Annotated in this window: 55 protein-coding genes (1 of these 55 cut by a window edge); 27 read left to right on the plus strand and 28 right to left on the minus strand. The window is 67.8% G+C overall.

Annotated features, from left to right (window positions below; genetic code table 11):
- Positions 1-78: 78 nt before the first annotated feature.
- Entirely contained in the window at positions 79-213 is a 135-nt protein-coding gene (locus AC3A6B_RS27920) for a hypothetical protein (protein ID WP_487839888.1), read from the plus strand.
- Here the strand turns inward: AC3A6B_RS27920 and AC3A6B_RS27925 are convergent.
- Entirely contained in the window at positions 180-545 is a 366-nt protein-coding gene (locus AC3A6B_RS27925; RefSeq protein WP_487839889.1) for a DUF4440 domain-containing protein, read from the minus strand. The two genes, AC3A6B_RS27920 and AC3A6B_RS27925, sit on opposite strands and share 34 nt — an antisense overlap.
- A 2-nt stretch (positions 546-547) precedes the next feature.
- Complete coding sequence (locus AC3A6B_RS27930; protein WP_487839890.1) at positions 548-763, minus strand: hypothetical protein; 216 nt, start codon at positions 761-763, stop codon at positions 548-550.
- 216 nt (positions 764-979) lie between these two features.
- Here AC3A6B_RS27930 and AC3A6B_RS27935 point away from each other — a divergent pair, with 216 nt between their 5' ends.
- Entirely contained in the window at positions 980-1438 is a 459-nt protein-coding gene (locus tag AC3A6B_RS27935; protein WP_487839891.1) for a hypothetical protein, read from the plus strand.
- 43 nt (positions 1439-1481) lie between these two features.
- On the opposite strand, the gene AC3A6B_RS27940 is transcribed toward AC3A6B_RS27935, so the two are convergent.
- Positions 1482-3425 carry a hypothetical protein gene (locus AC3A6B_RS27940; RefSeq protein WP_487839892.1) on the minus strand — a complete coding sequence of 648 codons (1944 nt, stop codon included), beginning with the start codon at positions 3423-3425 and terminating at the stop codon, positions 1482-1484.
- A 180-nt stretch (positions 3426-3605) separates the two neighbouring features.
- Here AC3A6B_RS27940 and AC3A6B_RS27945 point away from each other — a divergent pair, with 180 nt between their 5' ends.
- A complete protein-coding gene (locus tag AC3A6B_RS27945; protein ID WP_487839893.1) occupies positions 3606-4706 on the plus strand; it encodes a glycosyltransferase WbsX family protein in 1101 nt (366 codons plus the stop codon).
- Position 4707: 1 nt separating this feature from the next.
- Here the strand turns inward: AC3A6B_RS27945 and AC3A6B_RS27950 are convergent, their stop codons facing one another.
- Positions 4708-5910, minus strand: a complete 1203-nt coding sequence (locus AC3A6B_RS27950) for an aromatic ring-hydroxylating oxygenase subunit alpha (RefSeq protein ID WP_487839894.1) — start codon at positions 5908-5910, stop codon at positions 4708-4710.
- A gap of 164 nt (positions 5911-6074) precedes the next feature.
- Here AC3A6B_RS27950 and AC3A6B_RS27955 point away from each other — a divergent pair, with 164 nt between their 5' ends.
- A complete protein-coding gene (locus AC3A6B_RS27955) occupies positions 6075-6719 on the plus strand; it encodes a TetR/AcrR family transcriptional regulator (RefSeq protein ID WP_487839895.1) in 645 nt (214 codons plus the stop codon).
- A 19-nt stretch (positions 6720-6738) separates the two neighbouring features.
- Here AC3A6B_RS27955 and AC3A6B_RS27960 read toward each other — a convergent pair whose 3' ends face one another.
- From AC3A6B_RS27960 to AC3A6B_RS27970, 3 genes are read right to left on the minus strand one after another with little or no spacing between them, the layout of a single operon-like run.
- Complete coding sequence (locus AC3A6B_RS27960) at positions 6739-7671, minus strand: NAD(P)-dependent oxidoreductase (protein WP_487839896.1); 933 nt, start codon at positions 7669-7671, stop codon at positions 6739-6741.
- On the minus strand, positions 7668-8357 hold the full coding sequence (locus tag AC3A6B_RS27965; RefSeq protein ID WP_487839897.1) for an RraA family protein: 690 nt from the start codon (positions 8355-8357) through the stop codon (positions 7668-7670). The genes AC3A6B_RS27960 and AC3A6B_RS27965 overlap by 4 nt, the downstream gene beginning before the upstream one ends.
- Positions 8358-8411: 54 nt before the next feature.
- Positions 8412-9350, minus strand: a complete 939-nt coding sequence (locus AC3A6B_RS27970; protein ID WP_487839962.1) for a Bug family tripartite tricarboxylate transporter substrate binding protein — start codon at positions 9348-9350, stop codon at positions 8412-8414.
- Positions 9351-9516: 166 nt separating this feature from the next.
- Here AC3A6B_RS27970 and AC3A6B_RS27975 point away from each other — a divergent pair, with 166 nt between their 5' ends.
- Positions 9517-10311 carry an IclR family transcriptional regulator gene (locus AC3A6B_RS27975; protein WP_487839898.1) on the plus strand — a complete coding sequence of 265 codons (795 nt, stop codon included), beginning with the start codon at positions 9517-9519 and terminating at the stop codon, positions 10309-10311.
- A gap of 222 nt (positions 10312-10533) precedes the next feature.
- A complete protein-coding gene (locus tag AC3A6B_RS27980) occupies positions 10534-10725 on the plus strand; it encodes a hypothetical protein (RefSeq protein ID WP_487839899.1) in 192 nt (63 codons plus the stop codon).
- A 194-nt stretch (positions 10726-10919) separates the two neighbouring features.
- Here the strand turns inward: AC3A6B_RS27980 and AC3A6B_RS27985 are convergent, their stop codons facing one another.
- Positions 10920-11444 carry a hypothetical protein gene (locus AC3A6B_RS27985; protein ID WP_487839900.1) on the minus strand — a complete coding sequence of 175 codons (525 nt, stop codon included), beginning with the start codon at positions 11442-11444 and terminating at the stop codon, positions 10920-10922.
- An 8-nt stretch (positions 11445-11452) separates the two neighbouring features.
- A complete protein-coding gene (locus tag AC3A6B_RS27990) occupies positions 11453-12274 on the minus strand; it encodes an alpha/beta fold hydrolase (protein ID WP_487839901.1) in 822 nt (273 codons plus the stop codon).
- A 169-nt stretch (positions 12275-12443) separates the two neighbouring features.
- Between AC3A6B_RS27990 and AC3A6B_RS27995 the strand changes: the two genes are divergently transcribed.
- Positions 12444-15275, plus strand: a complete 2832-nt coding sequence (locus tag AC3A6B_RS27995; protein WP_487839902.1) for an ATP-binding protein — start codon at positions 12444-12446, stop codon at positions 15273-15275.
- Between the two features lie 104 nt (positions 15276-15379).
- On the opposite strand, the gene AC3A6B_RS28000 is transcribed toward AC3A6B_RS27995, so the two are convergent.
- The 4 genes from AC3A6B_RS28000 to AC3A6B_RS28015 form a co-directional block, all read right to left on the minus strand.
- Positions 15380-16774: an NAD(P)-binding protein gene (locus AC3A6B_RS28000; protein WP_487839903.1), complete on the minus strand. Its 1395-nt coding sequence runs from the start codon at positions 16772-16774 to the stop codon at positions 15380-15382.
- 144 nt (positions 16775-16918) lie between these two features.
- A complete protein-coding gene (locus AC3A6B_RS28005; RefSeq protein ID WP_487839904.1) occupies positions 16919-18385 on the minus strand; it encodes a TrkH family potassium uptake protein in 1467 nt (488 codons plus the stop codon).
- Between the two features lie 17 nt (positions 18386-18402).
- Positions 18403-19869, minus strand: coding sequence for a Trk system potassium transporter TrkA (gene trkA, locus AC3A6B_RS28010; RefSeq protein WP_487839905.1), 1467 nt, complete (start codon positions 19867-19869; stop codon positions 18403-18405).
- Between the two features lie 156 nt (positions 19870-20025).
- A complete protein-coding gene (locus tag AC3A6B_RS28015) occupies positions 20026-21318 on the minus strand; it encodes an NAD(P)/FAD-dependent oxidoreductase (protein WP_487839906.1) in 1293 nt (430 codons plus the stop codon).
- A 198-nt stretch (positions 21319-21516) separates the two neighbouring features.
- Here AC3A6B_RS28015 and AC3A6B_RS28020 point away from each other — a divergent pair, with 198 nt between their 5' ends.
- Entirely contained in the window at positions 21517-21777 is a 261-nt protein-coding gene (locus tag AC3A6B_RS28020; RefSeq protein WP_487839907.1) for a hypothetical protein, read from the plus strand.
- A gap of 32 nt (positions 21778-21809) precedes the next feature.
- On the opposite strand, the gene AC3A6B_RS28025 is transcribed toward AC3A6B_RS28020, so the two are convergent.
- Together AC3A6B_RS28025 and AC3A6B_RS28030 are read right to left on the minus strand one after the other, a co-directional pair.
- A complete protein-coding gene (locus tag AC3A6B_RS28025; protein WP_487839908.1) occupies positions 21810-22049 on the minus strand; it encodes a hypothetical protein in 240 nt (79 codons plus the stop codon).
- 11 nt (positions 22050-22060) lie between these two features.
- The gene (locus AC3A6B_RS28030) at positions 22061-22372 is read right to left on the minus strand and encodes a hypothetical protein (RefSeq protein ID WP_487839909.1); all 312 of its coding nucleotides are present in this window, start codon (positions 22370-22372) and stop codon (positions 22061-22063) included.
- 117 nt (positions 22373-22489) lie between these two features.
- On the opposite strand from AC3A6B_RS28030, the gene AC3A6B_RS28035 reads away from it, so the two are divergent.
- Complete coding sequence (locus tag AC3A6B_RS28035; RefSeq protein ID WP_487839910.1) at positions 22490-22720, plus strand: hypothetical protein; 231 nt, start codon at positions 22490-22492, stop codon at positions 22718-22720.
- Between the two features lie 313 nt (positions 22721-23033).
- On the opposite strand, the gene AC3A6B_RS28040 is transcribed toward AC3A6B_RS28035, so the two are convergent.
- Complete coding sequence (locus tag AC3A6B_RS28040) at positions 23034-23630, minus strand: hypothetical protein (protein ID WP_487839911.1); 597 nt, start codon at positions 23628-23630, stop codon at positions 23034-23036.
- A 1320-nt stretch (positions 23631-24950) separates the two neighbouring features.
- Here AC3A6B_RS28040 and AC3A6B_RS28045 point away from each other — a divergent pair.
- The 4 genes from AC3A6B_RS28045 (at position 24951) to AC3A6B_RS28060 (ending at position 27076) form a co-directional block, all read left to right on the plus strand.
- A complete protein-coding gene (locus AC3A6B_RS28045; protein WP_487839912.1) occupies positions 24951-25178 on the plus strand; it encodes a hypothetical protein in 228 nt (75 codons plus the stop codon).
- Positions 25179-25233: 55 nt separating this feature from the next.
- Complete coding sequence (locus AC3A6B_RS28050; RefSeq protein ID WP_487839913.1) at positions 25234-25812, plus strand: putative pterin-binding protein; 579 nt, start codon at positions 25234-25236, stop codon at positions 25810-25812.
- Between the two features lie 327 nt (positions 25813-26139).
- On the plus strand, positions 26140-26541 hold the full coding sequence (locus AC3A6B_RS28055; protein ID WP_487839914.1) for an adhesin: 402 nt from the start codon (positions 26140-26142) through the stop codon (positions 26539-26541).
- A 79-nt stretch (positions 26542-26620) separates the two neighbouring features.
- A complete protein-coding gene (locus AC3A6B_RS28060; protein WP_487839915.1) occupies positions 26621-27076 on the plus strand; it encodes a GNAT family N-acetyltransferase in 456 nt (151 codons plus the stop codon).
- A gap of 19 nt (positions 27077-27095) precedes the next feature.
- Here AC3A6B_RS28060 and AC3A6B_RS28065 read toward each other — a convergent pair whose 3' ends face one another.
- Positions 27096-27989, minus strand: a complete 894-nt coding sequence (locus AC3A6B_RS28065; RefSeq protein ID WP_487839916.1) for a LysR family transcriptional regulator — start codon at positions 27987-27989, stop codon at positions 27096-27098.
- A 111-nt stretch (positions 27990-28100) separates the two neighbouring features.
- On the opposite strand from AC3A6B_RS28065, the gene AC3A6B_RS28070 reads away from it, so the two are divergent.
- Positions 28101-28484 carry a cupin domain-containing protein gene (locus AC3A6B_RS28070; RefSeq protein WP_487839917.1) on the plus strand — a complete coding sequence of 128 codons (384 nt, stop codon included), beginning with the start codon at positions 28101-28103 and terminating at the stop codon, positions 28482-28484.
- A 19-nt stretch (positions 28485-28503) separates the two neighbouring features.
- On the opposite strand, the gene AC3A6B_RS28075 is transcribed toward AC3A6B_RS28070, so the two are convergent.
- The gene (locus AC3A6B_RS28075; RefSeq protein ID WP_487839918.1) at positions 28504-29793 is read right to left on the minus strand and encodes a phospholipase D-like domain-containing protein; all 1290 of its coding nucleotides are present in this window, start codon (positions 29791-29793) and stop codon (positions 28504-28506) included.
- Between the two features lie 115 nt (positions 29794-29908).
- Here AC3A6B_RS28075 and AC3A6B_RS28080 point away from each other — a divergent pair, with 115 nt between their 5' ends.
- Together AC3A6B_RS28080 and AC3A6B_RS28085 are read left to right on the plus strand one after the other, a co-directional pair.
- Entirely contained in the window at positions 29909-30370 is a 462-nt protein-coding gene (locus AC3A6B_RS28080; protein ID WP_487839919.1) for an Rrf2 family transcriptional regulator, read from the plus strand.
- The gene (locus AC3A6B_RS28085) at positions 30360-31271 is read left to right on the plus strand and encodes an NAD(P)/FAD-dependent oxidoreductase (RefSeq protein ID WP_487839920.1); all 912 of its coding nucleotides are present in this window, start codon (positions 30360-30362) and stop codon (positions 31269-31271) included. The genes AC3A6B_RS28080 and AC3A6B_RS28085 overlap by 11 nt, the downstream gene beginning before the upstream one ends.
- Here the strand turns inward: AC3A6B_RS28085 and AC3A6B_RS28090 are convergent.
- Positions 31262-32155 carry a hypothetical protein gene (locus AC3A6B_RS28090; RefSeq protein ID WP_487839921.1) on the minus strand — a complete coding sequence of 298 codons (894 nt, stop codon included), beginning with the start codon at positions 32153-32155 and terminating at the stop codon, positions 31262-31264. The genes AC3A6B_RS28085 and AC3A6B_RS28090 overlap by 10 nt on opposite strands.
- 213 nt (positions 32156-32368) lie before the next feature.
- Here AC3A6B_RS28090 and AC3A6B_RS28095 point away from each other — a divergent pair, with 213 nt between their 5' ends.
- Both AC3A6B_RS28095 and AC3A6B_RS28100 read left to right on the plus strand, forming a co-directional pair.
- Positions 32369-33496, plus strand: a complete 1128-nt coding sequence (locus AC3A6B_RS28095) for a PepSY-associated TM helix domain-containing protein (protein ID WP_487839922.1) — start codon at positions 32369-32371, stop codon at positions 33494-33496.
- A gap of 46 nt (positions 33497-33542) precedes the next feature.
- Positions 33543-35699: a TonB-dependent receptor family protein gene (locus AC3A6B_RS28100; RefSeq protein ID WP_487839923.1), complete on the plus strand. Its 2157-nt coding sequence runs from the start codon at positions 33543-33545 to the stop codon at positions 35697-35699.
- Between the two features lie 21 nt (positions 35700-35720).
- On the opposite strand, the gene AC3A6B_RS28105 is transcribed toward AC3A6B_RS28100, so the two are convergent.
- Positions 35721-36626 (minus strand): DMT family transporter, encoded by a 906-nt coding sequence (locus AC3A6B_RS28105; RefSeq protein WP_487839924.1) that lies wholly within the window; start codon positions 36624-36626, stop codon positions 35721-35723.
- Positions 36627-36755: 129 nt separating this feature from the next.
- Here AC3A6B_RS28105 and AC3A6B_RS28110 point away from each other — a divergent pair, with 129 nt between their 5' ends.
- The 4 genes from AC3A6B_RS28110 to AC3A6B_RS28125 all read left to right on the plus strand — a co-directional run bounded on the left by AC3A6B_RS28110 (position 36756) and on the right by AC3A6B_RS28125 (position 43149).
- The gene (locus tag AC3A6B_RS28110; RefSeq protein ID WP_487839925.1) at positions 36756-38114 is read left to right on the plus strand and encodes an SWIM zinc finger family protein; all 1359 of its coding nucleotides are present in this window, start codon (positions 36756-36758) and stop codon (positions 38112-38114) included.
- A 21-nt stretch (positions 38115-38135) separates the two neighbouring features.
- On the plus strand, positions 38136-40889 hold the full coding sequence (locus AC3A6B_RS28115) for a DUF6493 family protein (RefSeq protein WP_487839926.1): 2754 nt from the start codon (positions 38136-38138) through the stop codon (positions 40887-40889).
- Between the two features lie 61 nt (positions 40890-40950).
- Complete coding sequence (locus AC3A6B_RS28120) at positions 40951-42003, plus strand: AraC family transcriptional regulator (protein ID WP_487839927.1); 1053 nt, start codon at positions 40951-40953, stop codon at positions 42001-42003.
- 117 nt (positions 42004-42120) lie between these two features.
- On the plus strand, positions 42121-43149 hold the full coding sequence (locus AC3A6B_RS28125; RefSeq protein ID WP_487839928.1) for an alpha/beta hydrolase family protein: 1029 nt from the start codon (positions 42121-42123) through the stop codon (positions 43147-43149).
- A gap of 15 nt (positions 43150-43164) precedes the next feature.
- On the opposite strand, the gene AC3A6B_RS28130 is transcribed toward AC3A6B_RS28125, so the two are convergent.
- Both AC3A6B_RS28130 and AC3A6B_RS28135 read right to left on the minus strand, forming a co-directional pair.
- Complete coding sequence (locus tag AC3A6B_RS28130) at positions 43165-43989, minus strand: dioxygenase family protein (protein WP_487839929.1); 825 nt, start codon at positions 43987-43989, stop codon at positions 43165-43167.
- Positions 43990-44201: 212 nt separating this feature from the next.
- Positions 44202-45281 carry a GNAT family N-acetyltransferase gene (locus tag AC3A6B_RS28135; protein WP_487839930.1) on the minus strand — a complete coding sequence of 360 codons (1080 nt, stop codon included), beginning with the start codon at positions 45279-45281 and terminating at the stop codon, positions 44202-44204.
- Positions 45282-45289: 8 nt separating this feature from the next.
- On the opposite strand from AC3A6B_RS28135, the gene AC3A6B_RS28140 reads away from it, so the two are divergent.
- Positions 45290-45985, plus strand: a complete 696-nt coding sequence (locus AC3A6B_RS28140; RefSeq protein ID WP_487839931.1) for a hypothetical protein — start codon at positions 45290-45292, stop codon at positions 45983-45985.
- Between the two features lie 9 nt (positions 45986-45994).
- Here AC3A6B_RS28140 and AC3A6B_RS28145 read toward each other — a convergent pair whose 3' ends face one another.
- Positions 45995-46468 carry an ASCH domain-containing protein gene (locus AC3A6B_RS28145; protein WP_487839932.1) on the minus strand — a complete coding sequence of 158 codons (474 nt, stop codon included), beginning with the start codon at positions 46466-46468 and terminating at the stop codon, positions 45995-45997.
- A gap of 134 nt (positions 46469-46602) precedes the next feature.
- Between AC3A6B_RS28145 and AC3A6B_RS28150 the strand changes: the two genes are divergently transcribed.
- Complete coding sequence (locus AC3A6B_RS28150) at positions 46603-48045, plus strand: cytochrome P450 (RefSeq protein ID WP_487839933.1); 1443 nt, start codon at positions 46603-46605, stop codon at positions 48043-48045.
- 24 nt (positions 48046-48069) lie between these two features.
- Here AC3A6B_RS28150 and AC3A6B_RS28155 read toward each other — a convergent pair whose 3' ends face one another.
- Positions 48070-48870, minus strand: a complete 801-nt coding sequence (locus AC3A6B_RS28155; RefSeq protein ID WP_487839934.1) for an alpha/beta fold hydrolase — start codon at positions 48868-48870, stop codon at positions 48070-48072.
- Positions 48871-48955: 85 nt separating this feature from the next.
- Positions 48956-49516, minus strand: a complete 561-nt coding sequence (locus AC3A6B_RS28160; RefSeq protein ID WP_487839935.1) for a GAF domain-containing protein — start codon at positions 49514-49516, stop codon at positions 48956-48958.
- Positions 49517-49695: 179 nt separating this feature from the next.
- Here AC3A6B_RS28160 and AC3A6B_RS28165 point away from each other — a divergent pair, with 179 nt between their 5' ends.
- Genes AC3A6B_RS28165 through AC3A6B_RS28175 form a run of 3 tightly spaced genes read left to right on the plus strand, consistent with a single transcriptional unit; the run spans position 49696 to position 51984 of the window.
- Entirely contained in the window at positions 49696-50298 is a 603-nt protein-coding gene (locus AC3A6B_RS28165; RefSeq protein WP_487839936.1) for a DUF1326 domain-containing protein, read from the plus strand.
- Positions 50295-51110, plus strand: coding sequence for a DUF2182 domain-containing protein (locus tag AC3A6B_RS28170; RefSeq protein ID WP_487839937.1), 816 nt, complete (start codon positions 50295-50297; stop codon positions 51108-51110). Before AC3A6B_RS28165 ends, AC3A6B_RS28170 begins: the two co-directional genes overlap by 4 nt.
- Positions 51103-51984 carry a DMT family transporter gene (locus tag AC3A6B_RS28175; RefSeq protein ID WP_487839938.1) on the plus strand — a complete coding sequence of 294 codons (882 nt, stop codon included), beginning with the start codon at positions 51103-51105 and terminating at the stop codon, positions 51982-51984. The genes AC3A6B_RS28170 and AC3A6B_RS28175 overlap by 8 nt, the downstream gene beginning before the upstream one ends.
- Here the strand turns inward: AC3A6B_RS28175 and AC3A6B_RS28180 are convergent.
- The 3 genes from AC3A6B_RS28180 to boxB all read right to left on the minus strand — a co-directional run.
- On the minus strand, positions 51968-52405 hold the full coding sequence (locus AC3A6B_RS28180) for a MaoC family dehydratase (RefSeq protein ID WP_487839939.1): 438 nt from the start codon (positions 52403-52405) through the stop codon (positions 51968-51970). The two genes, AC3A6B_RS28175 and AC3A6B_RS28180, sit on opposite strands and share 17 nt — an antisense overlap.
- A 9-nt stretch (positions 52406-52414) precedes the next feature.
- Positions 52415-53698, minus strand: coding sequence for a benzoyl-CoA 2,3-epoxidase subunit BoxA (gene boxA / locus AC3A6B_RS28185; RefSeq protein WP_487839940.1), 1284 nt, complete (start codon positions 53696-53698; stop codon positions 52415-52417).
- Positions 53699-53808: 110 nt separating this feature from the next.
- Positions 53809-54508, minus strand: the 3' portion of a protein-coding gene (boxB, locus tag AC3A6B_RS28190) for a benzoyl-CoA 2,3-epoxidase subunit BoxB (protein WP_487839941.1). The gene runs 728 nt beyond the window's last position; the window shows 700 of its 1428 coding nt (coding positions 729-1428); the start codon falls outside the window, past its right edge; it ends in the stop codon at positions 53809-53811.

The following is a 54508-nucleotide window of genomic DNA, read 5'->3' on the forward strand; positions in this document are numbered from 1 at the left end:
ATAAGACCGCAGTCATTACCGCCAGCCGGAACTTCAAGAACTTACTTGCCACACGGGAGGCGTCCATATAAGACGACCATGACCTATCGAAAGCTCACTCTGGCGCTGGCATGCATCGCCCTGGCGACGCTCGCCGCCTGCGATCCGAAGCCGCAGCCGCCGAAGGCCGCGGCCGCCGCTCAAGCGCTGAGCGTGCAGTCGGCCGGCGTTTGATGGTGCGCCACCAGCTGCCAGCGGCCGCCGGAGCGGACATAGACCGAACTGCATTGCGCGCGATAGGCGCTGCCGGTGCTGCCGCGATCGGCGGCAGCGGCGTAGACCAGCACGGTCGTGCCCTCGGCCGGGGCGAGCAGATGCTGATCCGCGAACTCGACCCGGCGCCAGCGCTTGTCCGGCTCGATCGAGGCCAGGATCTGCGCGCGTCCCATCATGCCCACCGGCTGCGCAAAGACCATGCGCGCGTCGGCTGCCAGGTGGTGCTCGTAGAAGAGCGCGTCGCCGAGCCAGAAGCGCTCCTCCAGATCCCACAGATCTTCAGCCGGCATGGCTAGCCTCCGCGCAGAACGATTCGGCCTTCCTTGACGAAGCGGTCGTAGTCGGCCCTCGGAATGGCCGTGCTCATTGCCTTGCCCTCTTCCTCCCAACTCAGCACGGCGCTGTCGGCCCCCGGCTCGACCGTGCAGGGACCCTGCGGCACGCGCAGCAGCGGTCCGTCGCCTGCGCGGTAATCGACCTGGCCGTTGATTCGAGCGTTCGCTTCCATGCGCTGCAAGCTCTCGCGGCGCGGTCGCGGCCGGCGTAGGAAGCGATGCTTTGTCTTCCACGGACAAAGCCGACGGCAAGCTCAGGCCCAGGCCTTCCGGGATTGGGGAGATCCGTGCAGTTGTACGCAAATCCTGCGGCAGCGCGCAATGTAATCCGTTCGACTTCATTCGGCCGCGTTTGACAATGGCGCCAGATCTATATCGAGCCTCCAACCATGAACGCATCTCGCCTTCTCGAAGCGCTCTTTCGCATCCGGCGCAGCCCTCGCGCCGTCCCCGCCACGTCCGTGCCAACCCCGCCGGCAAAGCGCGTGTTCAGTCCCACGAGCTTCGAGGCAGCACCGCCCGAGGTCGTCCTCGCTGCCGTTCAGCCCGAGCCCGCGCCCGCGCCCGTCGTGGAAGTGACTGAGCTTGAAGCGCCCTCCGGCGCAAAGACGATGCGCTCGCTCGAAGAGGTGAGGGCCGACCTGGCGCGGCTGCGCCAGACGGCCAGCGAGCGGCATGCGCTGGCGCAGCAGCCGGCGCGCCATGTCGATACCAGCTTTGCGCGGACCGACTTCATGGAGATCCCCGAACACTTGCCCACGTCCTCGCCGCGCAAGAAGGACGCTTCGGAGTTCGAGCCCACGGCCTTCGCGGACTTCGCTTATCCGATACCGCTGTTGGCCAGATAGCAGCCTCCGGGCCGAGAGTGCGGTCGTACTGCAGGGACAGACATCAAGGCGCGTTCGAACTGTGTACCGAGAACGGCCTGAACGGCAGGGTCAAAGCCCCCGCGTACTCGCCGTTCGGCGTCAGTGTCGGGCATCCGGGACCGTCCGACGGACAGAAGTTGGTCTGGCTCGACGGCAGAGAGTAGCGCACGATCCCGCAACGGTACTGTTTGATCGAGGCGCCCGAGTAATCCGCCACGGCCACCATGCAACCACTGGTCGAATACTGGTCGAGTTCGGCCACGGCGACAGGATCGACACGCGAATCCGCCATCCGGCGGATCACGCCGCCGGTGTTGTCGTTGCGGAAGCCAACCCAGCCCCATTCGCGCTCGGCACGCCGGTAGAACATCACAGCGGTATTCAAGGCGTCCGAACGCTGGTCCAGGCCCTTCGACTCCGATAGGCCAGTGACCCCGGCGCCAAGGCCGGTGACGCGGCCGACTTCGGCGATGTCCGCCGGGTCGGGTGTCGTCGGCTTGGGCCCGGCTGCATAGCGGCCGAGCGAGTAGATGCGCAGCGTGCCGTCCTCGGTGGCGATCCACGCGCGCGGGTGGCGCGGCGTGGCTCGCCAGTAAGGCGTGCCAGGGATGCGCTCGCGATCCTCCTTGTTCCAGTACGAGCGCACGGTCGTCGCGACGCCGGTTGGCTTTCCGTCGAGGTTGACGACCTTCACCAGCACAGGCGCCGACTGCGGGTGCGCCGCAATCGGGTACGGCCACTGGTCCGGCCCCATGCCGATGTTCTGCGTCTCGGCGTTGCTCTCCGCGCTGTTCAAGAACATGCTGTTCGTGAACCTGAGGTAGGGGCCAAGGTCGATGAAGGCGGCCTTCTTTTCCGACTTCGAGGTGACCACGGCCACGCCACCTTTGGCATAGGTGGCATGGAACTCGCCGCCCGGCAGGAACTTCGAACGGTTCTGCGCCAGAGGCGAGGCGAGCAGCCCGATGCTCGACACTTCCTTGCCCGCCGGATGCACGACCGCATCGAACGGCGTCATGCCGGTCGTGACCTTGATGCCGGTCGGGGCCTTCATGGTGTCGGGCAAGTCGACGTAGCCGACGATCTTCATGAAGATGAAATTGCCCTGGTCCCAGAAGCCGACATGCACCGAATCGACGAACCCGTGCCACCAGTCGTAGCGTGGCCCTTTCAGCGTGCAACCTTCGCATGTAGCGCCCAGCGAGACGATGGCGACTTTGCCTTTCACATGGACCGTGTCCCACAGCGACACCACAGCCAGTTCGCCGCCGGCGGTCGAACTGATGCCTGTCGGCACCAGGCCGACCGGGAACTGCACCGACGCGCGGTTCGAGGCTGTCGTGTTGCCGATCGTGAAGAGCGTGGCGCCCCTCGTCGCGCTGCCCTGCGTGCCGATGATCGAGACGCGGCAGGAGCTGTCCGCCGCGTTGGCGCAACGGTCGGCGACGATGGGAAGGTCGGCCGCCTCGTTCGGCGACAACACCCCGTCGCGGTAGTAGCCGGCCATCGCGGACGGCAGCAGGTTGTTGGCTTGCCACAAGATCTGTGGCCGCTGCATCCACGTGTTGCGATCGACGGCGGAAGCCTGGAACCACGCAACCGAATCGGACACCGACGAACCGGTGAGCGGCACCCCGATCGCCGCCGCGTGCGTGCTGACGTAGTTGTTCGACATCGCAGTCGATTCCTTGCCGAGTTGGTACGCGATCTTGCAGCCGCCGCCGCAATGACTGATATGCCCCATGTCGGCACGCAGCGGAAATGTCTGCACGCCCTTCTTTGTCGCCGGCTCACCGAAGCGGTAGGTGATCGCGGCCGGTGATGTGTAGGCGTTGCCGATGGCTTTGTAGGCCGCGGGGTTCACCACGCCGGCCGCGTTCACGATGTCGTTCGGCTGCGCATGCACTGCGCAGGCCAGGAACAGGAGGACAAGGGAAAGATATTTCATGGCTTGGTCCGCGGCCAAACTATCTCACGCCCAACAACGAGCGATGAACAGCGAAGGCAATCGCCCACCAAGTCGAACGCCGTGGGCTTGCACCCACAGAAACGTTCCTTCAGTCCTACACGAGGACGGATGCTGCCGTGATACGAGACGTCCTCCACTCCGCGGCGCCGACAGCTGCTGAATTCACGGACTTCGAACTTGACCAATCCGCAACTGCTGGCATTTCTGTTGCCGCAATTTCATCGCATTCCCGAGAACGACCGTTGGTGGGGCGAAGGCTTCACAGAGTGGACGAACGTCAGAAAGGCGAGGCCGAGCTTCCGCGGTCATCGACAGCCGCGGGTACCGCTGCACGGCCATTACTACGACCTCTCGAATCCCGACACGCAGGACTGGCAGGCGGAGCTCGCCAAGGCGCACGGACTGGGCGGCTTCTGCTATTACCACTATTGGTTCGCGGGCCGCCGACTGCTGGAAAGGCCTCTCGATTCGATCCTGCGACGCCGCGCGCCCGACTTTCCCTTTTGCCTGGCATGGGCCAACGAACCCTGGACACGCACCTGGGACGGTGGCGATCGCGACATCCTGATGCCGCAGGCCTATGGCGGCAAGGGCGATTGGGAAGCGCATTTCCGATATCTCGAGAAGGCGTTTCGAGACCCGCGCTACATCCGGGTGGACGGCTGCCCGGTGATCCTCATCTACCGAAGCGCCAGCATCGCCGAGTGCGACGAGATGCTGGATTGCTGGCGAAACCTGGCGGTGCAGAGCGGCTTCGCCGGGCTGCACGTCGTGAGCATGCTGACTGTGTTCGGGCGCGATGTGCGCAGTCATCTGTTCGACGCCTATGTCGAGTTCGAACCCTTCTACACGCTCGCGCACCTGCCCTTCCATCTGAGGATCTACGAGAAGCTCGCGAATGGCGTCAGCCAGTTTTGCTGGCGGCGCCTGGGAAGGGGCCCCTACGCGCCGCGGAGCAGAGACTACCGAATGATGTGGCGCGAGATCGCCAACCGTCCCGTGCCTTCCGGCCACTACCCCGGCGCGTTCGTCGACTGGGACAACAGTCCGCGCAGGCGACTGGACACGAGCCTGGTCATGCGGAACGTGAACCTCGATGCCTTCCGTACCGGCTTCTCCGGACTCTACGAAAGAGCCCGTGATGCCGGAACCCGCTTCATCTTCATCAATGCCTGGAACGAATGGGCGGAGGGCACCTACCTGGAACCGGACGAGGAGCTCGGCACAGCCTATCTGGACGTCATCAACTCCGTCGTCGGCCCCCACGGCGGCGTATGAGTCAGCTCTCGCCTGCAGGCACCAGCGTCCCGCCGATCGCCGCGTCGATGCCGCGATGAAAGCGCAGCACCCCGTGTTCGAGCCGGCCGGCCTGCAAGCCCGCGTTGGCGCCGCTGTGCAGGCCGCGCTGGATCGCCACCGCCGTCGCGATGTCTTCCTTCTGGAAGACCGTCTCCTCGATCAGCCGGAAGGTCTTTTCCCAGTGCGGAATCCAGTCGGCGCCGGTGCGGTCGGGAGGAATCAACATGGTGTGCATCCACCGCACTTCGCCGGCGGCCGGCGAGAACATGCCGATGAGGCTGACATAGTCCGGGTGCCAGATCAGGAAAGTGTTGGGGAACAGGAACTGCGTCGGCGTCGCGAGCTTGCACAGCGCATCGCGGTCGCGCGGCGTCTCGAATGCCTCGAAGGCCCTGCGCCGGGCGACCAGCGAATTCTGATGCGGGCCGGCATCCAGATTGACGGTGTACGCATCGGCGAAGAAGGGATAGATGGTGTCGCGATGCAGGACGCGGATGTGATAGCCCTCGAGAAACGCGTCGACGGTGAGCTTCCAGTTTGCGGCATAGACCCGATCGATCTTGCGGAACACCTTCATGTCCGCCAGCCCCAGCCATTGCAGGTGCTCGTCGAGCCCTTGCAGGAAGCCGGCGGCTGAGAACGCCGGGCCGGGCGCGCGCTTGACGAATATCAGGCCGCCGGCTTCGGCGCAGGGCAGTTCGACCAGATTCAGCGTGGCCGGGTCAATCCCGTCGAAAGTCTCCGCATGCAAGCGGTGACGCAATTGCCCGTCGAGTCCGTAGGTCCAGCCGTGATACGGGCAAACCAGTGTCTTGCAGCTCTTGGCCTTTGCGGGCTCCGGCCCTTCGGCTTGGACCAGCGCCATTCCGCGGTGCCTGCAGACATTGAAGAACGCGCGGACGCGACCGTCGCCGGACCGGGTCACCACCATGGGCACGCCGAGCGCATCGAAGGGCAGCGCCGATCCTGCAGGCACTTCCGAGCTGTGCGCCGCGACGATCGGCCACTGCGCGAAAACAGTGTCCTGCTCCTGCTGCCAATGATGGCGGTCGGTGTAGTGGCTAACGGGCACCGTGCCCGTCTCGGGTCCCATCGCGCGCTCGCCGGTTGAACGGGCGTGATCGAGCCGGTGAACCAGATCGGCCAGCGTCGCGGGCGGCGGAGCGGAGGTCTGCTGTGTCATGGCGGGCGATCCCCAGTTTTCGAGTGCGAAGGCGCCCCCAAAGCTTAGGTGAGATGTACGCTCGGCGTGTTCGGTTTTCCCGCCCCTGCGCGCACCGACTCCACGGAAAGCAAGTGTTCAGCTTTGGAAGAGGGAGTCTTCGGTGCCACCCCTTCAGACAGCACATGATCTTGACTGTTAAGCCTCGCCGCAAGCCTTCGCAGGCGCGGGCGTGGATGACCTCGCGCGCCATTCAGGATGCCTTCGTCCTGCTTCTGCTCGAGCGCGGGTACGAGAAGGTGTCGATGCGCCATATCGCGGCTGTCGCGGGCGTCGGCCTTGGCACGCTCTACCAGTACTTTCCGGGCAAGGATTCCATCGCCGCCGTCACCGTTCGCAGCCGGCTGCGCGGATTGGCCGCCCTCGTGGAAGAGGCCGGCGCCGCTTCGAGCCCGCGTACGCTGGAGGAGACCGTTCATGCTCTGGCGCAAGCGCTTGTCGGAACCTTGCTGGGCCAAGCTGCGGAATGGCGAGCCCTCTTTATTCTGGAGCGGCGCATCTCCTCTGCTGAAACCTATCGCGAGCTCTACAAACAGTTTGTCCATCTGTTTCGCGATGCCTTTGCGTCGGCATCGGACTGGCCAGCGGAGTTCGATCGCGAGCGCGTCGCCTTGAATGCGTTCTCCATCGTCGATGCAATGGCCAAGCACGCATTGCTCGTGCAAGAGTCCTGCCCCGATGCGGAGCAGGTCGTGGAGGACGTGGAATGCGCGGTCAACGGGTACTTCCTGCTGGAGAGAAGAAAGTGCGGAGCCGCGCGGACGCCCTAGCGTCGGAGTCCCTGCTCTCTCAAGCGCCGGAAGCGGCGGGCTGCCGCGCCAGCACTTCCAGCGCATTACGTGCCGCGGCCACGCCCATGTTGATGTAGGCATCGTTCGTCACGCCGCCGATGTGCGGACTGAGCACGATGCCCTTCTGCCCCTGGAAGGGATGGCCGGCAACCATCGGCTCGACGGCGAAGCTGTCGAGCCCGGCGGCCATGACCTGGCCTGACTGCACTGCGGCGAGCAGCGCGTCTTCATCGATCAGGCCGCCGCGCGCGGTGTTGACGACGATGACGCCGCGCCGCGTCCTGGCGAGCGTGGCCGCGTCGAGCAGCTGCCGGTTCTCCGGCGTCAGCGGGCAGTGCAGAGAGATGACATCGGACTCGCGCCAGATCGTTGCGAGCTCCACCGATTGCACGTAGCCTGGAAGATCCTTCGCGAACGGATCGAAGCCGATCACGCGCATGCCGAGTGCGTCGGCCATGCGCGCGAAGCGAAGCCCGATCGCGCCGAGCCCGACCAGCCCGACGGTCCGGCCGTTCAACTCCAGGCTCTTGTGCGTGGCCTTGTCCCAATGGCCGGCATGCATGCGTGCATCGAGCGACACCACGGACTTGGCGCATGCCAGCATCAGCGCCAGCGCCTGCTCGGCGACCGCCGCGGCGTTGGCGCCCGTTGCCGCGACCACCTCGATGCCGCGTTGCCTGGCTGCAACCTTGTCGATGGTGTCGGTGCCGCTGCCGTGCTTGGAGATGACGCGCAGCGCAGGCGCGGCATCCATCGCGGCTGCGCCGACTTTGCTGTAGCGCACGATGATCGCGGCGGGGTCGTGCCTGGCGCAGAGCGCCACCACGTCTTGCTCGCTCGGCGTCTTGCCGGCGAAGAGCACCTCGTGCTCGCGAAGCAGGGCCATGGCCTGCGGCGCCAGGTCCGCGCCGGTGACGAGGATGGTGCTCACAGCGTCTCGCCTTCCTTCAGCACGCCGGCCGTGCGCAAGGCGCCGTCGAGCCACGCGGCCGCGGTGTTGCCGCCCTGGATGGACGCGATGCGCTTGGCCTCGTCCTCCACCTTCCTGCGAGCGGCGCCGATCAGCGAGCCGATCTTTTCGCGCTCCACCACCATCACGCCATCGCCGTCGCCGATGATGAAGTCGCCGGCATGCACCGTGACCCCGCCGACGGTGACAGGGTGGCCGATGCGCCCGGCGATGTTCTTGGTCGGGCCGTTCGGATTGGTTCCTACCGAGAAGACGGGGTAGTCCATCTCGTCGATCTCGAGGCTGTCGCGGACCGCGCCGTCGACCACGACGCCGGCGATGCCGCGCTGCCGGCACGCCGTCATCATGATGGTGCCCATGAGCGCCGAGGTCTGGTCGGCCTTGCCGTCGATCACCAGCACGTCGCCCGGTTGCGCCAACGCGATGGCCGCGTGGATCATCAGGTTGTCGCCCGGGCGGACTTCGACGGTGAGTGCCGGGCCGGCCAGCTTCATGCGCGGGCGCAGCGGCCGGATGCGGCCGTGCAGCGCGCCGCGGCGGCCGGCCACGTCGGCGAGGATGGCGGGCTGGAATTCGGAAGCCTGCTTGACGATCTCGGCGGGGACGCGCTCGAAGTCGCGAACGATGTCGGGCAATGGGTTGCTCATGAGATGCTTTCTCGATGCGGGGGATGGAAGAGAGAGGAGAGGCGCGGGCGGCGCTCAGTCGACCTTGGCGCCCGATGCCTTGACGATGGGGGCCCAGCGGGCGATGTCGGCGCTGATCAGCGTGCCGAACTTCTCGGGCGTGCCGTACAGCACGTCGGCACCCTGCCCGCTCAGCTTCTTCTGCACGTCGGGCGATTCCACCGCCTTGTTGAAGGCCGCGTTGAGCTTGCCCACCGCATCCTTCGGCATGCCGGCCGGCCCCGCGACGCCGAACCAGGTGACCGCCTCGAAGCCCTTGTAGCCGGCCTCCGCCATGGTCGGCACCTCCGGCAGGTCGTCGGTCCGCTTGAGCGAGGTCACGGCGAGTGCGCGCATCTTGCCGTTGCGGATGTGGCCGATCAGCGTCGGCACCGAGGACATGTACATCTCGATCTGCCCGCCGACCAGATCGGTCGCGCCCTGCGCCGCGCCCTTGTAGGGCACATGGGTGAACTGGACGCCCGCGATCTTCTGGAACTGCTCGGTCGCGAGATGCGCCACCGTGCCGCTGCCGGAGCTCGCGTAGTTGAGGGCCTGCGGCTTCGCCTTGGCGGCCGCGACGACATCGGCCAGCGTCTTGTAGGGCGAGTTGGCCGCGACCACCAGCACCAGCGGCGCGCTTGCGACCAGGCCCACCGGCGTCAGGTCCTTCTCTGGGTTGTAGGGCAGCTTGGCGTAGAGGGTCGGGTTGATCGCGAGGTTGCTCGTCTGGCCCAGCACCAGCGTGTAGCCGTCCGGCGGCGCCTTCGCTGCGGCATCGACGCCCAGGTTGCCGCCGGAGCCGGGCCTGTTCTCGACCACGATGGTCCAGCCCTGCGTCGTCGACACCTTGTTGGCGACTTCGCGGGCAATGATGTCCGTGCCGCCGCCGGCGGGAAAGGGGACGATCAACCTGATCGGCCGCGAGGGATAGGCCTGCGCCGATACGGCGCCGGCAGCGAAGAGCAGCGCCATGCAAAGGCCGGCGCGGCGGGAGAAATGAAGTTTGGAAGTCAGCACGGGTTTGTCTCCGGATCGATGGAATTCAGGGTGTCTCTGCCTGCCTTCAGGCCTGTGGCGAACTCTAGATTTGCGTTCCATTCCATACAATGGTGGTCCACCAGACGGACCATGAACCACGATGCGCAACGCCAAGGCACCCGCGAGAAAGATCGTTGAAGTCGTCGAAGAGCCCGCATCGGCCGACGCCCAGGCCACGGGCGGCGTCACCGCCGTCACGCGTGCGCTTCAGTTGCTGGAAGCCTTCGAGATGCAGGACCAGCGCCTCTCGCTCGCGGTGCTCACGCGCCGCAGCGGCATGCACAAGACGACGGCGCTGCGCCTGCTGCGGACTTTGGCGATGTCCGGCTACGTCGTGCAAAGGGACGATGGCGATTGGCGGCTCGGGCCCGCCGCGGGCTGGCTGGGCGCGCGCTACCAGTCGAGCTTTGACGCCAACAACGTGGTCGAGCCCATGCTGCTCGCGCTGTCGAAGAAGACCGGCGAAAGCGCGGCCTTCTATGTGCGCGAGGGCAACCTGCGAACCTGCCTCGCGCGCGTCGAGGGGCCGCAGCCCATCAGGCACCACGCCCGCATGGGTGCGCTGCTGCCGCTCGACCAGGGCTCGCCCGGCCGCGTCATCCTGGCCTTTTCAGGCGAGCCCGGAAAGCTGTACGAGGAGATCCGCCGGCGCGGCTACCACTTCTCCATCGGCGAGCGCGAGAAAGGCGTGGCCACCGTGTCGGCGCCGGTGTTCGGGCTGCGCTGGAGCTTGCTGGGCTCGGTCTGCATATCGGGCCCGGCCGAGCGCCTGCCGAAGAGCAAGCTTGTCGCGTACGCCAAGACGATCATGGAAGCCGCCAACCAGCTCTCCTATGCGCTGGCGGGAAGCGCCACGCCGGAGACGCCGAAGGTCATCTCGTCCTGGCACCCCTGACTTGCTCCCCTCTCCCTCTGGGAGAGGGTTGGGGGCTGAGGTTGATTGGGTTAGCCGCCAGAGTCAGCGCCTCATCCGTGCGATATCTCACACATCGAGCGAAGCAAGATAAATGAATCCTTTGGTATTCATTTTGGGACGCTCAGAATTAGGCCCCATCTCCTACCAAGGCTTTGACGGCCGTGGAGACAGCTCTCTTTCAGCCGCGAACCCTCAAAAGCCATGTCAAGACGATTCAGCACCCACAACCGCTTCGCTGCCGAACTCGACAGCGCCCCTTCCCGACTGGAAGAACTGACCCTTCAGCATCGGCTCGAGGAGCGTGAGCAGCGCGCTTCCGGCTCGCGGCGCAACCTGTTCGTCGCCGCGCTTCTGATTGTTGCCGTGCTCGTCACGGTGTTCATCGCGCGGTGAGGGGAAACGCTGCAGGTGGGAGACTGCGGGTAGGCCTGCGCAATTGGCCGACGGCGGCGTGATGCTCGAGGTCTACGAGACGATGAAGGCTCTTGTGAAGCAAGGCACTCCGCCCGCTCTGGCCGTCAGGCTGGCTGCGGTCCAGCGCTTCGACAATTGACGAATGGCGCTGGCGCTCGGCAAAGCCAGCGCGTTCATGGCCCCACGCCCTGGGTGCTCGCTGTGGGCACATCGGCCCGCTGCCGGCGCAAGCGGCGCACCTGCAGCGCGGCGCCCACCACCAGGACCAGGAAGAAAAGGCCGACCAGCTTCTGCAGCGCCGGGTCTTCGGGGCCCGAGAACAGCGGCGCGCCGAGCGGAAGGCGCGTGAAGGTTTCCGTCAGCCCAGGAATCATGTGGAAGAAGAAGGTGGCGCTGTAGCCGACGGTCTCGATGTAGGGCGAGGCGCGGCCGAAGCTTCGCTTCTTCGGGCCTGCGAGGGCGGCGACGCCGAGCACCACCAAGGTGAGGATGCCCAGCGCATGCGGTTTGCCGAAGCCGCCGTGTTGGAAGATGCCGAAACCCGTGAGGCAAGTCAGCACGGTGGCCCAGATGTAGAGCCTGCCGAGGCCGGTGGCCGGCAGGATCTCCCGATGCCGGATCAGCGCGAGCAAGCCCGCCGCCAGCGCCACGAGGCTGATGGCGGTGTGGATCGCGCCCAGCGGTGTGAGGCCGAACATGGCGACGCTCAGTCTTCGAGGAAGGCCAGCAGGTCGGCGTTGACCCGTTGCGGCTGCGTGGTGCAGATGCCGTGCGACTCGCCCGCATAGACCTTGAGCGTCGAGTTCTTCACCAGCTTCGCGGCCATCGCGGCCGATGCGCCGATCGGCACGATCTGGTCGTCGTCGCCGTGGATGAAGAGCGTGGGCACGTTGAACTTCTTCAGGTCTTCGGTGAAGTCCGTTTCCGAAAAAGCCTTGATGCAGTCGTACTCGGGCTTGATGCCGCCCAGCATGCCGATGCTCCAGAAGGAATCGATCACGCCCTGCGAGATCTTCGCGCCGGGCCGGTTGTAGCCGTAGAAGGGCACCGCCAAATCCTTGAAGAACTGCGAACGGTCGGCGGCCACGCCGGCGCGGATGTTGTCGAAAACCTCGATCGGCAGCCCGCCGGGATTCGCCTCGGTCTTCAGCATGAGCGGCGGCACGGCGCCGATCAGCACCACCTTGGCGACGCGCTGGGTGCCGTGCCGGCCGACATAGCGCGTCACCTCGCCACCGCCGGTCGAATGGCCGACCAGCGTCGCGCCCTTCAGGTCCAGCGACTCGATCACCGCCGCGAGATCGTCGGCGAAGGTGTCCATCTCGTTGCCCTCGGCCGGCTGGCTCGAGCGGCCGTGGCCGCGCCGGTCGTGCGCGATCACGCGGTAACCGTGCTGCAGCAGGAACAGCATTTGCGGGTCCCACGCATCCGCATCGAGCGGCCATCCGTGGGAGAAGACGACGGGTTTGCCGGTGCCCCAGTCCTTGTAGTAGATCTGGGTGCCGTCCTTGGTGGTCACATAGCTCATGGCGCTGCTCCTGGTCGAGGTGGAAGGGATGGGCCTCGAAGGTACGGGGGGCGGCGCCTGGCCGTCCCGGACGGCGGCTGAGGCGAGCTGAAATCTCCTGAAAAACGAAGGCCCTGCCCCTAAACTCGCGCGTCTCAGCCCAGGCCAGCACGTCCGTGCCTCATCCGCGATGAACCCTGCCGCCTCCGCGCCTTCGTCCTTCGAATTCGGCAGCTGCCGGGTCTTGTTGCATCGCCGCGAACTGCTGTGCGGGGGCCATCCAGTGGCGCTGGGCGGCCGCGCCTTCGAGATCCTGGTCGCGCTCATCGAAGGCCGCGGCGCCGTGGTAGCCAAGGACGAGCTGATGCGCCTGGCCTGGCCCGGCCGCATCGTCGAGGAGAACACCCTGGAGGCGCAGGTCTCCGCCCTGCGCCGCGCGCTGGGCGAAGACCGCCACCTCATCCGCACCATCGCAGGCCGCGGCTACCAGTTCATCGGCGAGATCCGCGCCGGCGCTGCAGCAGCGGTCGAGCCGGCGGGCAACGCACGGCTGCCGGCGAGCATCACTCCCTTGATCGGCCGGGAAGCGGCGCTGCGCGAGATCGTCGAGCTCGCCGCCACCCAGCGACTGATCACGCTGGTGGGCGCCGGCGGGGTCGGCAAGACCCGCCTGGCCCTGGAGGCTGCCGGACGCGTGGCGCCGCTCTTCCCCGATGGCGTGTCGCTCGCCGAACTGGGGCCGCTCGGCGCGCCGGAATTCGTGCCGGCCGCGGTGGCGCAGGCGCTCGGCTTTCCGCAAGGCGCCGGCACCCCTTCGCTCGACCGTATCGCCTCGGCGATCAGCACACGCCGCATGCTGCTGGTGCTCGACAACTGCGAGCATCTGGTCGAGGCCGCCGCCCAGATCGTCGAGAAGCTCCTGCACGCGGGCGCGTTCGCGAGCGTCATCGCCACCAGCCGCGAAGCGCTGAAGGCGGACGGCGAATACGTCTATCGCGTCGCCTCGCTCGATGTGCCCGCGGAAGAGAACCAGGACGTCGAGGACGTGCTGCGGCACGGCGCGCTGCAGCTCTTCGATGCCCGCGTGGCTTCGGTGGCCGGCGCCGGCCGCAGCGAGGACCCGCGCGTCGTCGCACTCAAGGCGCGGATCTGCCGACAGCTGGACGGCATCCCGCTGGCCATCGAGCTCGCGGCCGCGCGCGTGCGGGTGTTCGGCATCGAGGGCGTGGCCGAGCGCATCGACGACCGCTTCAACCTGCTCACGGGCGGCGCGCGCACCGCATTGCCCCGGCAGAAGACGCTGCGCGCGACGCTCGACTGGAGCTACGAACTGCTGTCGGCGCCGGAGCGCGAAGTGCTGGGCCGGCTGAGCGTGTTCGGCGGCCCTTTCTCGATCGACGCGGCCGCGGCGGTGGCCTCCTCTGCGGAGATCCCGCCCGATGCCGTTGTGGATTGCCTCTCTCAGCTGGTGGAGAAGTCGCTCGTCTCCACCGATGCCTCTTCGGCGGTGCAGTACCGCTTGCTGGAGACCACACAGGTCTACGCGCGCGAGAAGATGGCCGCGAACGCTGCGCTGCGCGAGTACCAGCGCCGTCACGCGCGCTACCACTGCGAACTGCTGATGCGCGCCGAGGCCGAATGGGAAACGCGCCCGACCGTCGAATGGATCGCGACCTTCGGCCGCTATCTCGCGGACCTGCGCGCGGCCATCAACTGGAGCTTTTCGCCGGAGGGATCGCCCGCGCTCGGCGTGGCGCTGACGACCAGCTCGGTGCCTCTGTGGATGCACCTCGCGCTGCTGGAGGAATGCCTGGCGCGCGTGGACGAGGCGATGGCGCACCTGGACCGCAGGCGCATCGTCGACGATCGCTCGCGCATGAAACTGTGCGCCGCCAAGGCCGCGTCCTTGCTGTACCAGGGCGTCGGCCTCGAAACCGGCGCTGCATTCCAGCGGGCGCTGGAACTTGCCGAGCGCCTGGGCGAGCCCGAGTACATGCTGCGCGCGACCTGGGGCCTCTGGGGTGTGAGCTACCTGAACGGCAAGTACGAGGCATCTCTCGCGCTGGCCCGGCGCTTCTCGGAACTGTCGGCCACCCTGCCCCACCAGGCCGACCGCCTGATCGGCGAGCGCATGGCCGGCATGTCGCTGCTCTGCCTCGGTCGGCTGGCCGATGCCCGCGACCGGCTCGAACGCATGGCCGCGCTATATGCCGCGCCGGACTACCGCTCGCACCTGATCCGATTCATCTACGAGCAGAAGGTGATCGCTCAGACCTCGCTCGCCCACACGCTCTGGCTGCAGGGCTTTGCGGACCAGGCGCTGCGCGTGGTGCAGCAGGCGACGGCGGGTGCGCGGGCCATCGACCATCCGCCTTCGGTGTGCTACGTGCTGACGGAAGGCGTGTGCGCCATCGCACTGCTCACCGGTGGCGTCGCGGCGCTGGCGCAGCCCGCGGCATCGGCAATCGAAGCGACGCGGCGACATGGCGTCTCGACCTGGAAGGCGCGCGGCCGCATGTGGCGCGGCCTGCTGCTGCTGGGCCGCGGCGATGCGGATGCGCATGCGCGCGATCTCCGCCCCGCCTTCGAGGAGATCGGGGAAGCGCTCTTCGTCCTGCACTACACAGGCTACGTTTCCGCCGCCTGCATGGAACTCGGTCTGCAGGGGCAGGTGGCCGAGGGTCTGGCGCTGATCGACGCCGCCATCGGCCGCGCGCGGCAGGTCGACGATCGGTGCTCGATCGCCGAGCTGCTGCGCGTCAAGGGCGAGCTGCTGGATCGCGAGCCCGCTTCGAAGGACCAGGCCGAAGCGCAATTCATCGAGGCCGTCGAAGCGTCGCGACAACAGGAATCCCTGGCCTGGAAGCTGCGATGCGCGATGAGCCTTGCGAGGGCTTGGCTGCAACAGGGGCGTCGCGTCGAAGCGCGCGAACTGCTGGCGCCTGTGTACGCGCAGTTCACGGAGGGCTTCGACACGGCCGACCTGCAGCAGGCTCGCGCCCTGCTGGGATCGATGCGCTAGCCCTCGCCGGCGGGCACGAGCGTCCCGCCAATCGCCGCGTCGATGCCGCGATGAAAGCGCAGCACCCCGTGTTCGTCATCCCCGGCTGAGGGCCGCCGCCGCGTCTATGCTGCAGTCTGCCCAACGATCGCTGCAAGCCGCTTGAGGCCGGGCCCAACGTTGGCGGCGAATCTCTGTGATGCCCGCTGCACCCGTTCTTCGTCAGCATGAGCGCGCAGTCCGCGCATAGGGTTCAGTCGCGAGCGTTCGAGCCACGCCTGGAGGTCGGGCTCCTTCGACCAGGCGCGATCGGCTCCCATCTGGACCAGCGTTCCGCGAGCCCAGTCGAGGGGCGTGTTCGCAAATGGGTTGGTAGGACACAGACGATTCTTCTCCGCGTCGTCGTCCCGGCGTGCCTCGACGAACCCCACCAGTGCTGCGTTGAAGGGAATGAGGCCCATGCGCACCGGCTGCAATGTGATGCGGTCCGCGGCAAAGATCGGCAACGCAGGCGGATACCGCACGCCCTGCGCCGCGCAATGCACGTGCAGGTGCCGGGGACTGGTCGCGACGCTGCCCCGCTCCAGCAGGATGCGGTCGCGCTCGATGCTGCGGACGTGGCCGAGGCGGATGACATCCTCGATGCGCCGCAGCAGGTCGATCTCCCAGTCGCCGATCGTCGCGCCCTTGTACATCGTCGGTCGCACGCTGCGGTCGACTCGCCGCATTTGTGCAGCCGCTTCCAGCCGGTCGATGAGATCGTCGATCGAGGATGCCTGGGCGGCAGCTTCCATCTGCAGCGAGATGCCTTCGAGCAAGGTGCCGACGAGCTCGCCGGGCTGCGTGTAGCTGCGGTTCTGCAGCCACGTTTCGCGTGGCTTCACCCATTGGATGTCGCCCGGATCGACACCGTTCCTGAGGAGCCAGACGCAGGCGTCGAGGGCGGTTTTGCCGGCACCGACGATGACGTAGCGGTCAGGCTTGTCGACGACATCGACGAGGCGGTGGACTGGAATCACGGACACGCCGTCGCCAACGCCGAACGGCGCGGGAGTGAGCGCGGGAATCGATGGCGAGAGATAGTTGGCGTCGACCAGCTTTCTGCGCACTTTGACGTCGAACGTAGCGCCCGACAGGCGCGACACGAAGCGCTGCTTGCCGACGTATTCGCAATTCGGGAAGAAACGGACCCGGCCTGAAGCGATCAATCGCCTTTCCATGACGCGAGCGTAGTACGCGCGAATCTCGGAGCCCCTCGTGCGCTCGTATTGGCCCGCCTCGGGCCCGCGCAGTTCGATGGCGTCGCTGCCGAGTGGTGTTGAGTTCACGCCATAGTAGAGCGACGGCTGATGCAGGCGAACGAAAGGGTAGGCGTCGTTCCAGTGTCCCCCGGGCGCCGAGCGGCGGTCCACCATCACGACCTGGGCGTCGGTTTCGCTGATGAGCGAGTCGGTGAACGCCATGCCGGCTGCGCCGCTGCCGACCACCAGGTAGTCAGTCTCCAAAGCCTGAGGAGCCATATGCCGCCTCCTTCCATTGCTTCCGGGGGTTGGAGCCGCCGGTCAACCTCGATTCGACCGCGAGCACGACTGGTCGTCAATGCTTGTACATGCGAGGACCTTCGGATTCCAGCGCCGCCTGCCTGCTCAACAGCCAGCCCCAACTCACTTGCGCCAGAACGACGGCGCCAGCAACGCGATAAAGCTCAGCATCTCGAGCCGGCCGAGCACCATCGCGAAGGTGCACACCCACAGCTGGAAATTTGTCAGGCCGCTGAAATTGCCGGCGGGCCCGACGGTCCCGAGCCCCGGGCCGGTGCAGTTCACGCTGGCCAGCACCGCGCTGAAGGCCGTGACCGGGTCGAGGTCGGTCAGCACCAGCAACATGCTCAGCGAGATCGTCGTCACGCCGTAGACCAGCATGAAGGCCAGCACCGAGAAGATCACGCGGTGGTCGACCACCATGGTGCCGAGCGTCACCGGCTGAACCGCGCGCGGATGCACGAGGCGCGTCATCTCGCGCCGCGCCTGCTTCACAAGGATGAGCACCCGCACCATCTTGATGCCGCAACCGGCCGAGCCTGCGCTGGTGGCCACGCCCGAGAGCAGCAGCATGTAAAGCGGCGCGAACACCGGCCAGGCGAGGTAGTCGACAGTCGCAAACCCGGTTGTGCTGCCGACTGAGATGGCGTGGAACAGGCCGTGGCGCAGCGCATCCACCGGCCCGTAGACGCCCTTCACCCAGAGCACCACCGCCACCAGCACACCGCTGCCGATCAGCGCGATGAGCGTGCCGCGCAGCTCCGGGTCGCGCCAGAAGCCGCGCCAGTGCCCCTTTCGCAGCGCGACGAAGTACAGCGCGAAGTTGCAGCTGGCCGCGAGCATGAAAAGCACCGCCACGCCTTCGAGCAGCGGCGACGCGAAGTGCGCAAAGCTCGCGTCGTGCGGCGAGAGCCCTCCCAGGCTCACGGTGGTGAACATGTGCATCAGCGCGTCGATGGCCGTCATGCCGCCGGCCCAGTACGCGAGGAAGCAGGCCGCCGAGAAGGTCGCGTAGATGCCCCACAGCCCCTTGGCGGTTTCCTTCACGCGCGGCGTGAGCTTGCTGTCCTTGATGGGCCCGGCAACCTCGGCCTTGAAGAGCTGGCTGCCGCCCACGCCCAGCAGCGGCAGGATGGCCACGGCCAGGACCAGGATCCCCATGCCGCCGAGCCATTGCAGGAAGGTGCGCCACACGTTGATCGACACCGGCAGTTCGTCCAGCTTGACGAGCACCGTCGCGCCGGTGGTCGTGAGGCCCGACACGGCCTCGAAGTACGCATGCGTGAAGTTGAGCGGCCGCCCGATGCTGTCGAGCGCCCACATCAGCGGCAGCGTGGCGAACAGCGGCAGCAGCACCCAGGTGCACGACACCAGGAAGATGCCGTGGCGCGGTTGAAGCTCGTGCCTGTAGTGCCGCAGGCCGCCCCACAACGCCGCTCCGCACACGAACGAGATCGCCGCAGAGATGGCCCACACGTGGCGCAGGCCGTCGGCATGCATCCACGACATCAACCACGGCACGAACATTCCGAACGAGAAGAAGGTCAAGAGCGCGCCGAGCACACGCAACACCGGAAGGAAGTCGCTCATGGGCGGAGCCGGCGGCGTCAGAAGAAAGTGGCGCTGACGCGGAACAGCTTTTCCACGTCGCGCAATTGGCGCTTGCGCGGCACGAAGACCACGACGTGGTCGTTGCTCTCGATCACGGTGTCGCCGCGCGCGATGATCACTTTCGCCGGCGTCGTCGGCGCCTCGCCGGCCGGGGCTGCGCCCTCGCCGAGCTCCGGCAGCCCGCGCATGATCAGCCCGACCTGCGCACCCTTGGGCAGCTGGAGCTCCGAGATCCTGCGGCCCACGACGCGCGAGGTCTTGCGGTCGCCCCGCGCCACGATCTCCAGCGCCTCGGCCACGCCGCGCCGCAGGCTGTGCACCGCCTGCACGTCGCCGCGCCGCACGTAGGCCAGCAACTCGCCGAGCATGGTCTGCGCGGGCGACAGCGCAATGTCGATCTGCGTGCCGTGCATCAGATCGGCATAGCTGCGCCGATTGATGAGCGCCAGCACGCGGCTCGCGCCCAGGCGCTTGGCCAGAAGGCTGGCCATGATGTTGTCCTCGTCGTCGCTGGTGAGCGAGAGGAAGAGGTCGATGTGCTCGATGCCCTCGTCTTCCAGCAGGTCTTCGTCGGTACCGTCGCCGTGCAGCACCAGCGCCCTGTGCTGCAGTTCGGAGGCGAGCTGCACGCAACGTGCCTGGTCGCGTTCCAGTACCTTGATCCGGTAGTTGCGCCCGGTCTCGATGAGCTGTCTTGCGAGCCGCAGCCCCACGCGGCCTCCGCCTGCGATCATGATGCGCTCGACGTCGCGACGACCGGTGTGGTCGTCGAAATGCAGCGCCGACAGCACCGCCTGGAGATGCTCGCGCGCCGACAGCACGAACACTTCGTCGCCGGGCTCGATGAGCGTCTTGCCCTCGCAGCCGATGAAGCGGTCGGGCTCGTTCTCGAGCCGGCGGTAGATCGCGACGATGCGCATGTCGGCACCGGGCACGCATTCGCGCAGCTCGGCAATGCTGTGGCGCACCAGCGGCGCTCCAGCCACCGCACGCACTGCCACCAGACAGGCCAGTCCGTTGGCGAACTCGCGCACCTGCAGTGCCTCGGGGTACTCGACCAGCTTGCCGATATAGCGCGTCAGCGATTCCTCCGGGCAGATCACGCGGTCGACGGCAAAGCCTTCCTTGCCGAGGAGCGGGCTGTCGTCCTTGAATGCATTGGAGCGCAGGCGCGCGATGCGTGTCGGAATGCCGAACACCTGGTAGGCCACCTTGCAGCAGACCAGGTTGGTCTCGTCCTGCGCGGCGCAGGCGATCAGCATGTCGGCATCGCGCGCACCGGCTTCGGTCAGCACGTCCGGCTCGATGCCGCTGCCCACCACGCCGCGCAGTTCGATGCGTTCTTCGAGTTCGCGCAGCCGCACTGCGTCGGTGTCGATGACGGTGATGTCGTTGCGCTCCGACACCAGCGTGCCGGCCACGCTTTCGCCGATTCGGCCTGCACCGAGGATGATGATTTTCAAGTGATGTCTCCCTGGCACGTTTTACACGCTCGAAGAGAATGGCGTGAGAGTGTTATTCATAAAGGGAAGCAGCCTACCGGCTGCCTGGGCTGGGTGCCACGCCCTGCGACAGCGGCAGTATCCAGTCTCGTCTGCATTCCAGCGACGAGCGCCGCCTTAGATCCGCGCGTCGACCCAGTGGAATGCCTGCGCGCCTGCTTCGTAGCCCAGCGCCTTCACGTTGCGCCACGGCGCCGGGGCCACTTGCGTCATCGGCAAGGGCAAGTCGTCGCGGCGGACCGCGCCCAGCACGAGCTTCGCGAGTTCTCTGCCGAACACCGTTCCCGGTGCGATACCCCGGCCATTGAAACCGCTGAACGAAACCACGTTGTGGTCAAGTTCATGAAATCGGGGCAGGGCGTTGCTCGTCATGCCGATCGTTCCGTACCACTCATGCTCGAAGGGCACGTCCTTCAACTGCGGAAAGATCCTCGCGAGCGCGCGTCGCGCCCAGTCCTGGTGGATCTTGCGCCCCATGCCCCGCAGAGCACCGACGCTGCCGAAGACGAACCGTCCCGCGGCGTCGAGACGGAACGAGGACAGAACCTGGCGGGTATCCCATGCACCTTGGCGTTCGGGCAGGATTCTCTGCGCGATCTCTCTGGGCAGCGGCGCCGTGGCGAGATTGAAATATGGCAGCGACACCTGCTCCGCCTGGATGCCGGGCCACAGCCCGTCGCTCCCGGTGTAGGCATCGGTAGCAACGATGACCCAGCTCGCGGACACCACTGCGCCGCTGCTCGTTGCCAGTTGCCAGCGCGACCCGACGCGCTCGGCCGCGGTCACGCGCGTCTGCGTGTGGATGCGCGCACCCGCCCGCAGCGCGGCATCGGCCAGGCCCCGCACATAGGCGAGCGGTTGGACGGTGCCGGCCCGGCGGTCCAGCAACGAGGCCGGATAGGCCCGGGTGCCGGTGAGTTCCAGGGTGCGCTTCGCATCGAGGACTTCCACCGGGGCGCCGAGTCCCAGCCACTGGCGCGCGCGCTCGGCAAGCTCGGCGACGCCGCGTTGGCCCACCGCGCAATGCAAGGTTCCGTTGCGGACGGCCTCGCACGCGATGCCGTGGCGGGCAACCAGGTCGAAAACGATGGAAGGCCCATTGCCCAGGAGGTCCAGCAGGCGCTGGCCGTGCGACTTGCCGAGCTCGCCCACCAGCACGGATGGCATGACCCACATGCCGGCATTCACGAGGCCCACGTTCCTGCCGGAGGCGCCAAAGCCGACGTCGAACGCCTCCAGCACCGCGGCGCTCGCGCCGCCCTCGGCGAGGTGAAGTGCCGCCGATGATCCGGTGTACCCCCCGCCGATGATCGCGACGTCGACCGCTATGCGCTGCGTCAGCGCTTGCGTCTTCGGCGCCGGCGGCGCCGAGGCCTCCCACAGGCCGTGCGAAAGCCGATCGGCGTTCATTGGGAAGCTCCGCATGCTCCTGGGGGTGTGGGTGAAGTTCAGCATTCTGCCGGCAACCACAGCTCGATCCCGAGGGTTCCTGCGCCTTTGGCCGACGACGGCCAAAGGCGGAAACCTACAAGAGGAGCGCACGTAGGCGAAGCCCTTGCTTCCATCAGTGGCTCCAGTATTCAGCCTGGCCAACCAGATGGACACGACATGAGAGCTGATGCACTGCCAAGCGCAACGAAGGTCGACACTGCGCGCCGCAACGCCGTGGTTTGGACTGCCTTCATTGACGAATACGAACTCGCCTTGCGCTCGGTCGAGTGCGACTACCCCGTGCTCGATCCCGATTCCACCGAATTCGAGGAAGACGTGATGCTCGAGGTCTACGAGGCGATGAAGGGTCTGGTGAAGCAAGGTACCCCGCCCGCTCTGGCAGTCAGGCTGGCTGCGGTCCAGCGCTTCGACAATTAGCGGCATCCCCTGCTGCGCCGGTCTGAGCCCCTTCAGTGAGCCATGGCCGACCTGCAGGTCGCCCACACGTCGACCTTCGCCTTGGCCAGACAACGCAGCCTGTCGCGTACTTCGTCGGGTCGACTTCGCGCGCTCCCCAGCGAGAGCCTGGCCTTGAACTCATCGTTCGCGAAAAGATCGGCGTGACCAAAGACGCTGTCGGCTGCGCTGTCGACGCTGATCGAAATGGAGACACCCCGGTATTCGAACGGCCGCGAGGAAGCTTCTTGCATAGGCGCCTCCATCACATGTCGCGGCGCGAGTGGTCTCGCGCGCCCAGCATGGTTTTCCACCAGGGCGCTCGAGCCCTCGGCATCGGGGGCAGCTCACCAGGAAGGGAGAAGCTGGCCAGTTCTTCCCTCCCTTTTTCGGTGATGGCGAGCACCTGGGCTGCGTCCCCGATGCCGGAAGGCGTCTGCGGATCCGATGACGCTGGCGTCAAGGCGATGACCAGACCGGCCGCTCGCAAGAGCTTGACCTGGTCGATCTCCGCCGGGGTGCGGAACGTGGCCGGCAGCGGAGAGCCGGCGAGCTGTCTGAGCATGTCCATGGCCATTTCGGGTCCTCCGTTTCTCGATGACCAATTGGGAGCGCCTTCGATATAGGAGCAGGCGGCGGGCTTTTCAAGAGGAAAGTTCTTCTGGCAGAAGCCGAATAGGAGTACCTTCCGCTCATGAGCACGAGAGCCGCACGTCGCGAGTACCTGGAGGCTGTCGCTGAATTTCAGCGAGCGCTCCAGGCGTTCTCTGTTGGCCTGGGCCGCGTCCTCGATCCGTCCCTGTCCGATCGCTCGCCGCAGGACGGCGTGCAACCGACGGCAATCACGGAGCTGCTCGGGCCCCGCAAGCCTGCTCAGCGCGCGCCGCGTGCTCAGCGGCTGATCGACGGCGCAAGGAAGGCGTGATATCCCGCTATCGCGGCCGCCCTGTCGAACACTCACGCCTCTCCGGCGTCTGAGCGGCACGGCCTCCTACAAGGGAGGGTTGATCGCCGTTCCAGCATTTTGCGTTCCGCCCGTGTCGACTGCTGGAATGCAAATACACCTGTCTGAACTTCGCGAATTGCATGCGGAGATGGAATCCGCTCGCACTGCGGCCAAGCAGGCGAGTGAACTGCTGATGTACGCCTTGAGCAGTTACCTGCGGGGCGAGGGCCAGGGGCCTACCTCGGACGAAATGCTTGCCGTCCAGGCAGCCAACGCGCGCGAGGAAGCGACGCTATCGGCGTACCTTGTTTGCCTCTACGCACTTGCAGGCGGCCGCCACGCGGATTCGTAGGATCACGCGAGTCAGCAGGGGATCATCTGCCTGGCCCACCACCGCCGGGGCCGCCACCACCGCCGGGGCCGCCACCACCGCCGGGGCCGCCACCACCGGGGCCGCCACCGCCGGGGCCGCCACCACCACCGGCACCGCCGCCACCGGCACCGCCGCCACTCGCACCGCCGCCTGCGCCACCGCCGCCAGCGCCACCACCACCGGCACCGCCGCCACCGGCTCCACCGCCACCGGCTCCACCACCACCGGCACCGCCGCCACCGGCTCCACCGCCACCGGCTCCACCGCCACCGGCACCACCGCCGCCGGCGCCACCGCCGCCTGCGCCACCGCCGCCGGCACCAGCACCGCCTGCGCCACCGCCACCGGCGCCAGCACCGCCGGCTCCACCGCCGCCTGCCCCAGCACCTGCGCCACCGCCGCCTGCGCCAGCCCCACCAGCACCTCCGCCACCGGCTGCGCCCGCAGCACCCGGGCCGGCGCCAGCCGCACCATCACCGGCGCTGCCACTGGCAGGGTCTGCGCTCGCAATTCCAACGGCCCCGCCCGCACCCGAACCTTTGGAGAGAGCAGCCGAGCTGGTCGCGCCAAAAAAGCCGGTTGTCCCGGGAGCTGCCTCGGGACCTCCACCTTGAGGTGATCGCGCCAGCTGAGTTGCTTGCCTAAAGCAAGGCACCTCCCCAAAGGGGTTGTGTCGGTCGCACGCGGCCGAGCTTCTTGTTGCCGCGGGAGGAGCCGCGGCTTGAAGCCGCGTGTCTGGTGGTCGCGGGGCAGGCGACGCCTCGCCGGCGCTGGGACGCACCTCGGCAACAGGTGGTCTCGCCAACGCCAGCGCCGGAGGCGGAGGCGAAGGAGGAAGAACAGGCGCCTCGGTCTTGGCTTCGAATGCGTTCGTCCCGGCAGTTCTCGGCTCCGGGAGAGCTTGCACTCTTGGCGTCGGCGCCTGCGCAGGTGTCGGTGGGGGTGGGGGTGCGACGCGCGCCGGTCCGGGCCGGATCTCGACTGTCATCACCGTTGTTCGGGGCGGCTGGGGAACGAGATCGTCTGGAGCGACCGCGTCCGTAGGTGCGACCGGGGTCTGCCTTGTGGCCTCCGTTGCCGGTGTGGCCGATTGAGATTGAGTGACTACTGTGGGGTCCGCGGGCGCCGCCGGCGGCGCAGCAGTGACCGCCGTCTGATCCCCAGCGCCTGCAGGCGCTTGAAGAGCAGTTCTCGCCGCATGGTCCACGGACGCGATAGCAGGCGGCTGGGGAGAAGCCGCTTCCGTTCGTTCCGCAGGCAAGCTGGTCGACTGCAACAGCGACGAGACCGCGCTCGAAAGCGGCGGGCTGCGCGCCGCATCGCGGCCCAAGTACCAGAAGACGAAAGCCCCATGCAACAGCGCGAGCACGATCAACAACCAGACGATGGACACGTCGACGCCGTGCGGCACGGGGATACCGGCCACGCGTCTGAGCGCCGAGGTACCGTGGGCAACAGGCTCTACCGCCGATGGAGAGCGCGGCGTCGTATGCATCCAGCGCGGCTCGCTCATGGTGGTGTCGAAGGTCGTCGTGCCTGAACGGATGCCCGAGAACTTGCCCGCGCAGCCGCAGCAGTACCTGGCACGGTCCCTGTTGGGCGTATGGCACGAGTCGCAAAATTTCGTCATACCGATGCTCTGGACACGGCAACGAGGCGATGCCGTGAAGGGGGCTCCATGTGAAGATTCACAAGTAGTTCGCTTGTCTTACATTGAAATGTGCCTGTTTGTAAGACGGCAACTGATGTTGCTGTCCCGCTCGTCACGAGCGTGCCCAGCCCGTTCCGAAGCAGAATCCTGATTCATCAACTTGGACCCCGGCGAGAAGGGACAACATGGAACTGGAAGAAGTCAACGCGCGGCTCCGTTCGCTCGAGTTGCGAGCTGTCGCCCAAACCGCGGCGATCGCGGTCCTGCTCCAGGAGCAGCCCAATGCATCGGCAAAACTGCACCTGGTTGCCGAGCACCTTGTCGACGCCCCCCCGATCCCGATGTCCGACGAGGACCTGGTGAAAGTCGCAGCGTACATACAAGCAATGCTCGGGGGCCCCTGGATCGACTGACATTGAGTCGAAGGTATCGGTCGACGAAGGCAAGCGCATTGCTCACAATCGCGCGATGAACAAAAGGCACTTCCTCGGTACGGCAGCACTCGCCGGCCTCATGTCTTCGATCCACGCATCGGCCGCGGAGCCGGCCCGCAAGAGCCCGGGTCTCCTGACCGTCAGCGGAGCGATAGGCAGGAGCAACCGCGGGGCCGTCGATCCGGCGCTCGACCAGTTGCTGGTGAAGCACGGCGTCAAGTTCGACAAGGCCTTCGTGTTCGACTCCGAGGCGTTGCGCCGCCTGCCGGTCGTTCGGATCAAGCCGACGCTCGAGTACGACGCCAAGGTGCATTCGCTCACGGGCCCGTTGTTGACCAGCGTGCTGGAGGCGGCTGGTGTGGCCGGCGATGCGATGCTGGCCCTTCGCGCGGTGGACGGCTACGTCGTGCCGCTGCGGATGGCCGACGCGCGCAGCTACCGGATGATCGTGGCCACCGAGATCGACGGCGCTCCGTTGGCGCTGGGAGGGCTGGGCCCGCTGTGGGCGGTCTACGAGGCCGATACGCTCGCCGCCTTCAAGGACAAGCCGCTCAAGGAACGCTTCGCCCTGTGCCCCTGGGGGCTGTACAGCATCGAGGTCACGCGCGGCTGATCGAGCGATCGGCTGCGCGGCTGCAGCGACATCCCATGACAGCCCCGATTGCGAGCGCCGCAGGCTACGGCACGCATGCTGCCGCCCTGTCGGAACAAGGCGGCGGGCCTAACGCACGAGCTCCCGATCTCGCCGACAGTCAGCTCCCACAGCCATGCAGGGCACATCCGCACATGGCGACATGCGACGCCTCCCCTACGGTTCACCCCGAACTGGCCGCAAGCCGGTTCGTTGTCAAGTGACCATTAACGAAAGGGAACGTCACACATGAAGATGCATAACCAACACCGTATCGCGCTAGGCGCATTGCTCGCGGGTCTTCTCGCCATGAGCGGATTCGCCCAGGCACAGTCCGTCGGCGTGGGCGTCGGCGTGGGCGCCGATGTCAACACATCGGGCTCCGCTGGCGGCGGCGCCAAGGCTGGCGCACGCACCGATGCGGGCGCGCAGACGAGGGCTGGCAGCGCAGGCACCGGCACGGCCACCGAAGCGGTCGGCAACGCGACGAGCGGCGCCGGCGGCACCCTCGGCGGCGTGGTCGGCGGTGCGACCGGTGCGGTGGGCGGAGCGACCAATGCCGTGGGCGGCGCCACGAATGCCGTGGGCAGCACGGTCGACGGCGCGGCCGGTGCTGCGGGCTCGGCCGGCGGCGCACTGAAGCCCAGCGGCGCAGGCGCCAAGGCCGGCGGCAAGGCTCAAGGGTCCGGCTCGCTCGGCGTCACCAAGTAAGCCAGGGTTCGGCTCGACAGAAGAAGCCCGCAGCGCTCGCGCGCAGCGGGCTTTTTTTTGATCGAGAATCGCGCGACACATGAAGATCGAAATCGACGACCTCTCGCGCCCCGAAATCCATGCACTGCTCGATGAGCACCTGCAGAACATGCATGCGGTGTCGCCGCCCGAGAGCGTTCACGCGCTCGATCTGGCGAAGCTGCGCCAGCCCGGGATCACCTTCTGGTCGGCCTGGAACGACTCGCTCCTGCTGGGTTGCGGCGCGCTCAAGGAACTGGATGCAGATCACGGCGAGATCAAGTCGATGCGCACCCCCAATGCGCTTCGCCGCCAAGGCGCCGGACGCGCGCTCCTCGCCCACATTATCGAAGTCGCAAGGTCGCGCGGCTATCGGCGGCTCAGCCTCGAGACCGGCTCGCAGGAGGCCTTCGAGCCTGCGCACCGACTCTACGAGAGCTTCGGCTTCGCGCGCAGCGGGCCCTTCGGCGACTATGCCGAGGACCCGTACAGCGTGTTCATGACGATGCGGCTGTAGCGCAGACGCAGTTCCACTCTCAACCGGTGATGATCGGCCGCAGAGCCTCGATCTCCCCGACCATGAAGTCGAAGAAGGCCGACACGCGCGGCGTGCGGCGCAGCTCCGGCAGCGCGAGCAGCCGCCAGATGCGCGTGAGCTCGGGGATCGGGCCCAGCACCTTCACCAGCTCGGCGTCGGCATCGCCCAGCGCCGTCGGCAGCGGCGCGATGCCGACCCCGGCCTTGACCGCGTGCAGCAGCCCGAGCACGCTGTCGTTGCGCGAAACGATCCGCGCTTCGGGCGCGACCTGTTGCAGCCAGGTCGCCACGCGATGCCTGGCCATGCTGTCGTCGAAGCCGGCCAGCGCATGGGTTGCCAGGTCTTCGACGCGTGCCGGGCGGCCATGCTGCGCGATGTACTGGCGGCTGGCGTAGACGGCCCATAGCGAATCCCCCAGCTTGCGGCCGACCAGCGCGTTGTAGTCGGTATCGCCCGAGCGCAGGGCGACATCGGCCTCGCCCTTGCGCAGGTCGAGATACTTGTCGCTCATCACGAACTCCACCCTGAAGGCCGGATGGCGCGCATGAAAACGGTCCAACAGACCGGCGCGCGTCAGGCGGTCGACCAGCGGCTCGGGACAGGTCAGCCTGATCACACCCGCTGCATTGCGCCTGGAGTCGGCCAGCTGCTGCTTGAAGGCCAGCACCGCCTGTTCGACGTGCTGCGCATGCGGCAGCATTTCCTCGCCGAAGGGCGTCAACCGGTAGCCGGTGGGATGGCGCTGCACCAGCGGCCGCCCGATCTGCCGTTCGAGGGCCGCAAGCCGGCGCTGGACGGTGGATTGATCGACCTTTAACGCGTGGCCGGCCGCCACCGTGCTGCCATGGCGCGCAAGGGCGACGAAGTACTTGAGGTCGTTCCAGTCGAGCATGGATGGGTTATGCACTTGTGCGGCCCCCTTCTGCAAGCCTGCGGCTTGTGGCGGCTGTGCCGCGCACCTACGCTGGAACACCCCAACGGCCCATCCACAACGAGGTTTGTCATGCTGCTGCGCACCGTCATCGCTCCCCTGTTTGCCTGCCTGGCCGCTCACGCGTGGGCGCAGGACGCCGTCCACACCGACAGCGACAAGTACCGCGCCATTCTGGAGAACGACTGCGTGCGGGTGCTCGAGTACAAGGACCTGCCGGGCGAGAAGACGCATCCGCACCGGCACCCGGATTTCGTGCTCTACGCGCTGAGCGCTTTCAAGCGCACGCTGACGCTGCCCGACGGCAAGGTGCTCCGGCGCCAGTTCAAGGCCGGCGACGTGATGTGGTCCGACGCGCAGACCCACACCGGCGAGAACGTCGGCGAGACCCCTACCCACGTGATCATGGTGGAGCTGAAGAGGCCCTCAGCCGCGAGCTCGTGCGGCAAGCAGTAGCCCACCCGGCCCGTTGGACTCACAGCAGCTCGTTGAACGCGTAGAGCACGTTGTCCTTGCAGCGGTGCCACAGCCCGCGGCGCGCCCACGCGTCGGCCTGCAGCTCGATGCAGTCGCGCGTGTCGCGCTCGAAGATCTCCTCCAGCTGAGCGGCCAGCGCCTCGTCGCGCAGGCCGAGCGTGATCTCGTCGTTGGTCTCGAAGGAGCGGTCGTCGAAGTTGCTCGAGCCGATGGCGCACCAGGCGCCGTCGATGGTCATCACCTTCTGGTGCAGCAGGCACTTCTGGAATTCGAAGATGCGCACGCCACCGGCCAGCAGCAAATGAAAGTTGCGGTGCGCGGCGTGCTGCACCATGGGCATGTCGGAGGCCTCGGTCGAGGGCACCATCACGCGCACGTCGACGCCGCGCTTCGCCGCTTCGCACAGCGCATCGATCGCCTCGCGGTCCGGCAGGAAGTAAGGGTTCTGGATGCGGATGCGCTTGCGCGCGACGCACACGACCAGATGGTGCAGGATCTTCACCGCCGGGGGCGAGCCTTCGGGCTTGATGCTCGCGACGTGCACCGCCACCTCGCCTGCGCGCTCGAGCGGCGGGAACACGGCGTCGCCGACGAACAGCTCGCCGGTGTCCTCCACCCAGTTCTCGCTGAAGGCGCCCTGCACCGCATGCACGACCGGCCCGCGCAGGCGCACGCCGAGGTCGCGCACGTGCTTGCGGTCCTGCCCGTCGCCGAGCCAGCCGTCGACGATGCAATGGCCGCCGACCAGCGCCACCTTGCCGTCGACCACCACCAGCTTGCGGTGGTCGCGCTCGTTGAAGACGCCGATGTGGCGCACATGGCGCGGGTGGTGCATCTCGAGCCGGCAGCCGGCCTCGCGCAAGCGGCGTATCGCGTCCTCGCCCATCTTCTTGCCGCCGTCGGCGTCGACCAGCACGCGCACCGGCACGCCGGCGCGGCGGCGCTCGATCAGCGCATCGACCACGCGCGTGCCGAGCACGCCGTCTTTCCAGAGGAAGGTCTCGAAGTGCACCGAGCAGGTGGCGATGCGGATCTCCTCGAACATGGCATCGAAGAAGGCGCCGTTCGCCAGCAGCTCGACCGCATTTCCCTCGTAGACCGCGCCCTGCGTCAGGCCCGAGAGCGAGGGCAGCAGCTCGGTGATTGGCGCGTCGCAATCGATGACGAGCCGCGGATCGCGATGCCGGCGGATCGACCAGATGACGAGCCCCAGCACGACGACCACCAGCGCCAGCACGAAGGCGAGCGCCGAGGGCCACGAGAGCGTTGCCAGGAAACCATCGCTCATGTAGCCCTTTCGCAGAGTGCCGGTGCGCCGGATCGTAAGCGCTGAGGCGCTGGAACGGGTGCTCTCGATATCCCCATGCCGCCACTGGTCATCGATATGCAACTTATCATGTTGCATGAAACGAGACAGCAAGTTGTCGGGCGTGCTGCACGCCCTGCTGCACATGGCAGAGATGCAGGAGCCGGCCACGTCCGAGTCGCTGGCCGCGGCGATGCAGACCAACCCGGTCGTGGTGCGCCGGCTGATGGCGGGCCTGCGCTATGCGGGCTTCGTGAGTTCGGCCAAGGGGCACGGCGGCGGCTGGGTGCTTTCCTGTCCGCTTTCGGAAATCACGCTGGGCGACATCTACGAAGCGCTCGGTGCGCCGCCGCTGCTCGCGGTGGGGCACCGCACCGAGAGTCCGGGCTGCGTGGTGGAGCAGGCGGTCAACGCGGCGCTCGACCATGCCTACCGCGATGCGGAGGCGCTGCTGATGGCCAGGCTGCACGAGGTGACGCTGGCCGCGCTGTCGAAGGATTTTCATCGCCGCATGGTGGCCGGCGATCATTCATTGGGAGACATTGCTCATGCTTCATGACGCTCTCATCGTCGGCGGAAGTTTTGCCGGCCTCTCCGCGGCGATGCAGCTCGCACGTGCGCGCCGCTCCGTCTGCGTGGTCGACGCCGGTGCGCCGCGCAATCGCTTCGCCGCGGCCTCGCACGGCTTCTTCGGGCAGGACGGTGCGCCGCCGCTGGCGATGATCGCGCAGGCGCGCGAGCGGCTCCTGGCCTATCCGTCGGTGCGCTTCGTCTCGGACCAGGCGGTCGACGCGGCGCTCGATGGCGCCGGCGGCTTCGTGGTTTCGCTGGAGGCCGGCGAGCCGATCTCGGCGTCCAGGTTGGTGCTCGCCTTCGGCGTGCACGACATGCTGCCGGAGATCGCCGGCCTGCGCGAACGCTGGGGCGCCAGCGTTCTGCACTGCCCCTACTGCCACGGCTACGAGTTCGGCGGACGCCAGTTGGGGGTGCTCTATCGGGGCCCGCTCTCGTTGCATCAGGCACAGCTGATCGCCGAGTGGGGGCCGACGACTCTGTTCCTCGATGGCGAAGAAGTGCCGGACGATGCCGAGAGCGCTGCGCTGCACGCGCGAGGCATTGCCATCGAGCCGGGTCGCGTCCTTGCGCTGGAGGGCGGCGACACGCCGCGCTCACTCGCCGGCGTTCGCGTCGTGGATGGCCGGCTGGTGCCGCTGGACGCGCTCTACATCGTGCCGCGCACCCGCATGAGCAGCCCGCTCGCCGAGCAGCTCGGATGCGCCTTCGACGACGGCCCCTTCGGCCCGGTGATCCGCACCGACGCCCTGACGCAGAGCACCGTCGCCGGCGTCCATGCCGCGGGCGATGCGGCGCAGTTCATGCAGAACGCCACGCTGGCCTCGGCCGATGGCGTGCTGGCCGGCGTGTCGCTGCACCGGTCGCTGGTCTTCGATCAGCGGTAGCCGGCCTCGTTGGCGTTGTGGATGATCCAGATCAGGTGGCCGCTGGAGAAATCGCCCATGCCGCCGCCGGCGAAGATCAGGCGGCCCTGGCCCTTGTAGGTCATCTCGAAGCGATGACGGTCGGCGCCGAAGTAGAACGGGATCCAGGCCTTGCCCGTGATGTAGGCGCCCTGGTCGGTGGGCGGGCCCGCGAGGTCGATCACCTGCCGCGCCGGCATGCCGATCTGCAGCTTGCTGAACTTGCTGTTGGGCGCGGGGTTGCCCGTGATCTCGCCCTCGTAGTCGTTCAGGCCCTTCACGGTGCGGCCGCTGCCGGCCTCGACCTTGGATGAATCGACCACGTTGCCTTGCGCATCCATGCCAGCCTTGGCGGGGCCGCCGCTCGAACGCGCGGGGGCAGCCGGCTGCGGTGCGGGTGCGGGTGCCGGCGCAGCGGCCGGCGCCGCCGCAATCCTGACGGGCTCGGGCGCTGCGCAGCGCTCGAGATCCACGATCTTCTGCTTGCTCTTGGCCACGAAGCGATAGCCGGCGACCTTGGTGCTGACCTGGCCGCCCGCGAAGCCGGGGGCGGCGGTCCTGCAGCGGAAGTAGGTCGCGTCCGTGTCGTCGACCTCGTAGTGCCCGGCCGGCACGCCGCGGCCCTTGGCCTTGGCCAGGTTCAGCGCCACCGTCTTGCCGACCAGCTCCTGCCTGACGCTCTTCTCGTTGCCGTTGCCGATCAGGCCGGTGAGTTCGTCGTAGCTCATGCCTTCGGGCACGGGCGGGGCCGGCGGCGCAGCCGGCGCCGGCGCGGCCTGGGGTGCGGGTGCCGGGGCGGCAGCCTGCGTCGCGGTGCCGGACTTCGTCGCGCAACCCGCGGCGAGCATGGCGATGGCGGCCGTCATGGCCAAGGTGCAAAAAGGAATCCTCAAGTTCACTGTCGATACTCCGTTGTTGGTATGTGGCGCTCGCATTCGAACGCGAGCGGCATTCTGGCCGAGGATCGAAAGTGCGGTAGCATCTTTTTCCCACCCCCCACTTCCCGACTGTCCAGCCAACGCACCGCCAGCGGTGTGCAGCCAACAACAACCGGAAGGGACTCGCCGTCCCCGTTGTTCATGCTGCGCGCCCCGCTGAGACGTCTCTGGCTCAGGATTCATCGCTGGACCGGCCTCTCGCTCGGTCCGCTGCTCGCCCTCACCGCCTTGCTCGGCGCCGTGCTGGTGGTGGCGCTGCCGCTCGACCGCTACGCGCATCCCGCCTTCTTCGTCGCACGCACGGCCGCGGACGCAAGCGCAGCGGCGCTGCCGCTCGAGCCGCTGCGCCAGCGCCTGCTGGCCGAGTTCGGCCCGGACACCAACCTCACGCTGCGCCCGCCGCGCAAGCGCGGCGAGACGCTCTGGGTGTTCGTGCGCGGCAAGTGGGACGGCACGCTCTATCTCGATCCCGCGACAGGGGCGGAACAAGGACGGCGCGGCACGCACGAGGGTGCATACAACCTGCTCTTCGAACTGCACAGCAGCCTGCTGCTGGACGACGCAGGCAAGGGCATCCTGGCCGTCGCGGCGCTGGCCTATCTGTTCCTGCTGGTCACCGGCCTGGTGCTCTGGTGGCCCGCGCGTTGGCCGCCGACGCTGCGCATCACGCTGAACCGCGGCCTGCTGCGCGGGCTGTTCGACCTGCACCGCACCGGCGGCGCGCTGCTCGGGCTGCTGATCGCGGTCTCGGTCTCGACCGGGGCCTACATGGCCTGGCGGCCGCTGGGCAACTTCATCTCCACCGCGATCGGGCAGCAGCCCGTCAAGCCGCCCGTGGTTCCCAAGGAGGCGCCGGCCGGCCCGCGGCTTTCTCTCGACCAACTCGTGGCTCGTGCGCAGCAGGAATTCCCGGGCCAGCCGATCGGGTACGTGCAGGTGCCCGCCAAGGCCGACCGTCCGATGCGCGTGCGCTTCCGGCTTGCCGACGATCCGCATCCGAACGGCATCAGCTCGGTCTGGCTGCATCCGCGAACGGGCGAGGTGCTGGCGGTGCGCCGGTGGCAGGAGCTCGACGCCGGCAACGCCGCCGTGGTGGTGATCTATCCGCTGCACACCGGCGTGCTCGGCGGGCCGGCGCACGAAGCCGTCACCGCCCTGCTCGGCCTCGTGCTCGGCGGCCTCGGCCTGAGCGGCGTCTGGCTCTGGTGGCGCCGGCGCGCCGTGGGCGCCGCCCGCAGCAACGCGCTTTCGAGCCGCACGACGTCCTGAGCCAGGCCGCCTTGCGCTCGCAGATTATTCATTCGAAGGAGAAACCTTGTCCCCCCAAAAGACCCGCGTGGCCGTCGCCATCGCGCTGCTTCAGATCAGCCTGCAAGCCCTCGCCGCCGACGCCGACCCGGCGCCCGGCGCACAGCTGGAAACGGTCACCGTCACCGGCGACTGGCTCGGCAGCCCCAGCGAAACCAAGGTGCTCGAGCATCCCGGCGCGCGCACCATCGTCGAACGCAGGCAGATCGAGGAAAGCGGCTCCACCAGCGTGCGCGACGTGCTGCGCCAGATCCCCGGCGTGCAGGTGCAGGAAAGCAACGGCACCGGCGGCAGCGACATCTCGCTCAATGTCGGCGTGCGCGGGCTCACGTCCCGGCTGTCGCCGCGTTCCACCATCCTGCTGGACGGCGTGCCGCTGGCCTATGCGCCTTATGGCCAGCCGCAGCTGTCGCTGGCGCCGCTGTCGCTCGGCAGCCTCGAGGCGGTCGACGTGGTGCGGGGCGCGGGCTCGGTGCGCTACGGCCCGCAGAACGTGGGCGGCATCATCAATTTCGTGACGCGTTCGATTCCCCGGCAGTTCGCCGCCGACGCGAGCATCGGCGTCGAGAGCGCGAGCCACGGCGGCGGCGTCAAGACGACGCCGGGCCTGTTCGTCGGCGGCACCAACGAGCAGGGGCTGGGCCTGGCGCTGCTGTATTCCGGAACGCACGGCGACGGGTACCGCAGCAGCAACGACAGCACCAGGATCGACGACGTGATGCTGAAGGGTTCCTACCGCTTCTCCAAGTACGACGACATCGCGCTGTCGCTGCATCACTTCGAAGGCAGCGGGCGCATGCCGGGCGGCTTGACCACGGCGCAGTACGCCGCCAACCCCTTCCAGTCCGACCGCCCCTTCGACGAATTCACCGGGCGCCGCACCGACGGCTCGATCAAGTACACGCACAACGACGGCGTCAACAAGTTCGAGCTGCTGAGCTACTACACCGACTCCTTCCGCGGCAGCCACATCGAGCAGGAGGGCACCGGCGCCACTGCCGGCCAGCGCCGCCTGACCGCAGCGCCGCGCAACTACAACACCTTCGCCGTCGAGCCCCGCTACTCGCGGCTCTTCGATTCCGGCAGCGTGGTGCAGGAGGTCAGCGTCGGCTACCGCTACCTGAAGGAATCGAGTTCGGAAGTGGCGACGCGCAGCGCGTACTACCGGCCGCGCGCGGGCTTCGATGCCTACACGCTGGCCTCGCCGACCTACCAAACCAGCGCTGGCGGCACGACCGCGCATGCGTTTTACATCGACGACCGCATCGACTTCGGCAACTGGACCGTCACGCCCGGCGTGCGCTACGAAGCCATCCGCACGCACAACGACGTGGTGAACCTCACCGGCAACAGGATCACCAGCACCCTGTTTCCGAAGATCGATTCCAACGAGGTGCTGCCCACGCTGTCGGTGATGTACCGCATGAGCGACCGCTGGTCGCTGTTCGCGAATGCGGGCGTCTCCTTCGGCCCCCAGCAGTACGCGCAGCTCGCGCAGGCCACGGAGGGCCTGCACCCCGAGAAGGCCAACACCTACGAGATCGGCACGCACTACAAGGGCGAGGCCTGGAGCTCCGAGCTGACGCTGTTCAACATCGACTTCGACAAGGAATTGCAGCTGGCCCGCTCGATCGTCGGCGAAGGCACGTGGACCGACCTGGGCGCGACGCGGCATCGCGGCCTGGAAGCGGCGATGCGCTACGAACTCGGCGAGTTGAACGCCGCGCTCAAGGGCCTGTCGGTCTATGCGACCTACACCTACACGCAAGCCATCTCCAAGGCCGGCGTCTTCGCCGGGCGCGACCTGCCCTTCTACTCGCGCCAGGTGGCATCGCTCGGCGCGCGCTACCAGCGCGGCCCCTGGACCTTGAACGCGGACGTGTTCGCGCAGTCCAAGCAGCGCTCGCCCGGTTCGCCCGACCCGGGCGCCCAGTACGTCACGCTGGAAGATGCGAGCGGGCGCCTCGGCGACATTCCCGGCTACGCGACCGTGAACCTGCGCGCGGGCTACGACTTCGGTCCGCGGCTGAGCAACCTGAAGCTGGCCGTCGGCGTGAAGAACCTGTTCGACCGCCGCTACTACACGCGCTCGGTCGACAACAACGGCGGCAAGTATGTCGGCCAGCCGCGCACGCTGTACGTGCAGGGCTCAGTGGCGTTCTGAGCTAGGGCCTGTTGACAGGCCCTAGTCGACCGTCCGGGGTTCTTCGGCGCAGGCCTTCGCCCGCCCGAAGGACCAGCCGAGGTTGATGCCCGCGGCGGCCAGCAGGATGGCGGCCACGCCGAGCAGCTGCACCGCATGCAGCCGATGGCCGAAGGCCACGAAGTCGACGACGATCGCGACGATCGGGTAGACGAAGGACAGTGCGCCCGTCACGTGCGTCGGCAGTTTCTGAATCGCGCCGTAGAGCAGCACGAACACGAGCCCGGTGTACACCGCGCCCATGATGAGGAAGTTGCCCCACGCCTGGCTGTCGGTCGGGAGCTCCGCCCAGTGGGCGAAAGGCGCCAGCATGAGGATGCCGACGCAGACCTGGATGAGCGCGATCAGGTGCGGCGGCGTGCCGGTGAGCTTCTTGGTGATGATGGCGGCCAGCGCATAGAAGAAGGCCGCGCCGAGCGCCAGCAGGATGCCGATGAGATAGCCCGGGCCGGCGTAGTCGGCATCGGGCTTCGCCTGCACGATGAGCAGCACGCCGATGAAGGCGAGGCCGAGCCACATGAGCTTGTTGGCGGTCAGCCGCTCGGAGAACAGCAGCGCGCCCAGCACGACCAGCATGAAGGGCTGGGTGTTGTAGACGGCGGTGGCGATGGAAATGGACGCGCGCGAGAAGGAGGCGAAGATCAGCACCCAGTTGAGCACGATGGCCGCACCGCCCAGCGCAGCCCAGCCGATGAGGCGAAGCGGGAGCTTGCCGCGCAGCATGCCCATGGCCGCGCAGACGATCAGGAGCGTCGCCGCGCCGAAGGCGCAACGCCAGAACAGCAAGTCGATGATCGGCAGACCCGATTGCACGACGAACCATCCGATGGTTCCGGAAATCACCATGGCGGCGGTCATCTCGACCGTGCCGCGCGTCCTGTTGTTCATCGCCAGCCCGTTCAACGTCAACTGTCTAGGATGCCACGCGATGCGTGCGCTGTCTGATCAAATTCCTGAATGCCCTTCCGAGCGGGTAAAAACGAATACTTCCATTTTCAAGATGCCACCGATTCCACGATGAGTACCGTTGCCCATTCGTACCGCTACGCCCACGCATCCTTTCTTTCCCGCGAAGAACACCGCCCCCGGCTCGTGCTTGCGACGGCCGATGCGAGCGGCGAGGCGCATCCTTACTTCTTCGAAGGGCGCCTGCTTTCGCCGCGTCTGGTGTCGGAATTGCTGACGACGCTGCAGCTCGTGGTCGGGAGCCGCTTCTTCACGGCGGCCAACTCATTGGCCAAGGCCCTCGCGCTGGCCGATCCGGTCGTGACCTCGGGCGGCGGCATGCTGCGCTTCGAAGGCTTTTCGTCGTGCTGCAGCACCTATGCCCGCGTGGACCTGCTGCGCGAGGCTTACGAGGGCGAGCTGGTGGGCAAGGGCACGACCAATGTGGATTTCAATGCGCCAATGCGCGCGGCGCTGGCCCAGGTCAGCGACGCCCAGGGCCTGGAGCTGTCGGTCGGGCGCGACGAGCTGAAGCTGCGTTCCGGCACCCATGAAGTGGTGGAGCGCAAAGTGGCACTGCCCACGCGCTGGGTTCGAGGGATGGTCGAGGTGCAGTCGTACATGGGCTCGATGCGCAAGTGCTTCGAGGCCAGCGCGCTGGAGGCGCAGCGCTTCATCCGCGGCCTCCCGCGCGCATCGACCAGCCGCACGCCGCTGTGGGTCGCGATGGGGCCGGCCGGGCTGCTCGCGACGACCCAGCCCGTCGACCATGGCGTGCGCGTGACCGAGACCGCGCGGCTTCGCGTCCTGCAGCCGCTGATGGCGCGCGCAAAGAGCCTCGCGGTGTACACGGACGACAACCGGCAGACGAGTGCGTGGGTGCTGGACTTCGGCTCGGTGCGTTTCACGCTGGCGCTCAGCGCAGAAACCTGGCGCGGCTTCTCCGGCGAGGGCCAAGCGCTGCGCGCGCTGCTGCGGCACGACGAGGTTCGCGCTGGCGCCTTCGACCTGATACGCGCCAAGCTGCAATGGCTGCCCTCGCTGGACGTGGGGCCGCTCTCCGCGGAACTGTCGCTGCCTGATGCCGCCGTCGAGGACAGCCTGCGTGTGCTGGGCGCCAGCGGCCTGGTGGGCTACGACGTGTTCGAGGCCCGCTATTTCCACCGGGTGCTGCCGCTGGATCTGTCGCTGGTCGATGACATGCACCCGCGCCTGCGCGACGCCAAGGCGCTGTTGGAGCAGAACGCGATCACGGTGCACCATCGGTCGCCGCTGGATGCGTCGGTGCAAAGCGGCGACGTGGTGCATCGGGTGCGCGAGGTCGACGGCGAGCTGCGTTGCACCTGCCCCTGGTTCGCCCGCCATGAGGGGGAGCGCGGGCCGTGCAAGCATGTGCTTGCGGCCGAGGCCAGCAAGGCGCCTGCTGACTGATCTTTTCTTGCAAGGACCGCAATGGCGACTGTGTTTTCGCCGGGCACGCCGCTCGAGCACCATGTCTATTCAGGCCACTATGAACGAACGATCGATTGCATCCGCGCGATGCCGGCCGGCGAGCGCAAGTCGCAGCGCGCCAGCCTACTCGCGATGCAGAAGCTGCTGGATGCGGCGCGATGGGCATCGGACGACGCGCGCTACGCTGGATGGGGAACGGCGCCGACCCAGGCGCAGTCGCGCGCGGCCCATGGCGCGCTGGTGCTCTGCGGGACGGCCAAGGACGTGGCCGCGGGCTTCGTCGATATCGATGACCTGATCGCGCTGGCCAGCGAGTTCGATCCGCCCTCACTGGCCGGCCTGGCGGATGCCTTGCTGGAGGCTGGGCCTTACAACATTCGCACGGTCCAGCGTCTGATCGCGGCGGGCGTGGTTGCACGGCCCGACGGCGACGGCTATGCCCTTGGCCTGATCGCGCTGCCGCGCGCCTGCGGCCCGAAGTTCAGCATGGCGGACTTCTTTGCCCAGGACCCGGGGCTCAAGGGCGTGGCGCTGCGGGTCTTCGACGTGGAAGGCACGTCCGACGTCAGCCTGGCGTCGATCGACAAGTACCAGCATGACACCAATGCCTGGAGCCGGATTCTCCTTTCGCTCTGTGCTGAAGGCGTTTTCACCCGCGCCATCCTGCTCGACAAGACGCTCGACTGCCTGGGGCACGACTGGCCGCAGTTTCGATCCGGCTGGTTCTCGCGCTTCCACGCCGAATTGGCGCCGACGCTCGACGAGGTGCGCCCGCGCGCCAACCGCTACCTGCGCATGCTCGCCAGCCGCATCCCTCCGACGGTGACGATGGCGCTGGAAGTGGTCAAGCGCCTGGCCGCCGCGGACCTGATCGATCCGCATGTGCTGGCGGAGGCCCTGCAACCGGTGATGGCCTCGGGCACCAAGGGCCAGTTGGAAGCCGTACTGAAGTTGTGCGAGGCGGTGCGCCAGCGTGCGCCATCGGCGGCCCATGCGCTGTCTCTCACTGCCTGCGCGGGCTTGTTCCACGAGTCGCCGGAATTGCAGAAGAAGATCCTGCAGCGCCTGGACACGTGGGGCGCCGACGAAGCCGTGCGCGCCGAACTGCGCCGCTACCTTCCGGGCATCGCCGCGACCAACCGCGCGCTGCTGGTCGCGCTGATCGGAGATGCGGACGAGCCCCAGCTGCCGACCACACCCGGTGCGGATCGGCGGCAGGCGAGCGCAACGATGCCGGCGCAGTCCGTGCTCGATGACAGCCGCGTGCTGACATCCGCCGACGGCCCGGACCCGCTGGTCGAGCGCATCGCCCATGTGTTCGAGCACGACGGGGACATCGACGCCTTCGAATGCGCCGCGGCCGCGCTGGCGCGGCTCGCACCCCTGCCTGCCGAGGTGCTTGCTTCGCTGGCGCCGGTGCTCAAGCGGGCCGGCAGACTGCGAAGCCCGGTGGCATCGGAGCTGGCGCGACTGCTGGTCTTCGTGACGGACGGAAGGCGCCTCGAGGCCGAGCCGATGGTCGATCACGGCGGCAATCCGAGCGCCGTGCATGCATTGCTGATCGCCCGCACGCAGGACCTGATGGATCTTGCGGCACAGGGCAAGCGGGTGACGCCGCTGTCCACGCCGACCCATTGCCGCGGCTTCATCGCACCGGGACTGCTCATCGAACGCGTTCGCGCGCACCAGCAGCATGGCGCCGCGAGTACGCGTGACGAGCAAGCGCTTGCGCTGCTGCGCCTGGCGCCGGCAGCGACCGACGAGGACCGCCGGCTCGCCCGCACGCTGGACGATTCGCCGTTCACGCGTGCCTTGCGCTACGCGCTGGGCGATGCGATCGCGCCCGGCGGCGACGAGGTGCTGTTCACGGCTGCGGCGCGCATCCGTCATCCGGGCGCCGACGACGAAGTCCTGGCGGCGGCGTTCGGCGATGCGGGGCCCGACGGCGCGCGGGTGGCCGGCTACGACTGGCAGGTGACAAGCCGAAGCTCGAGCGTCGGGACGACGACCTACCACCATCACGACCTGATCGTCCGCGCCCTTCCGGATCGACAGGAGAAGAGCGAACACCTCGCGGTCATGCGGCACCCGCCGCCGAATCCGAAGGCGCGCCGCCACTACCGCTGGTGGAGCTTTGCCGGCATCGACGAAGCGCTGATCCGCTATGCCTCGACCCTGCTGCCGAGCGCACTCGAAGCGTATTTCGCGGAGGGTGCACGGGCGTTGGGCAACAACCTCGACTGGCGGGAGGCGCAGTGGCAGAACAAGGCGTATCTCGAGCCGCTGCTGGATGCCACGGTCAGGCCCGGGCCGATGGCGACACTCATGCTCGGGCTGGCGCTGGCGGGCAAGGAACCGGGCCAGACCGCGCTGGCCATCGACTGCCTGGTCAAGGCGCATGCACAAGGGCGTCTTGACCTCTCGCTGCTGGCCGGCACCCTGCAACGCCTGCTCGCAACCCCGCTGGTGAAGGCGCCCCGCTATCGCAAGAGCCTGGAGGCGGCGCTGCGCATCGATCCCTCCGTGTCTTCGGCCGTCATCGAGCTGCTGTCCGCGGCGATGACGGCGGGGAGCCCGGGCGAAGCGCCCAAGGACCTCGCGTCCTTGCTCGAACTGCTGCAAGAGCTGCTGGTGAGCGAGGGCAAGTCCTTGCCGGAGAGCACAAAGAAGGAGCTCGCCGCGCTCAAGCTGAGCGGGAAAGGCAGGGCGCTGCAGAAGGCGCTGTTGGGGAACGATTCATCGGCGTCGAGATAGCGCAGGCGTCAGCATGTCCGAGTCCCTCCCCTCGACCCTCTTCGACGCCGCCCTGCGCGGCATGCTGATCGCGTTGCTCATGCTGCTGGCCCTCGTGCTCGCCCGCGATCGGCCGCGCCTGGCTGCCGCGCGCGCGGGCGTCGCCTTGACGTTGGGTTTGTGCGTGCAGGTCCTTGCTTCCACGCCGACGTTCGAGGCGCTGGCGCCGCGCCTGTGGCAGGCGCCGCTGGTGGCGGTGTCGGTGGGCAACGCGGTGCTGTTCTGGGTGTTCGTGCAGGCGCTCTTCGATGACGACTTCGCGCTGCGGCCGATGCATGGCGCGGCCTGGCTGGCGGTGGCCGTGCTCGCCGGGTTCAACTGCGCGGTGATTGCCGGCAGCGCCTCGGTCGTGGCACCGATCACCGTGGGCTTGCAGCGGGGCGTGCCGCTGCTGTTCGCGGTGCTGGCCGCGCTCGCGGCCGCTTCGCATTGGCGCGCGGACCTCGTGGAGGGGCGGCGCCGGCTGCGTGCGTTCATCGTGGCGGCAGGCATCGCCTATACCGTGGTGATGTTGCTCGCTCGTCTGGGCTCGCCGCAAGGGCGGTTGTCGGGCATGACGGCCACAATCGATGTGCTGCTCCTGCTGCTGATCGTGGCGGTGGTCGCATGGCGGATGCTGCGTCTGACCGGCTCCGATCTGTTTCCGCCCGCGCGCGTCGCCGCTCTTGCGCTGCCGCGTGCGGAGCCGGCCAGTCCGCCTCCACAGCCGCCCCCCGACCCCGCCGACGAACGCCTCGCGGAGGCACTGCAAGGCCTGATGACCGACGCGCGCGCCTACCGCACCGAAGACCTGACCGTCGCCAGCCTGGCCGCGCGGCTCGCCGTGCCCGAGTACCGGCTGCGGCGGCTGATCAACCAGCGGCTGGGGCATCGCAATTTCAATGCCTTCGTCAATGGTTTCCGGCTCGAGGAGGCGCGCGCCGCGCTAGCCGACCCGGCCCGGCGCGAACTGCCGGTGTTGACGATCGCGCTGGAAGCGGGCTTCCAGTCCATCGGCCCCTTCAATCGGGCATTCAAGGCCGCCACCGGCCTCACGCCCACCGAATTCCGGCGGGAAAAGCTGGCCGATTCCTGAAATCGGCCAGCCTGAAGCCGCAGCTTGCAGACTTCGGCAAGACGCGGCGGGTGCGGCAGGGCATCGTTGGGGTCACCGAGGGCATGGGCCTTCGCTGACGATGAGGAGTTCGATTCGATGCGTTCATTCTGTTTGCCGGCCCTGGTGCTGGCGCTGCTGTCCGGCGTGGCACAGGCCGCCGTCGGCCTGAGCGAAATCCCTGCGACAGCGGACGACGGCCCCGTCACGCTGTACTACCCGTCGAGCGACGAGGCCCGGCCGGTGCAGCGCGGGCGCTTCACGCTGACGCTGGCGCCGCAGGGCACGCCGGTGCGCGGCAATGGCCGGCTGGTGCTGATCTCGCACGGCTCGGGCGGCTCGCCCTGGGTGCACGCGGACCTGGCGCGCAGCCTGGTGGAGGCCGGCTTCGTCGTCGCCATGCCCGAGCACCGGGCCGATAACTACAGGGACGGCAGCGACCCCGGCCCCGACAGCTGGACGCGGCGGCCGGCCGAGGTGTCGCGCGCCATCGACGCGCTCGGGCGCGACGCACGCTTCGCGCCGCTGCTGAAGCTGGACAAGGTCGGCGTCTACGGCATGTCGGCCGGCGGCCACACGGCCTTGAGCATGGCAGGCGGGCGCTGGTCACCCGCGGGCTTCAAGCAGCATTGCGAAGCGCACCTGGTGGAGGACTTCCAGACCTGCGTCGGCCTGATCACGCGGCTGACCGGCGGCCCCCTGGACGGGCTGAAGAAATGGGCGGCCCTGACCGTGATCCGCCATCGCTTCGACGACGCCGCGCCGCGTGTGCATTCCGATGCGCGCGTGGCCGCGGTGGTGGCCGGCGTGCCCGCTTCCGCCGACTTCGACATGGCCTCGCTGGCCGCGCCGCGCGTGCCGCTCGGGCTGATCACCGCCCAACAGGACCGCTGGCTGGTTCCGCGCTTCCACAGCGACCGGGTGCTGCAGGCCTGCCTGCCGCGCTGCGCGCATATCACCGATCTGTCCACCGGCGGCCATGGCGCACTGCTGTCGCCGCCTCCCCCGGAGCTCACCGGGCTCGCCGGCGAGATGCTCAACGACCCGCCGGGCTTCGATCGCCCTGCGACGACGGCGGAGGTGGACCGCAAGACCACCGCCTTCTTCACGCGGCACCTGCTGCCCTGATCGGCTGTCGACCCCTTAGCTCGCGACACCCACGGTGATGGTGCCGGTGTAGCCGGCCGTCGCGATGCCGCTCAGCGAAGGCGTCTGCGCGGCGATCTGCGCCGCGGTGTTGTCGCCGAACACGTTGTCGCTCGCGATCGTGACCTGCGCGAGGTTGGCCGAGCTGCCGCTGTAGAGGCTGCTGTTGGTGCCGTACACCGAGGTAGCGATGTCGCGCGGCAGGCACATCTGCGAGGTCAGCACCGCGTTGCTTCCGGCCGTGGCGGTGGCCAGGCTCTGGAACACCTCGAAGTGGATGTGCGGGTAGCGGCCCGCATAGCAGCCGGGGAAGATGGTCTGGAAGGTCGCCTGCCCGTTGCTGTCGGTCACCTGCATGCCGCGCAGATAGTTCTCGGCCGGCAGGTCGTAGATCGAGTACTTGCCGGTCGCGTCGCAGTGCCACAGGTAGATGGCATAGCCGGCCAGCGCGGCGCAGGAGGCGTTGGTGTTCACCAGGCTGATGGTGAGCGCCATGGGCAGGCCGGGCGCCATGGTGCTGGAGCTGCCGAAGCTCGAGCGGATGTCGCTGCGCACGATGCCGCTGGCCGTCAGCACGTTCGAGACGCTGCCGTTCGCCGAGTTGGTGCCGTCGCTCGGATAGGGCCCTGCGGTCTCCGCCGGATCGGCGATGCAGCCGGGCGAAGAAGTGGTGGTCGTCGTCGTGGTCGCAGCGGTCGAGGAGCTCTCGTCGCGGCGCTGGTCGTGCCGGTCGAGGACAGTGCGCTCGGGCTGCCCGAGCTGTCGCTGCCGCCGCCTCTGCAGCCTGCAAGCACGGCCGCACCGCCGAAGCCGGACAGCCACGCGAGCACGCGGCGCCGCTCCCCGGTTTGCCGCAGGATCATCTCCAGGTCGTAAGCGAGTCTGTGGTCATGCTCGTGTGCCGGCGCGCCGGGTTGGCTGGATGTCATTCGCACTCCCTCCTTGGATCATCGAGCGCCCGAGTCTCGGCGAGCGCGCGCGGATCGGCAACGATGGCGCAGCCAGCATCCAGGCCTTCAATTTTTCTCCTCAGTTCAGTGCCTGTGCATCGGATCGGGCGCGAGGAATGTCTGCAAGTCGTCCCTGCCGATCTGATAGGTCCCGTCCTGCCGGTGCACCGCAAAGCCCAGGCGCTGATTGATCGACAGCATGGGTGCGTTGGCCTTGGCGTTGTGCGTGATCATCGTTCGCACTTGCGCGTGGCGCTCGCGGACCAGGTTGAGCATGGCGGCCTTGACGCCCTTGGCCAGGCCCTTGCCGCGCCAGGGCCGCGCCACGGCGGTGAGTTGCTGATAAACCCGCTCGGGAAAGCGCGCATCCCAGCTCGCGTCGCACATCGCGGCCACTTGGTCGCCGCGGCGCAGGAGCACGAGGAAGTGCTCGCCGCCGCGGCGGTCCATGTCCTCGTACCAGGTGGCATAGCCCTGCAGTTCGTAACGCATGCGCGGGATGTCCAGCGAATCCAGCGGCTGTTCGTTGATCAGCGCCGAGAACGGCTCCATCAGCGTGGCGAGCCGCTCCATCGGCACGCGGCCCGCATGGACCTCCCATGCCAGATCGCTGCCGGGCACAAGGGCTTGTGCCTGCCAGCGCGCAAGCTCGTTCCAGTCGAGGGCATCGAAGGAAAGGCGGTTCTCCGCGCTGCGGTAGTTGCAGCGGGCGCCGATCGCGGCCATGAAGGCGTGGCCGTCGGGGGTATGCACTTTCATGGTGGCCATCGTTTTGCCGCTGCCCTGCATGAACGAGAGCAGCTCGCCCAGCAATGCCTTGCCGGCACCTTGTCGGCGATGAGGACTCAGCACGCCGCCCCAGACGTCGACGAAGGGGGCATAGTCTTCGCCGCCGGGCGAACCGGGGCGGCGAAATCCCAGGATCAGATTGCCCACGAACTCGCCGTCGCGCAACGCCATGATGCGTTGCGATTCGTGCAGCGGGCGACGCAGGCGCAGATCGTGTTCGAACTCGGCGTTGGACATCACCGGCTCGCCGGGGTGGTCTTCCTCCTGGCGCGCACGCCGGTAAGTGTGGAGCTTTGCCCAGTCATGGGCCGATGCGGTATGGGGATCGAAGGGGCGGGTCTCGATGGCGGTCGAGCCCTTTGTCATATCGAGCATGGATTGCCTTGTTTCTCGCAGACGAACGCAGCCGCTGCAGGCGCATGCCTGCGGCGGCGATCTGGAACTTGGACGGTTTGAAGCGGGAGGAACCCGGCGGCTGGCGGCGCGGTTCAGCAGGCTGCGCGAGACGCAACAAACCGGATGAGTGCAATGGATTCAGTGATGTGACTTTCCATGGGGCACCTCCGGTGTGTTGGTTTGAATGGGCTGCGCATCTTAGCCAGGTCTTCGCCCATTGGCGACAAGAAATGGCCCTGAGCGCGAGGATCGCCGAGACAATGCGCGACATGCTCAAGAGATCGCTCCTGCCCGCGCACCTGTGGGTGCTCATCGCGGTGTACTTTGTCGCCAGCCTGGCGCACTTTGCTCACAACGCCGAGTTCATCGCCTTCTATCCCAACATGCCGAGCTGGCTCACCCGGGAGCAGGTGTATCTCGCGTGGCTGGCGGTCAACAGCCTCGGCGTCGCTGGCCTGCTCGTCGCCCGGCTGGGTCTTCATGCGCTTGGCGTGCTTCTTGTCGGCGCATATGGTGCCCTCGGGCTCGGCGGCCTCGCCCACTACACCCTGGCGCTCTGCTCCGAGCACACGCTTGCGACCAACGCGACCATATGGGCTGAAGCTGCCAGCGGCTGCATGCTGATGCTCGCTTCGGCGCTGCTGCTTGGGCGCCGCATCGCACACAAGCCATTTGCGGCCTAAGCCGCAGCTTCATGAACCAGCCTTGTAGATGACGCTGAAGCGCTCGCAGACCACAGGCATGACCTGGCTCGGCTCGCGACCGATGCGCGCGCACTCGCGGCCAAAGTAGGCCCAGTGAACGCGGCGCCAATAGTCCAACGACCTGTCGCCTTCGCCCTCGCTGGCGGCGAACTCGGGTGTGACCTGCTCGAACGGCAGTACCTCGATTTCCAGCGTCTCGATGACGCACATGGGCTTGCCGTCCCAGCAGGTGACGACGCTGAGGCTGCCCGGCTTTGGCGGCGAGACGCCCGCGTTCCCGTACGTCCAGGCAAGACAGGCAGTGGCACGCTTGACACCGGCGAGCACGAGCTGCGCCAGTTCGTTGGCGCCGGCTTCGTTGTCGTGGAAGTGGAAGGCCTCGAAGAACCGGGCGGAGCGATCTTCTCCCACCTCGGTGCAGAAGTCCTGCCAGAACGCGGCGATGCTGGGTGGAATGTTCATGGCAACAGACAAGAAGCGGCGGGTCTGTCGATCATGGCAGACCCCCCAAGAAACCCAGTGATCGGATTGCGCCGGCCGGCCCGCTTGATGCAAGATGCCCGGCCTGGGGCGCACCGGCGCGCGAAGGAGCCGACATGGCGATCACCGATGGACTGCGTGTGGATTCACCCGTGCGGCGCATTCGCGACCTGCCCGGGCCGCGGGGCCTGCCGCTCTTGGGCAATGCGCTGCAGATCCAGCGCGAACGCCTGCACCGGACGGCCGAGCAATGGGCACGCGAGTACGGCGAAGTGTTCAGGTTCCGCATCGGCTCGCGCGAGTTCGTCGTGGTGTCGAACCCGGAGATGGTCGCCACGATGCTGCGCGATCGCCCCGACGGCTTCCAGCGCACCGACCGGCTCAATGCCGCGGCGCGCGAACTGGGCTTCAGCGGCCTGTTCTCGTCCAACGGCGAAGACTGGAAGCGGCAGCGCCCAATGGTGCTGCGCGGCCTCGACCCGACCCACATCAAGGCCTTCCATCCCACGCTGGTGAAGGTCACGCAGCGCTTCGAACGCCGCTGGCGCCGGACCGCGGAGGCCGGAAGTCCGATCGATCTGCAGTCGGACCTGATGCGCTACACCGTCGACGTGACCGCCGGCCTGGCCTTCGGCACGGACATCAACACGGTGGAGTCGGACGACGAGGTCATCCAGACGCACCTGGACAAGTTGCTGCCTGCGTTGTTCAAGCGCGTGCTGTCGCCGCTGCCGCATTGGCTCTGGGTGCGCAGGCGCGCTGACCCCGCGCTGGGCGAACACCTGCGGGCGCTGCGCAGCGCAGTGGACGGATTCATTGCCGGTGCGCGGCAGCGGCTCGCCGATCAGCCGCAACTGCGCGAGCACCCGGGCAACCTGATCGAGGCCATGGTCGCGGAGCGCGACCGGCCCGGTTCCGCACTGACCGACGAGGACGTTTCCGGCAACGTGCTGACCATGCTGCTGGCGGGCGAGGACACGACGGCCAACACACTGGCGTGGATGATCTGGGCGCTCCATTGCCATCCCGAGGTCGCGCAACGCGCCGCCGCGGAAGTGCGCAGCGTGATCGGCGAGGGATCGCATCCCACCCACGAACAGCTGGGCCAGCTCGAATTCGTGGAAGCCTGCGTGCACGAGACGATGCGGCTGAAGCCGGTCGCGCCCATCATCATCCAGCAGGTCGTGCGCGATACCGTGGTGGGCGGCTTGGCGCTACCGGCCGGCACGCCGGTGATGTGCCTGATGCGCCCGGCGGCCGTGGACGCCGCGCATTTCCCCGACCCGCAGGCGTTCCGGCCGGAACGCTGGCTCGCTGCGGAGGGCACGGGCCGCGCCGCGGGCTCGGCCAAGCGGGTCGCCATGCCTTTCGGCGCCGGGCCGCGCACATGCCCGGGCCGCTATCTCGCGCTGTCGGAGATGAAGATGGTGGCCGCGATGTTGCTGGGCGCATTCGACATCGCGGACGTGTCCACCACCGACGGCACGGACGTGCAAGAGCGGCTCGCGCTCACGATGTCGCCCGTGGGGCTCCGGTTGCGGCTGCGCGTGCGGAAATAGCTGAAGGCGTAGCGAACCTGATCCTCAGTGGCACGCGAGAAAACCCGCCACCGCGTCGTTGACCAGCTCCGGATGCGTGACCGGCCCCATGTGCCCGAGCCCGGCGAATTCCATGACGGTGACGTTGGCGAGCGCACCCGTCAGCAGCCTCGCCACCCCGCGCGATGAAGCGGGCGACTGCCCGCCCACCATGTACAGCACCGGCAGATCGAGCGCGCGAAACGCACGCAGGGGCGTCGGCTCGCAGAAGAGCGCCCTGGCCCAGCCGGCGACGTTGACCATGGATGCGGCGATGGGCGGCTGGCGCGCCTCGGGCATGCCGGCCCAGCTTCCCGGGCCCATCCAGTAGTCGATGAAGCGCTGCGCGGCGGCAGCGGGGTCGCCGGCATCGATGGCCGCGGCGGCATCGGCCACAGCCAAGCGGATGCCGTTCGCCGCCTCCTGGCCTGGCGCCTCCTCTTCGAGCAGCGCGAACAGGGTCGGCTCGTACAAGGCGATGGCGCGAATCCGCTCGGGGCGGGCGAGCGCGGCCACCAGGGCCACCGCGGCGCCGTAGGAGTGCCCGACCAGGAAGAAGGGATCGCCGGCCTCGGCGAAGACGGGCTCCAGGAGCGCGACCTCGTCACTCAGCGTGACGACACGGTCCGCCGGCCAGGCGGGACTGCGGCCGGCGCCGAAGGAGTCGGGCGCGAAGATGCGATGGCTGGGGGACAGGCGCTCCATCAGCGCACGCCATTGCGACGAAGCGCCCGCGTTGGCGTGGATGCAGACGACGCCTGGGCCGGCGCCGGTCTCGCGGAAATAGGGGATTTGCGACTGTTGCATGGGCATCGACTGTCGTGCCGATGCACGGGCTACGTCCTGTCCGCGCGTCGGGCATGCCTGCCCGAACGTCCGCGCCTCGCCGCGCTCAGCGCGTGTGCGGCAACCTGACCTCGCGCCCCTCGGCCTGCGCCAGGAGCTGGGCAATCGCATCGGCCGCCATTTCCAGGCGCTTCACGTCGCGCTCCTCGAGATGAGCGCCCGGCTCGAAGCTGAAGCCGCACAGCATGCCGTACAGGCTGCCGTCCGTGAACCGGACCGGCACGCCGATGTGCGCGCCCATGCCGTCGTAGTAGGCGGGCAGGCTGTTCGCGATCCGCACGCGCGTGACGTCGGGCACGAGGCAAGCCATCCGGCCGTCGATGATCCGCTGGCAGATGGTCTCGTCCAGCGGATGGAACTGCCCCGGTTGAATGATGTCTTGCCCCGGCTTCGAAGCGATGTGGCGGAACACGCGGTTTCCGTTGACGAACTCGCCGACGAACAGCACTTCGAGCTTGAGCTGCTCGCGCACCACGCGCAGCAGGCTGCCGATGGAACGCTCGATGAGGCCGGCGTCCGCACTCGCGGCGGCGTCTGCCGTGATGGCGGCGATGCGCGTTTTCCAGCCCTCGGGGTCCTCCGGTTCACCGCCGGAAATCGTTCTCATGTATATCCAGTTTCATGAAACGATCCTAAGCGCAGCCCGGCGATTTCGCGCGTGAACAATGGCCTCGAAAGGCACAGAAACTCCAATGGACTTGACTCGGTGCGCGGCGTAGCATCGTTTGCCCTTGCCGCCGGCGCGCGGCGACAAGCCCATGTCCCGTCGCTTCAACGGAGGTGCGTATGAGCTATCACCTGGAAGGTCGCCTGCTCGAGGTTTGCAACTGCAATGTGCTGTGTCCCTGCTGGATCGGCGAGGACCCCGACAACGGCACCTGCGACACCATCGTCGCGTGGCGCATCGACAAGGGAACGGTGGACGGCGTCGACGTGGGCGGCAACACCATCGCGGCCGTGGCGCACGTGCCCGGAAACATCCTGGAAGGCAACTGGACCGCGGCGATCTTCGTCGACGAGAACGCCTCCAAGGAGCAGGAAGAGGCACTGCTCAAGGTCTACACCGGCCAGGCCGGCGGGCCGGTGGCTGATCTCGCCAAGCTGATCGGCACGGTGGTGTCGGTGGAGCGGGCGCCGATCCGCTTCACCGTGGTCGAGGGCCGGGGCGAGCTCGAGATCGGCAAGGACTACTACGCCGAACTCGAGCCCTACCTCGGCGCGACCGGCGGCCAGACCACGCTCTCCGACACCGTGTTCTCGACGGTGCCGGGCGCGCCGGTATTCGTCGGCAAGGCGCCGACCTACCGCTCGAAGAACGCAGCCATCGGCATCGATCTCGACATCAAGAACCACAACGCCCTGCAGAGCGTCTTCGTGTTCGACGCATGAGCGCTATATGGGGTGCTGCGCCGGCCGGCGCCACCCGTCACCGCCGCGTGTTCGTGCCGGTGCTGGCCGCGCTGGTCGCGCTCGCGTGGCTGGTGCTGTGGGCCTGGGCGCGCAGCCCCTACGGACGCTATCTCGAGCACGGCGACTGGACCGCCTCGGGGCCGGCGGCCTTCCTGTGCCGCGTCGTGCCAGCGGGCGATGTGCTCGTGCCCGCGATGCTCTATGCCGTCGCGTGGATCCTCATGACGGCGGCCATGATGCTGCCGACCACGCTGCCGCTCATCAACGCCTTCGACCGCCTGACGGCCGAGCGCCCGGACCATGGGCGCCTGCTGGCGCTGCTCGCCCTGGGCTACATGGCGGTGTGGGGCGCGTTCGGCCTGGCGGCGCATGCGCTGCACGGCGCCCTCCTGGCGCTGCTGGCCAACTCGCCCACGCTGGCCTGGCATGGCTGGACGATCGGCGCCGCGACCATCGCGCTGGCCGGGGCCTTCCAGTTCAGCAAGCTCAAGCACCGCTGCCTGGAGAAATGCCGCACGCCCTTGAGCTTCGTCATCGAGCACTGGCGCGGGCAGGCGCAGGCGCGGCACGCGTTCGCGCTCGGCGTGCACCACGGCTTGTTCTGCGTCGGCTGCTGCTGGGCGCTGATGCTGCTGATGTTCGCGCTCGGCACCGGCAGCCTCGGCTGGATGCTGCTGCTGGCCGCGGTGATGGCGGTCGAAAAGAACGTCCGCTGGGGCCATCGCCTCAGCGCGCCGCTCGGCATCGCGCTGCTGGCGTGGGCCGGGGTCCTGGTGGTGGCCCATGCCTGAAGCGCGCGAGGGCCCGCCCGGCCTGCGGACCCTCGCGCTCACCGTGGCCGCCATGCTGGCCTTCGCGGCCAACTCGCTGCTGTGCCGGCTGGCGCTGCAGCAAGAGGCCATCGACGCGGCCAGCTTCGGCAGCATCCGGCTGGTGTCGGGCGCGATCACGCTCGCGCTCATCGTGAAACTCCGGTCGCGCCCGCCGCCGGCCGAGCGCACCGACTGGCTCGCGGCGGCCATGCTGTTCGCCTACGTCGCCTTCTTCTCCTTCGCCTACCTCAGCCTGTCGGCCGGCACGGGGGCGCTGATCCTGTTCGGCGCGGTGCAGCTGACGATGCTGGGCGTCGGGCTGCGTTCGGGCGAGATGTTCGGGCCGGTCGCCTGGTCCGGCTTCGTGCTGGCGGTCGCGGGCCTGGTGTACCTGATGTCGCCGGGCGTGACGGCGCCGCCGCCGCTCGGGGCCGCACTGATGGCCGTCGCGGGCGTCGCATGGGGCGTGTATTCGCTGCGCGGCCGCGGCGTGGCCGACCCGCTGGCGGCCACCGCGCGCAATTTCGTGCGGGCGGCGCCGCTCGCCCTGCTGCTGAGCCTGGCGCTGGCGTCCCGAGCGCATGCGAACGCGGCCGGGATCGCGCTGGCGGTGGCCTCGGGCGCCATCACCTCCGGCATCGGCTACGTCATCTGGTATGCGGCGCTGCCGGGGCTCTCGGCCATGCGGGCGGCCACGGTGCAGCTGTCGGTGCCGCTGATCGCGGCCTTCGGCGGGGCGTTGTTCCTGTCGGAGGCGATCACGCCGAGGCTGGCCCTGGCGTCCGTGGCGATCCTCGGCGGCATCGCGCTGGTGCTGATGGGGAAGGCGCGCGCGGCTAAGCCTGGAGTTTGAACAGGCTGGTCGCCTCCAGGTCCAGCACGAGCAGCTCGCGCTGGTTGAACAGGCGCCAGCGCCAGCGCAGGATGCCCAGCGTGGGGCGCTTCTCCGAGCGGCGCACGTCGATCACATCGGCCACGAGCCGCAGCGAATCGCCGGGGCGTACCGGGCTCGGCCACTTCACGTAGGCCAGGCCCGGCGAGGCGAAGGACTCGGAGCCGGCCAGCGCGGCCTCGGTGACCAGCCGCATCGCGATGCCGCCGGTGTGCCAGCCGCTCGCGATCAATCCGCCGAAGGGGCCTTCGGCCGCCGCCTCCGGGTCGGTGTGGAACCACTGCGGGTCGTAGGCCTTCGCGAACTGCAGCAGCTCGGCGTCGGTGACGAGGTAGGGCCCGGCCTCGATGACCTGGCCCGCGTGGAACTCGGCGAACTTCATGTCCCGAGCTCAATAAGTTTCGAGATGCAGGCGGCCTTCGCGCTTCAATGCCGACCCTACCGTGTCCCAGTCGAGCCCGGCTTCGACCGCCACGTCGCGCAGCGCGAGCACCACGCCCTCTTCCATGCTCTTCAGGCCGCAGACGTAGAAGTGGCTCTGGCCGTCCTTGAGCAGCGCGGCCAGGTCGGCGGCGCGTTCGCGCATCGCGTCCTGCACGTAGCGCTTGGGCTGCCCCGGCGTGCGCGAGAAGGCGAAGTTGATGTCGATGAAGTCCTTGGGCAGGGTCTGCAGCGGCCCGAAATACGGCAGCTCCTGCTGCGTGCGCGCGCCGAAGAAGAGCATCAGCTTGCCGCCTTCGAACTTGCCGCTCTTGCGCAGGCGCCGGCGCCATTCGGTCATGGCGCGCATCGGCGCGCTGCCGGTGCCGGTGCAGATCATCACGATGTGCGACTTCGGATGATTCGGCATCAGGAAGGAGCTGCCGAAGGGGCCGATCACCTGCACCTTGTCGCCCACCTTGAGGTCGCACACGTAGTTGCTGGCGACGCCGCGCACCGGGTTGCCCTGGTGGTCCTGCAGCACGCGCTTCACCGTCAGCGAGACGTTGTTGTAGCCGGGCCGCTCGCCGTTGCGCGGGCTGGCGATGGAGTACTGGCGCGCGAAATGCGGCTTGCCGTTGGCATCGGTGCCCGGCGGGATGATGGCGATCGACTGGCCCTCCAGCACCGGGAAGGGCATGGCGCCGAAGTCGAGCACGATGTGATGCGTCTGGTTCTCGTAGCCGGCTTCGGTGCAGTTGAAGTTGCCGACCACCGTCGCGGTGGTCGGGCTCTTCGGCGGGAACAGGTTGGTGTAGGCGTGCGCGGCCGACCAGGGCGGCACGGTGGCGCCGTACTGGGCGGAGTTGAAGGGCACTTCGCCGGGGGCGGCCGGCGGCTGCGGCGCAGGCACGGCCTGGGCCTGCATCACCACCTCGCCGGCCGGGGCGACGCCCTCGGCCTCCAACTGCTCCGGCGTGAGCTCGGCCGGCAGCTCATCCCAGGTGAGCTGCTCCTCGATCGAATAGGCGCGCGCCACCGGCATGGTGCGCCAGTTGTCGATCGAGCCCGTCGGGCACGGCGAGATGCAGGCCATGCAGCCGTTGCAGACGTCGGCGCGCACCACGTAGTTGCGGTCGTCGTGCGTGATCGCGTTGACCGGGCAGGTGGCCTCGCAGGTGTTGCAGCGGATGCAGATCTCGGGGTCGATCAGGTGCTGCCGGATGACGCCGATGTCGATGGTGGCCGTTTCCATGTTTTCTCTCCTTGCCCTCTCCCCTTGGGAGAGGGTTGGGTGAGGGGTGCGTGTCGTGGGTCCGCCGCTGCCCTCACCCCTGCCCTCTCCCCGAGGGGAGAGGGAGTTAATCAGCCGAACCTCACGTACTCGAAATCCACCGGCTGGCGGTTGATGCCCATCACCGGTGGCGCGATCCAGCCGGCGAACTTGCCCGGGTCGACCACGCGGCCCATCAACGATGCCACGAATGCGAAGTCTTCGGCAGTGGGCAACCACTCGTCCTTCTTGGCGGCCCATTCGGCCTCGTTCACCACGCGGCCCTCGGGCGACATCTTGATGCCGGCCAGGGCGCCGATCTGGCGATTGAAGGCCTTGTGCGGCACGGTGAGACGGGTCGGGATGCCGGCCTTCTCGAGCACCTTGTTCCAGCGACCGACGCCGGCCACCGAGTCCTTGATGAAGTCGTCGCGCAGCACTTCGTTCAAGGCGTTGAGCATCGGTACGTCCTTCTCGACGAGCTGGCCGTTCACCACTTCGAGCACCTTGTAGGTCTGGCCCTTGAGCACGTGGTCGTCGGCCCGCTTGCCCTCTTCGTAACGGCCCTTCAAGCCCGAGCTGTAGAAGGTGGCGGCATTGCTCGACTGGTCGGCGCCGAACAGGTCGATGGTCACGCTGTAGTGGAAGTTGAGGTAGCGCTGGATCGTGCCGAGGTCGATGGCACCGGCCGCACGCACCTTCTGCGGGTCGTCAGTCTTCAGCTCGTTCATCACCTGCGCGGTGCGCTGCAGCACGCGCGAGACGCCGCTCTCGCCCACGAACATGTGGTGC

It is taken from the genome of Variovorax sp. Soil_C_33 (assembly GCF_057656935.1).

Excerpts from the sequence above, each read along its gene's own strand:
- AC3A6B_RS27935 (WP_487839891.1), top strand. The coding sequence starts at position 980 with ATGAACGCATCTCGCCTTCTCGAAGCGCTCTTTCGCATCCGGCGCAGC.
- AC3A6B_RS28095 (WP_487839922.1), top strand. The coding sequence starts at position 32,369 with ATGCTGCGCGCCCCGCTGAGACGTCTCTGGCTCAGGATTCATCGCTGG.
- AC3A6B_RS28180 (WP_487839939.1), bottom strand. The coding sequence starts at position 52,405 with ATGAAGTTCGCCGAGTTCCACGCGGGCCAGGTCATCGAGGCCGGGCCC.
- AC3A6B_RS28165 (WP_487839936.1), top strand. The coding sequence starts at position 49,696 with ATGAGCTATCACCTGGAAGGTCGCCTGCTCGAGGTTTGCAACTGCAAT.
- AC3A6B_RS28070 (WP_487839917.1), top strand. The coding sequence starts at position 28,101 with ATGCTGCTGCGCACCGTCATCGCTCCCCTGTTTGCCTGCCTGGCCGCT.
- AC3A6B_RS28050 (WP_487839913.1), top strand. The coding sequence starts at position 25,234 with ATGAACAAAAGGCACTTCCTCGGTACGGCAGCACTCGCCGGCCTCATG.
- AC3A6B_RS28030 (WP_487839909.1), bottom strand. The coding sequence starts at position 22,372 with ATGGCCATGGACATGCTCAGACAGCTCGCCGGCTCTCCGCTGCCGGCC.
- AC3A6B_RS27965 (WP_487839897.1), bottom strand. The coding sequence starts at position 8,357 with ATGAGCAACCCATTGCCCGACATCGTTCGCGACTTCGAGCGCGTCCCC.
- AC3A6B_RS28105 (WP_487839924.1), bottom strand. The coding sequence starts at position 36,626 with ATGAACAACAGGACGCGCGGCACGGTCGAGATGACCGCCGCCATGGTG.
- AC3A6B_RS28120 (WP_487839927.1), top strand. The coding sequence starts at position 40,951 with ATGCTGATCGCGTTGCTCATGCTGCTGGCCCTCGTGCTCGCCCGCGAT.
- AC3A6B_RS28135 (WP_487839930.1), bottom strand. The coding sequence starts at position 45,281 with ATGCTCGATATGACAAAGGGCTCGACCGCCATCGAGACCCGCCCCTTC.
- AC3A6B_RS28145 (WP_487839932.1), bottom strand. The coding sequence starts at position 46,468 with ATGAACATTCCACCCAGCATCGCCGCGTTCTGGCAGGACTTCTGCACC.
- AC3A6B_RS28060 (WP_487839915.1), top strand. The coding sequence starts at position 26,621 with ATGAAGATCGAAATCGACGACCTCTCGCGCCCCGAAATCCATGCACTG.
- AC3A6B_RS28170 (WP_487839937.1), top strand. The coding sequence starts at position 50,295 with ATGAGCGCTATATGGGGTGCTGCGCCGGCCGGCGCCACCCGTCACCGC.
- AC3A6B_RS28035 (WP_487839910.1), top strand. The coding sequence starts at position 22,490 with ATGAGCACGAGAGCCGCACGTCGCGAGTACCTGGAGGCTGTCGCTGAA.
- AC3A6B_RS27985 (WP_487839900.1), bottom strand. The coding sequence starts at position 11,444 with ATGTTCGGCCTCACACCGCTGGGCGCGATCCACACCGCCATCAGCCTC.
- AC3A6B_RS28025 (WP_487839908.1), bottom strand. The coding sequence starts at position 22,049 with ATGCAAGAAGCTTCCTCGCGGCCGTTCGAATACCGGGGTGTCTCCATT.
- AC3A6B_RS28075 (WP_487839918.1), bottom strand. The coding sequence starts at position 29,793 with ATGAGCGATGGTTTCCTGGCAACGCTCTCGTGGCCCTCGGCGCTCGCC.
- AC3A6B_RS27950 (WP_487839894.1), bottom strand. The coding sequence starts at position 5,910 with ATGACACAGCAGACCTCCGCTCCGCCGCCCGCGACGCTGGCCGATCTG.
- AC3A6B_RS27995 (WP_487839902.1), top strand. The coding sequence starts at position 12,444 with ATGAACCCTGCCGCCTCCGCGCCTTCGTCCTTCGAATTCGGCAGCTGC.
- AC3A6B_RS28015 (WP_487839906.1), bottom strand. The coding sequence starts at position 21,318 with ATGAACGCCGATCGGCTTTCGCACGGCCTGTGGGAGGCCTCGGCGCCG.
- AC3A6B_RS28155 (WP_487839934.1), bottom strand. The coding sequence starts at position 48,870 with ATGCAACAGTCGCAAATCCCCTATTTCCGCGAGACCGGCGCCGGCCCA.
- AC3A6B_RS28150 (WP_487839933.1), top strand. The coding sequence starts at position 46,603 with ATGGCGATCACCGATGGACTGCGTGTGGATTCACCCGTGCGGCGCATT.
- AC3A6B_RS28020 (WP_487839907.1), top strand. The coding sequence starts at position 21,517 with ATGAGAGCTGATGCACTGCCAAGCGCAACGAAGGTCGACACTGCGCGC.
- AC3A6B_RS28055 (WP_487839914.1), top strand. The coding sequence starts at position 26,140 with ATGAGCGGATTCGCCCAGGCACAGTCCGTCGGCGTGGGCGTCGGCGTG.
- AC3A6B_RS28005 (WP_487839904.1), bottom strand. The coding sequence starts at position 18,385 with ATGAGCGACTTCCTTCCGGTGTTGCGTGTGCTCGGCGCGCTCTTGACC.
- AC3A6B_RS28080 (WP_487839919.1), top strand. The coding sequence starts at position 29,909 with ATGAAACGAGACAGCAAGTTGTCGGGCGTGCTGCACGCCCTGCTGCAC.
- AC3A6B_RS28175 (WP_487839938.1), top strand. The coding sequence starts at position 51,103 with ATGCCTGAAGCGCGCGAGGGCCCGCCCGGCCTGCGGACCCTCGCGCTC.
- AC3A6B_RS27955 (WP_487839895.1), top strand. The coding sequence starts at position 6,075 with ATGATCTTGACTGTTAAGCCTCGCCGCAAGCCTTCGCAGGCGCGGGCG.
- boxA (WP_487839940.1), bottom strand. The coding sequence starts at position 53,698 with ATGGAAACGGCCACCATCGACATCGGCGTCATCCGGCAGCACCTGATC.
- AC3A6B_RS27975 (WP_487839898.1), top strand. The coding sequence starts at position 9,517 with ATGCGCAACGCCAAGGCACCCGCGAGAAAGATCGTTGAAGTCGTCGAA.
- AC3A6B_RS27930 (WP_487839890.1), bottom strand. The coding sequence starts at position 763 with ATGGAAGCGAACGCTCGAATCAACGGCCAGGTCGATTACCGCGCAGGC.
- AC3A6B_RS28045 (WP_487839912.1), top strand. The coding sequence starts at position 24,951 with ATGGAACTGGAAGAAGTCAACGCGCGGCTCCGTTCGCTCGAGTTGCGA.
- AC3A6B_RS27970 (WP_487839962.1), bottom strand. The coding sequence starts at position 9,350 with ATGGCGCTGCTCTTCGCTGCCGGCGCCGTATCGGCGCAGGCCTATCCC.
- AC3A6B_RS28115 (WP_487839926.1), top strand. The coding sequence starts at position 38,136 with ATGGCGACTGTGTTTTCGCCGGGCACGCCGCTCGAGCACCATGTCTAT.
- AC3A6B_RS27920 (WP_487839888.1), top strand. The coding sequence starts at position 79 with ATGACCTATCGAAAGCTCACTCTGGCGCTGGCATGCATCGCCCTGGCG.
- AC3A6B_RS28090 (WP_487839921.1), bottom strand. The coding sequence starts at position 32,155 with ATGACGGCCGCCATCGCCATGCTCGCCGCGGGTTGCGCGACGAAGTCC.
- AC3A6B_RS27980 (WP_487839899.1), top strand. The coding sequence starts at position 10,534 with ATGTCAAGACGATTCAGCACCCACAACCGCTTCGCTGCCGAACTCGAC.
- AC3A6B_RS28000 (WP_487839903.1), bottom strand. The coding sequence starts at position 16,774 with ATGGCTCCTCAGGCTTTGGAGACTGACTACCTGGTGGTCGGCAGCGGC.
- AC3A6B_RS28065 (WP_487839916.1), bottom strand. The coding sequence starts at position 27,989 with ATGCTCGACTGGAACGACCTCAAGTACTTCGTCGCCCTTGCGCGCCAT.
- AC3A6B_RS27990 (WP_487839901.1), bottom strand. The coding sequence starts at position 12,274 with ATGAGCTATGTGACCACCAAGGACGGCACCCAGATCTACTACAAGGAC.
- AC3A6B_RS28085 (WP_487839920.1), top strand. The coding sequence starts at position 30,360 with ATGCTTCATGACGCTCTCATCGTCGGCGGAAGTTTTGCCGGCCTCTCC.
- AC3A6B_RS28110 (WP_487839925.1), top strand. The coding sequence starts at position 36,756 with ATGAGTACCGTTGCCCATTCGTACCGCTACGCCCACGCATCCTTTCTT.
- AC3A6B_RS28125 (WP_487839928.1), top strand. The coding sequence starts at position 42,121 with ATGCGTTCATTCTGTTTGCCGGCCCTGGTGCTGGCGCTGCTGTCCGGC.
- AC3A6B_RS27925 (WP_487839889.1), bottom strand. The coding sequence starts at position 545 with ATGCCGGCTGAAGATCTGTGGGATCTGGAGGAGCGCTTCTGGCTCGGC.
- AC3A6B_RS28160 (WP_487839935.1), bottom strand. The coding sequence starts at position 49,516 with ATGAGAACGATTTCCGGCGGTGAACCGGAGGACCCCGAGGGCTGGAAA.